Raw genomic sequence first — 57,671 nt, forward strand, 5'->3', positions numbered from 1 at the left:
CAAGTGCCACATTCCGCTGGTGCGGGCACGGCTCAGCTCGCGGTAGCGCGCCTGCGCCCGCTCCAAGGCGACCCGGCCCGGTTCGGAGTTCTCTCGCTGCCGCAGAGTGGGAATCTGAATCTCCAGGGTGGACAGCTCATCGTCCAATATCGTTGCAGTGAGCGGTTCAGCGAGGAGGAGCCACGTGAACGGCTCACGCAGATGGGTGATGTAGTCGTCGAAGCCGCCCCGCGGTTGCCGCCGTAGCGCCTGGTCCGGGGTCGGAGTCCAGAGCGCATCGAACTGGCCGGTGCATCGGATCCAGGCGGGTAGACTGGTCCAGTAGCGAAGGACTTCGCGCGTGTCGACCATCTCCGCGGTACTGCCTGGCGGGAACAACAGTGCTTCCGGCTCTCCGCCGCTCGTTATGGCGTCCGTAGCCGGCGGAAAGACCGGATGGCCACCATACAAGACATGAATACGAGGGTCGAGGTGTCGCCGTTCCCAGGCCACGACCAGCGTCGCGGCCGTTGGGCTGTCATTGATCAGTTCGGCGTGCGCTGCGGTCAACGCCGCGAACAGCTGGGCCCGCACTGGATCCGACTCCCGGCGATCCTCCGGCGGTCGCGGCACAGATCGCAATCGATAAAGCCGGGTCTCCTCACTGATACGCACCTCGGTCTGTTCCTTACTGTCGTGGTGTGGTGGCGACCTGCTCGAGCAGGACAATGCCGGGATTGCAGTCCCCCGCCACGACGCGACGGCCGCCGCTTCCCGTTTCCACAAGAATGTAGGACGTTGCCGGAAGTCCCTGGATCTCCGTCGGTTCGATCGTGAACTCATAGACCCGCGACTCCGTGGTGCCGGTCGAGGAGGAGTCCGCTGCGGACCGGCTGCCCGTGCTCTGCCAGGTACGTGACCGCGATGCGGTAGTGGACGTTGACCTGCCCTTGGCGTCGCTGCGACCGTGTCCGGCATGCCACCCGGAATTCTCGCTCTGCGTCCTGCTCGTCGATGTATTTGTTCCCCGCGATTCGGAGGTCCCTTCCTGCGCGCCGAGACCCTCACTTGTGCCCATGGTGAAGGTCTGTCCAACCTGTTTGGTGAGCTGGCTGATCACAAACTTGTGGTCCTTGCCGATAAACTCCGATGCCTTGGCGGCTTCCTTGGCGTTACCCAGTCGCATGACGATCGTGGCACTGTCCGACGTGCCCATCAAGTGCTCCACGTCACCGCGCAGATGTTCCAGCAGGAGGATTAGCCGCACGCCTACTCTACGAGCCTGCCTGGCTATCGCTTCCAGACTCCTCAACCCGAAATGATCAGCTCCGGCCACGAATACCACATCCCGGCCGCTGTCCTGCGTTCGTGTTCGCATGACGTGTAGCAGATGGTGGAATATGAGCCGTTCCACCAGTTCCTTGCGATCCGAGTGTCGGACAGTGGTCGTCACCACGGCCAATCCTTTCGATGGCCACCGCATCGACTCCGACACTGTGGCGCGGACAGCCTGGGCATCTTCGTGGGCCAACAGGTGCAGCGTCTCGATCAGAAACCGCAGCTCGTTCTTCTCTTGCTCACCGTGTCCAACCGAGTCGATCAACTTCGTCAGCGCCTTTACCTCATCAGCGGTGAGCTGTCCGTCCTCGGGGGGATCGCGACGCAGAACCCGCAGCCCGGCCACCAAACGTGTGAAGGTAATCGCACCGCCCAAGAGCTCGGTGACCATCCTCAACAGGCTGAGATCAGTGGATGATCGATGATCGGTCGCCGTACCGCCCTGACGTGCACCGCGGACCGAATCTGCCAGCAGGTCGACGATCTCTTCCCCGGCGAGACCTGCCAGCAGAGTACTTGGTCCGACTGTGGATGGGAAATCGATCTCGTTCACCGAAATCCTGCGCAAGGAGGCGAACTCCGCCAACCCGCCGGCCACCTGCTGCTCGGTGAAATCCAACACCAGGATACGGCTGCCACCCGACAACAACGAACTGCCCAGCGTAGTGATCAGACTCGCCCACCCGTCCGGAGTCCCACCAAACACATCCACCCGACTAGCTCGTGCCCGCAGTCGCAGTGGGTACCACCGCTGGATCGACTCGCGTCGGCGGCGGTCGTTCTCGCTATGGGCACGCACCTGCGCATGCCAACGCCCTTCCATCACTTGAAACCTGACGAACTGGGTCTGCCGTCGCCGACTCGCATCCTGTTGCGCCCATCTGATTTGCCAGGACGGCAGCAACACCATGGACAGGCATACCACAATCCCGACAACGAGCACCACAGCGCCCAACGCCCCCAGCGCCCCGGCCAAGAACGCATCGTCGTCGCGGAGGTATTCCGCGACGAACAGCAGCGTCGCGGCCACGACCACGGACACCAGCCGCGTCGGTAGCATGCGCAACTTCTCCGCACGCCTCGTCGTCCACCGGCTGACATCCAGCGCAGACGGCTCCCGCCACATGGGACGCTGACCTGCCAACGGACTGGGAGCTACTTCCGGAGGCTCGACGTACTCCCAGCCCCACCGTTCCACCGGCACAAACAATAGATCAGCCAGACTTGCGTCTGCAGACTGACTTCCCACTTGATCCCCCGGCACATCGAGAAAGAGTCGAAACTCCCATCGGACGACTATGTGAAATTCGCGTACATAATGACCGATAGCACCCTTGCTGTCAAGGCAATCAGCGTAGATCTTCACCCGGCGTTTCAGGGCATGCGCGATGAAAGTGGCCGGAGTCAGGGCGATCTACTGAATATTACCTGCGCGGGTGACGGGGCCGGTCCGCCCGCTGCCAAGGATATGCCGTTTTGCTCAGAAAAGACCGACGAAGCCGGCGGCGATGTCAACCGGGGCGCATCAGGGAAGTCGGACGCTTGGAGCACGGCCAGGCACGATCCGGGGATCTTGTCGGCGTCCAGTGACTGGCCCCCTCCAGTGGCCGCGGCACCGGTGCGAGGCAGTTCGACGGCGTGTCCCAGCGGATCAGTTCGCGGAGTGCGCCCGGATGTGTTCAGCAGCCACAGCCGTTACCTCGGCGGAGAACCCGTAACGCGCTCAACTCGGGTCCGCGACGACCAGATCTCCCCTCCCGAGTCGCAGATGATCTTGTTGCCCAGCGGACGGATGCTGCACACGTCCACCACGTTGACGCTGATGCCCTGCGCGGCGAGCAGGTCGGCCGCCCGTTCCGTCTCGTGGCCCATCAGCGAGGTGGCCACGACCGTGCCGGTCACATACCTGGCCCTTGCCGAACAGAATCGTCACGGCCTTCTCCTGCACCTCACCCTCGATCTCGTGCAACCCAGTGTTCATGAGGACCAACATGCCCTCGGTGTCCGCCGGCGCCGCAACGCACAGTGAGAGAAAGTGCCCGAAAGCCGAGTGCTGGCCTGGGGAGTGCGTCGCGCCCTGCCCCGACCCGGCCGACGACACCCCGTATCACCACCGGGACACCCTTGTCGTCGAACACGTAACGTCACTTCGACGCGATGTTGATCAGGCCGTCCAGCGCGAGGAATTACGGTACAGGTCGGCCAGTACCTCCTCGACACTGCGAATTGTAATTGCGCCCGTCGTGGCGCCGCGGCCCTGGGCATTACCGGAGCATCGCCAGACGGCGATCCTCAGGACGTAGCAGATGTACGCGCCGCAGATCACCAATCATAATTGGAATAGTCTTACTTTTATGCAGACGGTTCCCTGTTTCCGCAGGTCAAGTAGTTATGAACACTACACTGGGGAAGGGGATCAAATCCGGACAGCCCGATAGTCACGAAGAGCGACTGGTTCTGGCCATAAACCCAGGCCAGCGTCCTTTCTGCCGGCCTGATGTCGATCTTGCCGGACTGTCCGCCTTGTTCTGAACGAAGACCCTCAGGGGGTGGAGGGAGAAGATCGGGAGTCGATCATGTCAGGGGGAAGATGGTCTGTCCGCCGATGGCAGATAGCGCGCCGTGCTGATCGCGGCCAGGTCAGCACGGTGGTTGGTAGGACATCCCGGGAAAGTAACTGTCCCATTCGGCTTGGGTGATGTCGTGTCGGATGTTGTGGCAGATGCGGGTGGCCGCGCGTTCGGGGTCGATTTCCCAGAGTCGCGCGGTGCCGTCACCGCTGCCGGAGACCAGTGTGTGCTCGTCACGGAAACTTATCCATTCGGCAACTCCGCGGTGGCCGACGAGAGCGCCAAGAGCGCTGGGGTTACGGGGATCAGCGAGATCCCACAGGTGGAGGGTGCCGTCGAGACCGCCGGTGGCCAGCGTCTTTCCGTCGGGGCTGAAGGCTATCGACATCGTTCCCCTGAGTTGGTCGGGCATCTTCCCGATGAGAGTGAGTTCAGTCGGGTCGCTGGTGTCCCACAGTGTCGCCTCCCGCCCGGTTCCGGCGACTGCCAGGATATGCGCGTCCGGGCTGAATGCCACGGGCACGACGTCGTGACCGGTCCTGATGACGTCGAGGGCGCGTGGGTCGCGTGGGTCGGTGACGTCCCAGAGCCTGGCTGTATCATCGGCGTTTCCTGTGACCATGATCATCCGGCCGGAGCTGTTTTCGCTGATGGCCAACGTGTTGACGAAATCACCAACACCGGTGATCGGGCTCAGCCGCGCGGGGCCAGTCGGATCAGTGACGTCCCAGAGCTCGATCGTCGCGTCTGAACCGCCCGCGGCCACGGTGCGGCCGTCGGGTGAGAACGCCACGGCGGTCAGCGAGACGGCGTTGGTGAGTGTGACAACGAACTTGGGCTCACTGTGGTTGGTGACGTTCCAGAGCTTCACGGTCCGGTCGGTGCTGGCGGTGGCGAGCAGGTTCCCGTCCGGACTGAACGCAACCGCCTGGACGTCGTCGTCGTGGTCGCCGAGAGTGGCCAGCCTCCGCATCCGGTCCGGGTTGGTGACATCCCACAGGCTGGCGGTGTGGTCAGCGCTGGCGGTCGCCAGAATCCGCCTGCTCGGGTCGAGTGCCACGAACAAGATGGGGGCGGGGTGTGCGGCGATGAGTGGCGGCGGCATGTCCCACAGCCGGACGGTGTGATCCGCGCTGCCGGTGACCACGGTCCGCCCGTCAGGACTGAAGTGAACCGAGCTGATGCCGGAGGTGTGGCCGGGATAGCTGGTCATGACGAACGGCTCGCGCGGGTTGGTGACGTTCCACAGCCGCAGTACGCCGTCCCAGGAGCCCGTGGCAAGTGTGCGGCCGTCCGGGCTGAACGCGACGGTGGGGACGGGAAGAGTGGTCGTTCCGCCGAGGACCGACAGTTCGGTCGCGTTCGCCGGATCGGTGACGTCCCAGAGTCGGGCGGTCGTGTCGAAACTGCCGCTGGCGAGGGTTCGACCGTCTTGACTGAAGACCAGTGACCGAACCGCGCCCGTGTGGCCGTCGACAGTGTCCAACGCGTGTGTGGCCTGCGGGGTGCTGACATCCCACAACCGCACGAGGCCGTCGTCGCCGCCGCTGGCCAAGGTGCGCCCGTCGGGGCTGAAAGCGACGGCGAGCACGTTGCCACTGCGGGGGGACAGCGTGCGGACGCGCGACGGCTGGTGAGGGTCGGACACGTCCCACAGCCGTATCGTCTGATCCCCACCCACGGTCGCCATGAGGTGCCCGTCCGGGCTGAAGGCGATGCCGAACACCGCGCCCGCGTGCCCGTGGAACTCGGCCTGAGGCTGGCTGACGTCCGTGACGTCCCACAGTCGTACCGAGCCGTCCTCGGTTCCGGCGGCGAGTAGCCGACTGGACCGACCGTGTCCGAAAGCCAGTGCCCAGACGATGCCCGCGTTATCGAGCACTACACGTGGTCTGGTCGGGCTGTGTGGATCGGCCGTGCCCCACAGCCGGACGGAGCCATCCTTCCCGCCGCTGGCCACCGCACGACCGTCGGAACTGTAGGCGACCTTCTCGATGATGTTGGTGTGGCCGGTCAGTGGGACGGCGAACGTGTCGGCGGCCAGGCTGAGCAGGCTGCCTCTGGCCTCGATCGTAGGGCTGATCCGGTAGGCGGCCAGGCTGATCTGGGTCGCCAGCGGTGGGTCGTTGCGGTGCTCTCGCATCGCGGCACCCGCTGCCTGACGGGAGGTCTCCACATCACGAAGTTTGAACGCAGCCCTGGCGCTGACGAGGACACCAATGCTAGCCACGATGGCAACCACCAGGACGGCCGTGAGTCCGGCAACGAGTTGACGTAGCCGCCGGACCCGGCGTCGGGCGGCGGCCTGCTCGTCCTGTTCATGCTGGATGGACGCCGTGAGGAAACGCTGAACCAGTGGAGAGATCTTAGTGCTTCGGGCGGGGCTTTCGGCCCATTCCCGTGCGGTGGCGAGCCGGCCCCCTCGGTAAAGGCCGGCGTCGTCCTCGCCGTCGCGCTCCCACGCTTCGGCTGCCTCTCTGAGCTGTTGACCGATGAGCAACCCGCTGCGGTTGGCCGTGATCCAGTCCGCCAGCCGCGGCCAGGCGCGGATCAGAGCCTCGTGGATGATTTCCACCGTGTTGCGGTCCAGCGCGTCCTCGCCGGCGACCACGAGCCGTTTGGCGACCAGGTCCTTGAGCACGGTGAAGGAGGCGTCCGGGTCAGGCGCGTCGTTGACGAGCGTGTCGAATTCGACGATGCGGCGGGTATCCTCCGTTCCGTCACCCACTTTGATCATCTGCAGCAACACGTACTGGATCGCATCCTGCTGCGCCTTGTCACAGCTCAGGTAGATCGTTTCCGCGGTCGTGGCGATCGCGGAGTTGATGCGGCCACCCTTGTGGTAGCCAGCGTGGGTCAACGTGTTGTGGTCGCGATTGTCACAAGTTGTCCGCAACGCGTGGGCCAGCAGAGGAAGCCGGCGTGGGTCGTAGCTGGGCACGTCATCCCCGGACACGGCGTCGCGATAGAGATCGTTCAGAATTGTCCTCACCAGCCCGGGTTCCACCGTCAGTCCCACCGCTTCGGCTGGTCCCAACACGGCGGCTGTCAGTTCGTGGTAGGTCATCGGGCCGATCATCATCTGGCTGTCCTGCATTGCCGTCAGTAGTTCGGGGTAGGCCGCGCAACGCCCGTCGAAGTCGGCGCGAAGCCCCAGCACCACCAGTGCCGGCGGGGACTGCGCGCTCGTGCCGTCGGCCGCGAGGCACAACGCCTGGATGAACGCACGCCGCTCGTACTCGTCCGTACAGAGCGTGAAGACCTCTTCGAACTGGTCGACCACGATGACCATGCGGGTGTGCGGCGGTGTGAGCGCCGCACGGAGTGCGTCGGTGAGGCTCGCTGGCTCGCGCACCATTCGTTCGGCGAGCCCTTCCTGCACCGCACCTGCCCTGTCGCCGAGCCGGCGTGCCAACTCGTGACATGGCTGGCCTGTGGGAGTGAGCAGAAGGTGCTGCCACAGCTTCGCGTCGTCCAGGGGCACCCTGTCCTTCAGATGGGGCAGCAGACCTGCGCGGAGCAGCGACGACTTACCTGCTCCGGACGGTGCGCGGAGAGCGACCAGCCCGGTTCTCTTGGCGGCGTCCGCCACCTTGCCCGCGAGATGACCAAGGGCCGCGTTACGGCCGAAGAACCATTCGTGCTGCTCGAACGTGAAGGAGGCCAAACCGGGATACGGACAGAGATCGACTCGGGCGCCGCGACCGCTGGGCGCGGCCTGTTCGAGTGCCTGGGCAAGGGCTGCGTGGTCGTGGCGCCACCGTTTGAGCAGTTCGTTGAGCTCCGGCATGCCCAGGTTCTTGCTCTCGCCGATCTTCACACAAGCGATCACGAAGGCCCTGATTCGCTCCCACTCCGGGGGTTCCGAGAAATCGCCCCTGAGCAACCTCGAGATCGTCTGCCGCGCGAGCTGCTCCGGGTCTAGTGCCGTCAGCTCCCTCTGCGACGGCCTACCGGCCAGTCTCTTCAACTCCTTGAGCTTGTCAACGAACTGAGCCCGCACATCCGGCCCCACTCGCTGCCACCCCCTCGTGGCTTCTCCCGAGTTCTCCCACGTCCCAGATCAGGAACTGTAGCCCGACCTGGGACAACAGGTCAGGGATTCCCAGGTTCTCCCGGAATGAGGTACCCGATCGGTCGAACGGGGCACCGTGGTCACCAGCAGGCCAACTCCCTGGAGCACGGGGACATCGGAGGGATGATCCGGTGTGGTGAACCTGCGTCGGTGAAACCAGCGGGAGGTGAGTGATGTGATCGAGTTTGTGGAGATCGAGCCTGAGCCGACGTTCAGCAACCCCAACGGCAACAACTGATCGGGAAGGAGGGTGAGCGCCATGTGGCGTCCGAGGATCAAGTTCGAGCACCGACCGGTGCGGTATGACGATGGACTGGTGCGTATTGGCGGCAACACGCCCGGAATCACGCGCGGTCTGCGTGATTCGGACGGGTCGGTGTGGGCGTTGCTGGCGCTGCTTGACGGGTCGCGGACGGTGGGCCAGATCGTGGCAGAGCTGGTCCACCGTTTCCCGGCGCGCTCGTCTCGCGAGGTCAGGGAGGCGGTCGATGACCTGAACGCCGCTGGTTACCTGGAGGATGCCGCCGAACCGGTGCTGAGTGAGTTCGAGCGGGAGCGCTACAGCCGTAGCCGCGCGTTCTGGCGATCGGTGGACCGCACTCCTGGTCGTAGTAGCTGGGACGCGCAGATGCGGCTGCGACAGGCACGGGTTGTGATCATCGGCATGGGAGGCACCGGCGGCGCTGCGGCGAGGTTGCTGGTCATGTCGGGGGTGGGGCAGTTGCACTGCGTCGATGCGGACGTGGTGGAGCTGTCCAACCTCAACCGGCAAGGGCTGTTCACCGAGCGGGACCTCGGCCGGCCCAAGGTGGAGGCCGCGGTGGACCGGCTCCGCCCACACAACTCCCACGTGGAGGTCACCGGAGCCAGGGAACACATCGAGAGCCTGGACCAACTGCGTGCGTTGGCTCTCACCTGCGATGTGCTGTTGATGTCCGCGGATCAGCCCTCGACGGGCGAGATCCGCTCGTGGACGAACCAGGTGTGCCACGCCACGGGAACAGCCTGGGTGCACAGCGGGTATGACGGGCCGCGGGTCAGCATCGGGGTGTTCCGTCCGGGCTTGGGACCGTGTTACGACTGTGCTCGCGCCGCCGAGCAGCACCGACGCACTGTGGTTTCCCCGCGCACTGTGTGGGCGCCCGGAGAGGCAATGAAAACCGAGCATGCGGCCAATGCGTCATCAGCCGCTCTGGCCGGTGACCTCGCCGCGCACGCCGTGCAGGGATTGATCATCGGGGGACCGACCCTGGCGGTCAACCGCGAGTACGGCATCAACCTGGCTACGTTTCGCGGCTACGACATGCTGACGTTGGACCAGCCGTGGCCGGAGTGCCCGACCTGCGGCGACCGCCGCGGTTAGGCGTCCGGCGGGGTGGTGGCGCGGGCGGTGACCTCGCGCCACCGCTCGCGCGTGTCGTCCGCCGGAAGCCCAAGATCGGTGTAGAGAGTGGCGGCGCGTTGGAGATAGTCAGCGGCGCGGGGGAGGTCGCCGGCGTGGTCGAGACAGGTCGCGGCCAGTTCCAGCGCGGGCGCGACCAGCCCGTCAGTACCGGGCAGCTCCCGGTAACCGGCCAGCGCCTGTTCGGCCAGCTCCAGCGCGGCGGCGTGGTGGCCTAGAGCCAGACACGCGGTCGCCGCGCGATAGAAACTGTGGGCGTGACCCTCCCGGTCTCCGGCTCGATATCGCAGATCACGTTCGCGATCGATGTGGGCCAGCGCCTGCTCGTGCTCACCGAGCCCGATGGCGATGGTGGCCAGGTTGCCCTCGATGACCGCCAGCGTGCGCACCTGGCCGTGCTCGCGTGCCAGCGGGAGCGCCTGCTGGTAGCAGTCGCGAGCGCGTTGCCATCGTCCCTGACTGAGATGGACCCAACCCAGGCCAATGAACGCGGTGTAGCGTTTCGGATTCCGTTGCGTGTCGAGGCTGGCGAAACCGGCCTCGGCCTCGTCCCACCGCTGCAGCGCGATCAACGTTTCGCTGCGTGATTCGCGGAGGAAGAACTCGGCGACGGGATCGCCCAGGGCGCTCGCCACGGTGATGCCGAGTGTTTCGATCTCCAACCGCACAACCCACAGCGGCCGAGGCAGATAGGTGAGGAAACGTGCAGCGGCCGCCAGCGCCAGCACCGGGGTGTAGATCTCGTACTCGGCCGCCGCCCGCGTCGCGGCGTACAGCGTGGGTTGTTCAGTGGTAAGCCAATCCAACGCCTGGGCACGATCGTCCAAGGCCAGCAGAGGTCCGCTCTGGTCGAGCTCGACATCCAATGACGGAAATCCCGGGTGGAGCAGCTTGTCGGCGAGCTGTGTGACAGATGCGTACCAGGTCAGCACCCTTCGGCAGACGGCGTGCTGCTCGGCGGCGCTGTCGAGGCGGGCGCGGGTGCGGGCGTAGGCGTGCAGCAGGTCGTGCATGCGGTACCGGTTCCGACTCACCGGTTCGACCAGGTGCAGTTCGGCCAGCGCTTCCAGGCACCGGTACGTCTCGCGGCGGCGCGACCCGCACAGGGCGGCAACCGCGGGCACGGAGAACTCCGTACCCGGGTGCCACCCGAGCAAGCGGAAAACCCGGGCCTGCTCGGGGGTGAGACGGGCGTACGACCAGTCGAACACCACCTGCACCGTATCCCCCACGATCCCACTGGTGCCGTCGTCGGCGACCTGGTCCTCCCTGAGCTCGTCGACGACATCGGCGATCGCCCAGTGCGGGCGCGACGCGACCCGGGTGGCCGCGACCCGGACGGCCAGCGGCAGGCCGGCGCACAGCCGGACCAACTCGCTCGAGGCGTCCGGCTCACGCTCAGTGCGGGCCGGACCGAGCACTGCCAGCAGCAAGCTGTGCGACTCGGCGGGGGCGAGCGGGTCGAGGCTGATTCGCCGGGCGGATTCGGAGATGACCAGGTCGGTCAGGTTGTCGCGACTGGTCACCACCGCCATACATCCGGCTGTCGTGGGCAGCAACGGACGCACCTGCTCGGCCGAGACGGCGTTGTCCAGCACCACCAGAACCTGTCGGCTGGCCAGCAACGAACGGAACAACCCGGCCGCAGCGTCGAGTTCAGCGGGGATCTGGTTCTGGGTGACGCCGAACGCGGCCAGGAAGGAACCCAGTACCACCGCTGGATCCAACGGCGCGCTCGGACCGTAGCCCCGCAGGTTCACGAACAGCGTGCCATCGGCGAACTGGTCCTGGATCCGGTGCGCCCAGTGAGTGACCACGGTGGTTTTGCCGACCCCGCCGATACCGTCCAGGACGACAACCGCGCCGTGGGTGGTGGTGTCGCTCCGCAGCAACCTGTCCAGTGCAGCCACTTGGTGCTCGCGGCCGGTGAAGTCCCGCACGGGGACAGGCAACTGCCGCGGCACCGGCACCTCGCCCTGAACAGAGGCGGAAACGATGACCTGCCCGATGCTGCCCGCCTGCACCACCGAACCCGGTACGGACCCGCTGATCATGTTGCTCACGCCGCGCTGATCACCCACACCGTCAGTTTCGCCCAGCACGGCTCACGATGTGCCGCGCATATTTAGCACCACACGGATGGACTACAGGGCACCGGCAGCCAGCGGCCGGAACCAAGCCTTCGAGTTGGTGAGGCGGTGGGAGAACCGGCCGTGTGAGAGCACCTGCCGACGGCGACATTCGCGCGGCGCTCGGGTCGGTGTGGCGGAAGGCAGTGCGGATGACGAGTGCCATTTGAGCGACTCGCGGTTCGCCAGACATGCTGGAGGTCTCGGCAGAATAGTGTGGTGCCGGCGGCAGGTCAGGCTCTCAGGTCGACGCCGGGGTCGTGGGGTCACCCCGGAACGACGGTGGGCGGCGTTCGACGAAGGCGCGGACGGCCTCGTGGTGGTCGTCGGTCTGGCCGCAGGTGAGGTGGCGGGGGACCTCGCGGGCCATGGCCTCGTCGAGCGAACACGCGCCGGCGTCGAGCAGGTTCTGCTTCATCGACGCGTACGCCTGGCGGGGGCCGGCGGCCAGGCCGGCGGCGATCTCGAACGCGTGGGTCGTGGCGTCCTCGGCGACCTGGTCCAGCACACCCCATTCCAGCGCGGTGTCCGCGTCGATCCGGTCGCCCAGGAGCAGGGCGCGGCGGGCGCGGGCCGGGCCGGCGATCTGGGACAGCAGCCACGTCGTCCCGTAGTCGCCGGACAGGCCGACCTTGGCGAACGCCGTGGCGAACACCGTCGTCGGGCTGCCGACGCGCAGGTCGCAGGCCAGGGCCAGGCCGATGCCGGCGCCGGCGGCCGCGCCGGGGAGGGCGGCGACGGTCGGCTTCGGAAAGGTGTGCAGGGCGCCGGTGGTGGCTCGCTGACTCGCCAGCTGGCGGGCGACCTTGTCCTCGAAGGTCTCCTCGCCGCCGGCGGCGCCGCCGCGTTCGGCGAACGCCTTCACGTCGCCGCCGGCGCAGAACGCCTTCCCGGCGCCGGTCAGCAGCAGCGCCCGCACGGTGTCGTCCCCGGCGAACGCGGTCAGGACCTCGGCCAGGGCGTCGAGCATGGGGCGGGACAGGGCGTTGCGGCGGTCGGGGCGGTTGAGGGTCACCACCCCGACGCCGCGTTCCACCCTGGCCAGCAGATCATCGGTTCCGGTGTTCATCTCGGCTCCTCTCCAGCAGTGCGCCCACCGTCCGGCTCATGACCTCGGTGGCCTGGTCGATGTCCAGACCCAGGTCGTCGCGGCTGCACGTCCACGCCGGCCACGCGGTGGCGACCTGCAGGGCGGTCAGCAGGGTCTCGTCGACGGCCAGTTCGGGGGCGAACACCTCGGCCAGTTCGGCCCGCAGCCGGTCGTTGTGGCGTTCGCGGTTGGCGCGCAGCTGGGGCGAGAACGGCAGCCGCAGCTGCGCCGCCCGTGACGCGCCGGCGATGGACTCCAGCATCCGGGCGCGCTGCCGGCAGAACGACTCCACCCGCTCGTCGAGCGGCAGACCGGGCGGGATCGGCACGTGGCCGGCGTACTGGACCTCCAGGGTCCGCTCCCCGGCCGCCGCGAACAGCTGCTCCAGGTCGCGGAAATGGCTCCACAGCGCGCGAACCGACACCCCGGCGGTCGCGGCGATCCGCGCGGCGGTGGGTTGCGGGTCGCCGCCCAGCATGAGGGTGAGGTGGGCGTCGACGATCGCGCGGCGGGTGCGTTGGGCGCGCAGGGACCGGCCGTCGGGCTTGGTCGTGTCGGTGGTCAGCGCGACCTCCCCCCAACAGAATATGCACAGCGAGTGCAGATAGTAGCAAGGGTAGGGCCGCGCCCGCCGGGGTACCCGGCGCGCATGTTCGTCGACGAGGACCTGCTGATCCCGCTCGGCGACGCGCGCCTGGCCGCCGGGCTCACCCTGCCGCACCGCACCGGCGCGGTGGTGGCGTTCGCCCACGGCAGCGGCAGCAGCCGGCACAGCCCACGCAACCGCTACGTCGCCGCCGTCCTGCACGCCGCCGGCCTGGGCACCGTCCTGCTCGACCTGCTCACCGCCGAGGAGGAGGCCCACGACCTGCGCACCGGCGAGCTGCGGTTCGAGATCCCGCTGCTCGCCGCGCGCCTGACCGCCGCCCTGGACTGGCTCGCCGACCGGCGCGACACCACCGGCCGGCCGGTGGGACTGTTCGGCGCCAGCACCGGCGCGGCCGCCGCACTGGTCACCGCCTCGGTCCGGCCCGGTGCGGTGCGGGCCGTGGTCTCCCGGGGTGGGCGACCCGACCTGGCCGGCGACGCGCTCGACCGGGTCCGGGCCCCGACCCTGCTGGTCGTCGGCGGACGCGACGAGCAGGTCGTGGAGCTGAACACGAACGCCCAGCGGCGGCTCCCGCCGGGCACGACCCTGGAGATCGTGCCCGGCGCGACCCACCTGTTCGAGGAACCGGGGACGCTGGAGCGGGTCGCCGAACTCGCCAGGGACTGGTTCGTCCGGCACACCGCCTAGGACGAGGCCGGCGTCTCCTCCTCGCCGTCGACCGGGGCGGCGAACTGCGCGGCGTAGAGCCGCTGGTAGGCCCCACCCGCCGCGAGCAGCTCCTCGTGCGTTCCCTGCTCGACGATCCGGCCGGACTCCATCACCAGGATCAGGTCCGCGTCGCGGATCGTGGACAGCCGGTGGGCGATCACGAAGCTCGTCCGCGACGAGCGCAACGCCGACATCGCGTGCTGCACCAACGACTCCGTGCGGGTGTCCACCGAACTCGTCGCCTCGTCCAGGATCAGCAGCGACGGGCTCGCCAGGAACGCCCTGGCGATCGTCAGCAGCTGCTTCTCACCCGCGCTGACGTTGGTGCCCTCCTCGTCGATCACCGTGTCGTAGCCCTCGGGCAGCGTGCGCACGAACCGGTCGACATAGGTCGCCTTCGCCGCCTCGACGACCTCGTCGAAGGTCGCGTCCGGCTTGCCGTAGGCGATGTTGTCCCGGATCGTGCCGCCGAACAGCCAGGTGTCCTGCAACACCATGCCGGTCTGCGACCGCAGGTCCTCGCGCCGCAGCCGAGTGATGTCCACGCCGTCGAGGGTGATCCGCCCGGAGTCCAGCTCGTAGAACCGCATGATCAGGTTGACCAGCGTGGTCTTGCCGGCGCCGGTCGGGCCGACGATCGCCACCGTCTGCCCCGGCTCGGCCACCAGCGACAGGTCCTCGATCAGCGGCTGCTCGGGCCGGTAGGCGAACGACACGTTCTCGAACGCGACCCGCCCGCGCCGCTGCGCCGGCAGCTCCGCGTCGGCCGGGTCGGCCGACTGCTCCTGAGCGTCGAGCAGCTCGAACACCCGCTCGGCCGAGGCCACCCCGGACTGCATCAGGTTGGCCATCGACGCCACCTGGGTCAGCGGCTGGGTGAACTGGCGGGAGTACTGGATGAACGCCTGCACCTCACCGAGGCTCATCGAGCCGGAGGTGATCCGCAGGCCGCCGACCACCGCCACCACCACGTAGCTGAGGTTGGACAGGAACATCATCGCCGGCATGATCAACCCGGAGATGAACTGCGCGCCGGAGGAGGACCCGTAGAGCTCCTCGTTGCGCCGGTCGAACTCCTTCTCCGACTCGTCGGAGCGGCCGAACACCTTGACCAGCTGGTGGCCGGTGAAGGCCTCCTCGATGTGCGCGTTGAGCGCGCCGGTCTGCTTCCACTGCGCGATGAACATCTTCTGCGCGCGCTTGCCGATCTGGCCGGTGATCACCACCGACAGCGGGATGATCGCCAGCGCGATCAGCGACAGCAGCGGCGAGATCGTCAGCATCATCACCAGCACGCCGATGACCGTCAGCAGCGAGGTCAGCAGCTGGCTGAGGGTCTGCTGGAGCGTGGTGGAGATGTTGTCGATGTCGTTGGTGACCCGGGAGAGCAGCTCACCGCGCGGCTGGCCGTCGAAGTAGCGCAGCGGCAGCCGGTGCAGCTTGCCCTCGACGTCCTCGCGCAACTTGTAGACCACCCGCTGCACCACGACGTTGAGCACCCGGCCCTGCACCAGCGCGAACAGCGAGGACGCCAGGAACAGACCCAGCACCCAGGCCAGCACCACGCCCAGCGCGCCGAAGTCGATGCCCGCTCCCGGCTCGCCGGCCAGCATCGCCAGCACGCCGTCGAAGATGATGTCGGTGGCGTGGCCGAGGATCTTCGGGCCGGCCACCGCCAGTCCGACGCTCACCACGGCCAGCGCCAGGACCAGGATCAGCGGCGCGCGCTCGGGCCGCAGCCGCGACAGCAGCCGGCGCGCGGACACCCCGAAGTTGTCCGGCTTGCCGATCGGCATGCCGCCGAACGGTCCGCCACCCCCGGCCGGTGGACGGACGGGACGGTTGGTGGTCGACGTGCTCATGCTGCCTGCTCCGGGGTGAGCTGGGACTGGACGATCTCGACGTAGGTCGGGCAGGTCTCCAGGAGCTGGTGGTGGGTGCCGGTACCGACCACCGAACCGTTGTCCAGCACGACGATCTCGTCGGCGTCGATGATGGTCGACACCCGCTGGGCGACCACCACGACCGCCGCGTCGCCGACCCTGGGCCGCAGCGCCGAGCGCAGCGCGGCGTCGGTGGCCAGGTCCAGCGCGGAGAACGCGTCGTCGAACAGGTAGATCTCCGGCGCCCGCACCAGCACCCGCGCGATCGACAGCCGCTGGCGCTGACCGCCGGAGACGTTGGTACCGCCCTGGGCGATCGGCGCCTCCAGGCCGCCGGGCATCTCCTCCACGAACTCGCGTGCCTGGGCGATCTCCAGGGCCTCCCAGAGTTGTTCGTCGGTGGCGTCGGGCTTGCCGTAGCGCAGGTTGCTGGCGACCGTGCCGGTGAACAGGTACCCCTGCTGGGGCACCAGGCCGATCCGCGCGCGCAGCGCCTCCGGCGCGTACCGGCGGACGTCGAGGCCGTCGACCAGCACCTCGCCGCCGGTCACGTCGATCAGCCGGGGCACCAGCGAGAGCAGGGTCGTCTTGCCGGCGCCGGTACTGCCGATGATCGCGGTGGTGCGGCCGGGGCCGGCCCGCAGCGAGATGTCGCGCAGCACCGGTTCGTCGGCGCCCGGATAGCGGAACTCGACCCCGCGCAGCTCCAGCTCGGCGCGCACGGTCGGTTCCGGCGCCGGGTCGGCCGGCGGCACGACCGAGGACTCGGTGTCGAGCACCTCCTTGATCCGCTCGGCGCAGACGGCGGCGCGCGGGATCATCATCGAGATGAACGTCGCCATCATCACGGCCATCAGGATCTGCAGCAGGTAGTTGAGGAACGCGGTCAGCGAGCCGATCTCCATCTCGCCGGTGTTGACCCGCTCGGCGCCGAACCACAGCACCGCGACGCTGGAGGCGTTGAGGATCAGCATCACGGTCGGGAAGATCAGCGCCTGGAGCCGGCCCACGCGCAGCGCGGTGTCGGTGAGCGCGGTGTTGGCGTCGGCGAAGCGGCGGGTCTCGGCGCGCTCGCGGACGAACGCCCGGACCACGCGGATACCGGACAGCTGCTCGCGCAGCACCCGGTTGACGTCGTCGATGCGCTCCTGCATCAGCCGGAACTGGGGCACCATCCTGACCACGATCAGGCCGATGGAGATCAGCAGCGCCGGTACGCAGACCAGCAGCAGCCAGGACAGGCCGACGTCCTCGCGCAGCGCCATGATGATGCCGGCGACACACATGATGGGCGCGACGACGAGCATCGTGCAGACCATCACCACCAGCAGCTGGACCTGCTGGACGTCGTTGGTGGAGCGGGTGATCAGTGTCGGCGGCCCGAACCCGGAGACCTCGCGGGCGGAGAACCGGCCGACCTGCCGGAACACCGCGGCCCGCACGTCCCGGCCGAAGCCCATGGCGGTGCGGGCGCTGAGGAACACGGCCCCGATCGAGCAGAGGATCTGCATCACGGTGACCGCGAGCATCCAGGCGCCGGTGGTGACGATGTAGCCGGTGTCGCCGGTGACGATGCCCTTGTCGATGATGTCGGCGTTGAGGCTGGGCAGGTAGAGCGAGGCGATGGTGCCGATCAGTTGCAGCGCGAGGATGACGATGAGTTCACGCCGGTACGGCCGCAGGTAGGTGCGCAGCAGGCGGTACAGCAAGTGGGCCCCCGGTCAGCGAAGAAACGGTTCGTATCTAACATGGAACAACGTAGACCACCTCAATAAGAGACGCAACGTATCTTAGGAGCAGGGTGCCGGCATCGAAGACCCGCCGCCGCGGTGAACACCTCGAGCGGGCGATCCTGGACGCCACCTGGGCCGAACTGAGCGAGACAGGCTACTCCGGACTGACCATCGAGGCCGTCGCCGCCCGGGCCGCGACCAGCAAGACGGTCATCTACCGGCGGTGGCCGAGCCGCGCGGCGCTGGTCCTTGCCGCGTGGAACCACCAGGCACCGGTCAGCGTGGACGAACCGGACACCGGCTCGCTGCGCACCGACCTGCTCACGCTGTTCGTGACCATCGCCCGGCGGGTGGACACCATGATGAGCGAGATGATCGCCGGGGTCATGGGCGAGGCGTTCCGCCACCCCGAGGTCGCCGAACTGCTCCGCGACCGGCTGCGCGCCGCGCCACTGCACGACCGGGTCCAGCAGATCGTCGACCGCGCCGCACGACGCGGCGAACTGCCGCCGGTCCGGGTACCGGCGCGCGCGCTGCGGATCCCCCTCGACCTGATCCGCACCGAAGCCATGACCTGCGGCGCTCCCCTCACCGACGCCACCATCACCGAACTGGTCGACGACGTCTACCTCCCCATGCTCCACGGCCTGGCCTCCCACCCCGACCGGTGACGGTAGACCTCGACCACGGCCGGGGCGACCCGTTTTGTCTGCGACCGGCCACCCGACCGCGACGTTCGCGGCCAGCGAAAACCGCCGCCGTCAGGTGCAATGGACCGATGGCGACATGGCTGCCGGGTGAGCTGGTCCGCTGGGGCGCACGGACGGTGACCACCACGATGACCGCCGTGGTGCTGGTGCCGCTGTCGGTACCCACCCGGCTGCTCGCCCTGCTGGAGGCCGCCGAGGCGGTCATCGCCCGCGCCGTGGCCCCGCTGCTGGAGTTCGTCGAGGAGTTCAGCGCGCACGAGATGCGGGCGGCGATCGCCGGGGCGAGGACCGTGACTGAGACCACCCCGACAGTTGCGCGGGCGGCGACCGGTCGCTAGCGTGGACGTGTCTACCTCGCGTGGATGCGGGCCCCGCCCCCCACGCCGAGACCTCTCTCGGATCATCTCAGCGCCTTTCCCGACGCGCGTCGATCCGTCCTACCCCTGTGGAGATTTCCCATGTCTACCAACGACACCACTGTCAGCGGCCTGCTCGACGTGGTCGGTGACCGCGCGGCGCTGCGCCTGGAGGGCTACCTGCCCTCCCCCGGCGACCCGACCGTGCCGACGCGACTCGTCCGCCAGGACGGGCTGCGCCGGGGCGACACCGTCACCGGCACCGTCCACCAGGGACGGCTCAGTACCGTCGAGTCGGTCAACGGGCAGCGCCCCGGCCACGCCCGGCCCGCGTTCACCGAGCTGACTCCCTTGTACCCCAACGAAAGGCTCCGGCTGGAAACCGAGCCGCACGCGCTCACGACCCGGGTCATCGACCTGGTCATGCCGATCGGCAAGGGCCAGCGCGCGCTGGTCGTCGCGCCGCCCAAGGCCGGCAAGACCTCCGTCCTCGCGGCCGTCGCGCACGGCATCGCCAAGAACCACCCCGAGTGCCACCTGATGCTGGTGCTCGTCGGCGAACGGCCCGAGGAGGTCACCGACCTCGCCCGCGCCGTGCCCGCCGAGGTCGTCGCGGCCACCTTCGACCAACCGCCACGCGAGCACACCGCCCTGGCCGAACTCGCCATCGAACGCGCCAAACGCCTGGTCGAGCAGGGCCGCGACGTCGTCGTGCTGCTCGACTCGCTCACCCGCCTCGGCCGCGCCTACAACCTGGCCGCCCCCGGCCACGGCCGCATCCTCACCGGCGGCGTCGACTCCACCGCCCTCACCCCGCCCAAGCGCTTCCTCGGCGCCGCCCGCAACATCGACGGCGGCGGCTCGCTGACGATCGTCGCCACCGCCCTGGTGGAGACCGGCTCGGCCGGCGACACGCTGATCTTCGAGGAGTACAAGGGCACCAGCAACGCCGAACTGCGCCTGGACCGGCGCCTGGCCGACCAGCGCAGCTACCCCGCCGTCGACGTCCGCGCCTCCGGCACCCGCAAGGAGGAACTGCTGCTGCACCCGGCCGAACTGGCCGCCACCCGGTCACTGCGCCGGGCCGTCGACAGCCGCGACAGCCGCGGCGCCATCGACCTGCTGCTCACCAGCCTGCGCCGCACCGCCACCAACGCCGAACTGCTCACCGGCCTCGCCAACCGCTGACCCCGGCCGGGCACCCGGGCGTTTAGGCTGGTCAGAACGCTGACCGGGAGGCGCCTTGCTCGAAGCCATCGGACTGACCCCCACCGAGGAGCGGGTGTACCGCGCGGTCCTCACCCTGTTCCACGCCCGCCCCGAGTCGGTCGCGCAGCGACTGGGCATCGCCGAACACACCGCATCCGACGTGCTGAGTTCGTTGCACGCCACCGGACTCGTGCGCCGCGACGCCGGCCAGGGCACCGCCGCCGAGTACGTCCCGGTCGCCCCGGACGTCGCGTTCGGACCGCTGCTGTTACGCGGCCAGGAGTCCCTCGAGTCCGCCCGCAGCGGGGTGTACGCGCTGCTGGAGCAGTACCGGGAGAGCACCCGCCGCCGCGACCCCACCCAGCTCATCGAGGTGATCACCGGCGCGGCCGCCATCCGCCACCAGGTGCGCTACCTGCAACTCGGCGCCCGCGAGGAGCTGCTCTGGTTCTGCCGCGCCGGCCACATCGCCATGCCGTCCTCGGACAACACCGAGGAGTTCGACGCGCTGGCCAGGGGCGTGCGCTACCGGGTGCTCTACGAGACCGCGCTGATCGAGGAACCCGGCATGATCGACAGCGTCGCGGCCGGGGTCCGCGAGGGCGAACAGGCCAGGGCCAGCGCCGCCCTGCCGATCCGGCTGATGATCGCCGACCGGACCGTGGCCCTGTGCCCTCTGGTCCAGCACACCGCCGGCGGCGCCGAACCGACCGCCGCGCTGGTGCACGACTCCAGCCTGCTCGGCGCGCTGGTCGCGCTGTTCGAGTCCTACTGGGAGCGCGGCTCCCCGCTGCTGGTCGACGAGCCGGACGACGAGGACCCCGAACACCTCGCCCCCGAGGAACGGCAGCTGCTGTCGCTGCTGGTCGGCGGAGTCAGCGACAAGGCCGTGGCCACCCAGCTCGGCGTCAGCCAGCGCACCGTGCAGCGGCGCATCTACGAGCTGATGCGCCGAGCCGGCGCGCAGTCCAGGATGCAACTCGCCTGGACCGCGAGCCGGCTCGGCTGGCTCAGCGACTGACTAACGCAGGCCGTAGGCCCGCACGACCGTCTGGTCGATCGCGTTGCCGGCGGTGTCCTGCGCGAGGACCCGCAGGGTGACGAACCCGTTGGTGCGGCTGCGCGGCGGGTGCATGAACGTGGCCGTGTACCGCGAGCCCCACCCGAGGACCCAGACCTTGGTCCAGGTCTCACCGTCGTCGTAGGACACCCAGGCCGAGACCGACCGGGTTCGGGGCCCGTTCAGCCCGTCCTGGTGCCGGGTGGTCAGCCCGATGGTGGTCCAGCTGCCGGCGCGCAGCTGGTTGGCCAGGTCGGCGTCGACCTGGTAGTCCACCTGCGGCAGCGGCAGCAACGCCCCGTCGGCACCGCGCCGGGACTGGAAGGTCCACGCGGTCTCGGTCCGGGTGGCGAACTCCCACTCCGGCGTCGTGCGTGCCGTCGAGAGCTCCAGCCGGTAGGTGGCCGGGTCCGGCGAGGCCGGGAACTGCCGCCAGGCGTCCGGCGCCTCGGTGACCAGCTCACCGTCGCGGTAGAACCGCGCGCTGACCTCGTCCGCGGAGGGATTGCCGATCGTGGAGCTCTCGGCGAAGCCGTAGTGCCCGGCCCCGCTGTCGACGAACTCCGGGATCCGCACCGTCAGGGTGTCATCGGTACGGGTGGAGGTCAGCCCGGCCACGCCGGTCGGGATCGCCGGGCGCACCACCGGGGCGAACCAGCTCTCCCGCACCCGCTCCCCCGGCCGGTAGGTCCTCGCCTCGTGGGTGATCCCGTTCTGCAGCGGGAAGTTGCTGCCCCACGAGTTGAAGTGCCGGACCCGGTGCTGCCACACGGTGTCGTCGGCGGTGATCCACTCCTCGCGCACCGAGGAGTCCACCGAGCGCTGGAACTGGCCGAACGTGGTGGCCTGCCACGGCCGCCAGGCGAACCACTGCTCCTTGAGCTTCGGGGCGCCGCCTGGCTCGTGGTAGGCGCTGGACACGACCGCCGAGGTGCGCCGGTTCACCCGGTGCACGACCTCGTTCGGGATCTCGCCGTTCTCCACCTGCATGACGTCGTACAGGTACGGACTGCTGGGGGTCCCGGTGACCTTCAGCGACACCGGCCCCCGGTCGAGCGCGGCGAGCAGTGCCTGGCCCTCCCCCAACCTGACGTCGGTGACCAGCAGCACCGGCGGGCCGTCGGCCGGCGTCACGTCCGACCGCGTCAGCTCGTCGGGGTAGCGCGTGTCCGGCGACTCCTTGATGATGATGACCATCGCCGCGCCGGCGTCGGCCGCGCGCCGGGCCATCTCGTGCACGTCGTGCCACTCCCCCGGCTTCGGCGGGTCGATCAGCGCGATCGCGTCCCGGAAGTCACCGGCGGCGAACTCCTCCACGGTGCCGTAGCCGGCCGAGACGAGTTCGTGGGTGACCGTGCCGTCCATCAGGGGTGTGTCGCCGGTGCCGTAGCGCGGCAGCACGGTCACCTTCGGCCCGGTCGTCGTGGTGGCGCTGAGCTGCGGTGCCCGCAGGCTCCAGCGGACCCCGAACTCCAGCTCGCCCTCGGCCGGCCGCTTCGCGGGCGTCACCCACACCTCACGGGTGCCGTCCCATTTCTGCACGGTGCTGGTGATGGTCCGCTGGCCGAACTTCCGGTAGGCGTAGTAGCTCAGCGAGCCCTGCTGGGTCGCCGGCTTCGGCGTCTCCACCTTCGCCTGGACGGTCTTCTCGATGTCCAGGACGTAGGTCATGTCCCCGGTGACCTCCAGTTCGGGGTCCATGAAGATGTGCGAGGTCTCGTCATGCTGGGTGCTGACCATGGCGGTGAGGTAGTTGACGCCCTCCGGGACGTCGACGGTCACGCTCTGGCCGTCGTAGATGTACTTGCGCACGTCGTAGCGCGAGTCCTGGCCGTAGACCGACACGTACGGGGTGAACGTGTGGCCGCCGTCGCGGCCGGATGCGCGGATGGTGAGCTTGTGGGTGGGGACGGCCTCGTTCGCGCCGAGCGCGGTGTGCACCACCACGTCACCGGCGGTGGCGGTCAGCCGTCCGCCGTGGACGCCGCCGTCCAGCGCCGCCGGGTCGGCGATCACCGGGACCGTCGCGCTGCCACCGGCCGGAACCTCCACGGTGGACTGTTCGATCCGGACGCCGTCACCGGAGTCGGCACCGCCCAGCGAGCGGACGTCGAGATCCAGGGCGAGGGTCAGGTCCCCGTCGGTCAGGTTGGTGTACTCGACCTCGCCGCTGACCGGGCCGCCGTCCTCGTCGACCTCGCCGAGGTCGAGGGTGCCGGTGGCGTAGACGCCCTGGGAGACCGCGCGGGCGACGTCCACCCGCCCACCGCCGTGCTCGTAGACCGACCGGTCGGCCTGCGCCAGCGACGTGCTGGCCAGCGCGTCCTTGAGCCGCGGGCCGGTCCAGTCCGGGTGGCGCTGGGCGAGGATCGCCGCCGCGCCGGCCACGTGCGGGGCGGCCATCGAGGTACCGGACGCGGCGGTGTACAGGTCGTCGACCGGGGTGCCCATCGACGTGCCGGCCGCGCGGGCGGCCACGATGTCCACGCCCGGCGCGGTGATGTCGGGCTTGACCGCCAGGTCGCTGGTGCGCGGGCCCTTGCTGGAGAACGGCGCCAGCACGTCGTCGCGGTCCACGGCGCCGACGGTCAGCGCGGCGGTGGCGTTGCCCGGCGAGCCGACGGTGCCCAGTCCCTGCTCGCCGTTGTTGCCGGCCGAGACCACGAACAGGGTGCCGGTCCGCTCGGTGAGCGCGTCGACGGCCCGGCTCAGCGGGTCGGTGCCGTCGCCGCTGCCACCGAGGCTCATGTTGACCACGTCGGCGCCGGACTCGGCCGCCCACTCCATGCCGGCCATGACCCACGACTCCTGGCCGAAGCCGTCGTCGCCGAGGACCTTGCCGACCAGGACGTCCGCGCCGGGGGCCACGCCCTTTCGGGCGCCGTCCGAGCCGTCGCCGGTGCCGGCGACCGTGGCCGCGACGTGGGTGCCGTGGCCGAACCGGTCACCGGTGTCCGGGCTGGTGGAGAAGTTCCGCGCCTGGGTGACCACACCGCGCAGGTCGGGGTGCTCGGCGTCGTAGCCGGTGTCGAGCACGGCGACCGTGGTGCCGGTGCCGTCGAAGCCGGCCTCCCAGGCCTGTGGCGCGCCGATCTGGGCGACGCTGCGGTCCAGGCTGGCGCGCACGCGGCGGTCGAGCGCGATGTGGTCGACACCGCCGCCCTGGACCGACTTCCAGAAGGTGGCCGCCTTGGTCCTGTCGGCCTGGACGGCGCGGGCGCCGATGCTGGTGAGGGTGGGGCCGAGGGTCGCGGCGGCCGGGGCCGAGGCGGTCGACAGCTCCGTGCCGTAGGTGAGGATCAGCGGCAGCGTGCGCCGCTGCTCGTCGGTGTAGCCCTGGGCGATCAGTTCGTCCACGTTGAACAGTGCCGGGTCGAGCCGGCCGTCGACGACCTGGGTCATGACGTCGCTCGGGATCACCGAGAGCGCGCCGTCGACCTCCTCCTGGAGGAAGGTGACCGACTCCCGGCCGGGTCCCGGCGTGACGGTGGCGGCGCGACGGCCGCCGGGAAGCTGTTCGAGGAGCACGACGTCCCCGGTGACCAGGGTGATCGTGTGGTGGACGGTCTCTGGGCGGGGCGGGGTGTCGCCCGGTTCGGGCGCTGCCGAGGCCACCTGCGTGCCGGTCAGGGTCAGGGCACCGCACACGGCCATGACGAGAACACGGGATCTCCATTGCATGGCCATCAGGTTCCTGGGGCCACCCGCCGGCTGTCAGCAACCGGCGCTGTCCAACTTACGACGTGTCGTACTTTGGACAGCGCCGATCACCGCCGTATCACGCGGTCGGGACCACGACCTTCCAGACCGGACCTCGGTCGTTGCCGACCACCCGCAGCCGCTGTTTCTGGCAGGCCTGGACGGACGGATCGTTCACCCCGCAGCCGATCAGCGCCGGGTCGACCACGACGATGTCGAACGCGCGCCCGGTGTCGGGGTTGAAGTCCCACGGCTGGCCGCCCGCCGGGCAGCGGCCGGTGTCGTCGTACTGGTGGCCCAGCGCCCCGGAGTTGATCACCAGGCCGCCGGTCGCCGCGTCGAACACCCACACGTACAGGTCACGCCGTTCGACCGTGCAGTTGTTGATCTCCACGCGGGAGATGCCGCTGGCCGGCGGGTCGATCGGCGGCGGGTCGGTCGGCGGCGTCGGCTTGCTGGCCGCCAGGTAGAACCGCACCGGGTCGGCGCTGTTGTCCCGGACGTAGGTCAGCAGGTCGGCGCGGCCGTCGCCGTCACCGTCGCCGGTGGCGCCGAAGTGGCCGGGAATGGAGGTCGACCAGCTGAACGGGGTGGCGTTGGTGAACTGCTGGCCGTCGGACAGGGCCACCAGCAGTTCCCAGGTCCCTTCCCAGGGAACCTGTTTCAACACCATGATGTCGCTGCGGCCGTCGCCGTCGAAATCGGCGACCGAGCAGATCTCGTTGTCGATGCAGAAGAATCCGTGGCCGGTGCGGGCCGCCTCGAATCCGGTGCCGGTCGAGCGGGACCACAGCACGTTGCCCTTCTGACCATCCGGTGAGGACGGTTTGAACGCGACCAGGTCGTCGCGGCCGTCACCGTCGACGTCACCGACGTGGCAACGTTCGGTGACGATGCAGAAGTAGTTGTGCCGCACGGCGTTCTCGCCGAAGGAGCGGCCGGTGGACCGGGAGATCCAGACCAGCCCGGTGTTCGGGGTGAACGCGACCAGGTCGGCCCGGCCGTCACCGTCGACGTCACCGACCCGGCAGACCTGCTCGGTGACACAGAACCCGTCGTTCCACACGCCCTGGTCGGCGAACCCCGTCCCGGTGGACAGTCCCACCCGGACGTTGGCCGACCCGGAGGTGGTGCCGGTGCCCCAGGAGTAGCTGACCAGGTCGTCGCGACCGTCGCCGTCGACGTCGGCGGTCTGGCAGATCGGGCCGCAGAACCCGGACAGCCACTGTTGCGGGGTGGCGAACTGGAATCCCAGGGAGAGCCCGACGAACACGTCGCCGCCCGCGACGGGGGCGATCAGGTCGTCCCGGCCGTCGCCGTCGACGTCACCGAACAGCGGCGTGCCGACATGGCCCGGTTTGTCCCAGATCTGCCAGGTGTCCGGCGGTTGGAGGACCTCGTAGGCGGCCTGGCGTACCGCCGTCGTGCCGTCCACATCGGACTCCGCGGTGGTGACCAGGCCGAGCGTCGTGACCACCGCACAGGCGGCCAGGAACGTAATCCAGGGTCGGAGGAAGAATTTTCTCACCATGGACAGCACTCCAATATCCGGGCATTTCCCGTGATGTGAGGCATTCCCGCGGAACCGGCGCCGCGAGACCACAACCCTATCGGGGACGACCGGAAAACCGGATTACTCATCAGAGTGAATTTCCGCCGATTATTCAGGGACGGAGGCTCCACACCTCGGGGTCGGCGCCGATCGACGACTGCACGACGGCGCTGCCCGGCGTGGCACCGTTGGGCACCGCGAACAACACGCACAACGCGACCGTGCCGGACACCTCGCCCTCGCCCAGCGTGTCAACGCACTCGTTGGTACGCACCGTGATGCCCGGGTCGATCGGCGCCCCGCGCTCGTCGAGCAACGCGGCCGACACGCCCAGCAGCGAGCTGGCCGGCGCCGGCTCGTCGAGCCGCACCGCGATCCGCAGGATCATCGCCCGGCTGCCACCGAGGATGACCGCCGTCTCCTCGTTGAGGTACTCCGACGTGTCCTCGACCAGGCCGGCCACCGCGATCTCACCGGTGAGCTGGTCGGTGTGCAGCGCCACCGCACCGCCGCGCGGACGCGCCCCGCCCGGCACGGCCGGGCCGGCCCCGGCGGTGTCCCGCCCGGTCACCGCGATCCGCGCGCCGCGCGTCCTGGTGTCGTCGCTCAGGCTCTGCTGGGGGCGGCTGTTGGAGTGGTAGGCGATGGCCACCTCGGCGATCGGGGTGACGTCGGGGACCGCGAACAGGGCGCAGCGCGCCAGGTCCGCGCCGGCCTTCACCGGCTCGGTCGCCTCCCGAGGGCAGTCCTGCGGCAGGGTCGCCGACCCGCTGTTGACCGGGCCCTTGAAGCTGTCCAGCGGGCTGATCATCAGCCCCCGGTCGTCGACCAGGTAGACCTGGTCGGCCAGGTCCGGCTCACCGGGCACCGCGACGACGGTGTGCACGGTGTAGCGCACCAGGGCCCAGTGGTGGCCGTCGTCGATCTCGTTGCCCAGCTCGGCGAGCGCGCTCTGCGCCTGGTCGCCGTCCTCGAACGCGTCCAGTCGCCAGCGCACCGCCTTGTCCTGGTACATGTAGTCCACGAACTCGCCCTGCTCCACGCGCGCCAGCACGTCGGTCGAGCCGCCGGCCACCGCCACCGGGTCACCGGCCGTGGCCGCCGGCAGCACCAGCCTCGGCCCGCCGGGCAGCGACCGCGCCGAGCCGGCGATCGGCGTGCTGCCGATCCCCCGGGTGTCGATCAGCGCCGCCACCCCGAGCACCGCCGCCGCGATGACCACCACCGCCGCGACCGCCGCCCACGACCTGAGCTGACGCGGCCTGGCCGGTGCCGGCGCCGCCAACTCGGCCGCCGGGATCCGGACCGGGCCGGTCACGTCGGGTTCGCGCGGGCCACCGGCCTGCGGGCGCAGCGCCACCGCCGCACCCAGCGCGACCACGGCCTCTGGCTGGTCGTCGAGCCGGACCGGCACGCCCGACCACGACCCGAGCAGCTGGGCCAGCAGCGGCACCCGGCTGGAGCCGCCGACCAGCTGCACGGCGGTGAGGTCGCGCGGGGTCAGCCCGGCCGAGCGCACCGTGGCGTCCAGCAGCTCCACCGCGCGGCTCAGGTCGGGGCGCGCGAGTTCCTCGAACTCGGCGCGGGTGAGCAGCGTGTCCGGCAGCTCACCGGGCAGCGGCACGTCGGCCTGCGGGTGGGTGGACAGCGTCTCCTTGGCCGTGCGCACGCCGTCGCGGAAGCGGGCCAGGTCGGTCAGCGCGGCCGGCTCGGCCTGGCCCAGTCGCGCGCCCAGCAACGCCGCCAGCTCCGGGCGGTCACCGGCGAGGTGGTCCACGACCCGCTGGTCGAGGTCGTCGCCGCCCAGGTCGGGCAGCCCGGCGCAGGCGACGACGGACAGGCCGGTCGGCTCGCGACGCACCAGGGCCGCGTCGCAGGTGCCGCCGCCGACGTCGAGCACCGCCAGCACGGCACCGGTCGGCAGGTCGTGGCGGCCGGCGAACCAGGCCGCGGCGGCGACCGGCTCGGCCATCATGCTCACCCGGGGCACCAGCCCCTGGGCGGCGGTCAGCAGCTCGCCGAGCTTGGTGGGGCCCCAGTCCGCCGGGTGGGTGAGCACCAGGTGCGACACGACGGCGTCCACGGCGGTGACCGCCTCGGCGATCGCCCGCACCAGCATCGTGCGCACCAGCGCCGAGGCCGGCACGACCGCGTCGCCCAGCAGCACCTCGTCCTCGCCGACGCGGGCCTTGGGCCGGCGTTCCAGCCGCGCCGGCTCGTCGCGGCCCAGCCGCAGCGCGTCCTCGCCGACCACCCCACGCCCGTCGCGGTCCCAGAAGACCGACGAGGGGAACCACGGCTGCCCGTCGACGGCCACCTGCCGCACCGGAATGCCCGGCCCGGCGACCGCGACCACGGTGTGCGACGTGCCGAAGTCCACCACCGCGGTGACCTGATCCACCGCCACCTCCACCTTCGAGTGTCGGTAGCACCCAAGCACAGATCCCGGGCGCCAGCGGGGGTTTCGCCGGAATCCGGTGTGCGGTCGACGGTCACACCGGGCGGCCCGCGCGGGTCAGTGCGGTGACATCATCCCGGCGGGAAAGGACGTGTCCGGTGGACGAGCACGAGTGGATGACGGCCCGGTTCGAGGAGCACCGGCCCCGGCTGCGGGCGGTGGCGCTGCGGGTGCTTGGTTCGCCGGTCGAGGCCGACGACGCGGTGCAGGAGGCGTGGCTGCGGCTGCACCGCACCGACACCGCCGAGGTCGACAACCTGGGCGGCTGGCTGACCACGGTGGTGGCGCGGGTGGCGCTGAACATGGTGCGCGCCCGCCGCGAGCAGCCGTGGGAGGACATCGAGGCCGGCGCCGAGACCGGCGCCGGGGCCCCTGACCCGGAGGGCCAGGCGGTGCTGGCCGAGTCGGTCGGCCTCGCGTTGCAGGTCGTGCTGGACACGCTCGGCCCGGCCGAGCGGCTGGCGTTCGTGCTGCACGACCTGTTCGGGGTGCCGTTCGAGGAGATCGCGCCGATCGTGGACCGGACCCCGGCGGCGGCCAGGAAGCTGGCCAGCCGCGCGCGCCGCCGGGTGCGCGGCGCCACCTCGTCCGGCGACCAGGACCTGGCCCGCCGCCGGGAGGTGGTGGCGGCGTTCCTGACCGCCGCGCGCGGCGGCGACCTGGACACACTGTTGGCCCTGCTCGCCCCGGACGCCGTGCTGCGCACCGACGCGGCGGCCACGCGGTTCGGCGCGACCGCCGCGTCCGGTGCCCGGGAGGTGGCCGCCGGGTTCCTCGGCCGCGCGCAGGGCGCCCGGCTGGCGCTGGTCGACGGTCTGCCGGGGCTGATGTGGACCAGGGGCGGCACGACCCGCGTGGTGTTCGGCTTCACCGTCGCCGACGGCCGGATCACCGCCATCGACATGCTGGCCGACCCCGACCACCTTGCCCGCATCGCCCTCCAGCCGCTGGCGCGGTGAGCTACGCGTTCACCGCGTCGCGGCGTGGCCGCAGCACGTCCCGCCAGTCGGCCGGCCAGTTCGCCAGCGCCATGACGGTGGTCACCACCAGGTAGGACGGTGCGGAGATGCTCTCCGAGATCGGGTCGTGGTTGACGATGTGGGTCGTGGTGGCGCCGGTGAGCACGAACACCAGCGCGGTGGCGCCGGCGAACCGGGTCCGCCGGTCGGGGATGACCAACAGGATCGCGGCGATGCCCTCGATCGTCCCGACCACGAACCGGAACCACGACGGGTAGCCCCAGTCGGCGAACTTCACCGAGTACGGCGGCCCGAAGAAGGTCTCTCCCGGCAGGTACTTGGTCACCGCGCCGACCATGAACGCGGCGGCGACGACGAGGTAGACGGCGGTCTTCAGTCGTCGCGGCCACGCACGCGCCGCCGTGCCGGTCATCGGGCGTGTCGTCCTGCTCGTTGTCACTCTGGTTGTCATGGCCGAATGACCCGCGAGGGTGCCCTGATGTGACCGGCCGGCGCTCAGTGGTGGTCGGGCGCGGCGTACACGCAGCCCTCGACGTCGGCGGGCACGGTGTGCGCGCCGGGGTCGTCGACCGGTTCGCACCACAGGTAGCGCAGGCCGAGGCGCTCGACGCCCAGCGGGCCGGCGGTCACGGCGAACCCGTTGCCGAAGGCCCAGTCCGGGTTGTCGGTCAGCTCGCCGGCGGCCAGGCCCGCCGCCCAGAACTCCTGGAGCGCGCGCTGCCGGCCGGGGGCGAACAGCACCAGGCCCAGCCGGTCGTAGGGCGCGATCCCGCAGGTGGCCCACTCGGCGACGAACGGTTCGTACCAGCGGACGCGGACCGGGCCGAGGTAGTCGGCGAGGTCGGCGGCGGTGGCCGGGGCGAGGTCGGCGCACTCGCCGGTGGTGTCGGCGACCCAGGCCGACAGCTCGTCCATCGAGGTCACCGCACGGCCCAGCGCCGGGGTTCCGGTGCCGTCCTGCGGTTCGTGGTGGTGCGCGGTGGCCGACTGTTCCGGCGGCTGGGCCCGCTGTTCGGCCGGTGGTTGCGCCGGTGGTTGCGCCGGTGGTTCGGCGCAGGCGGTGAGGACGAGCAGGGCGGTGGTCAGGACGGTGAGTGCCGTGCGCCGCATCCGCTCCTCCTCGATCGAATTTGGGAGCGCTCCCAGAATAAGCCGGGTGTCAACGGCGCTGTTGCCGTTCCGGCAACGGACTTTGCCAACCCCGCTCCCCCGGGTTCACAGTGGCCGCATGGACCAACAGTTCTGGGACGACATGTACCTCGGCCAGACGCGACTGTGGAGCGGCCGGCCCAACGGCGTCCTGGTCACCGAGGCGACCGACCTGGCCCCCGGCCGCGCGCTGGACGTCGGCTGCGGCGAGGGCGCCGACGCGCTCTGGCTGGCCGGGCGCGGCTGGACGGTCACCGGCATCGACATCTCCCAGGTCGCGCTCGACCGCGCCACCGAGGCCGCCACCGAGGCCGGGCTCGCCGACCGGGTGCGTTTCGCGCACGCCGACCTGGACACCAACCCGCCGCCGGCCGGCGCGTTCGACCTGGTCACCCTCCAGTACTTCGCGATCCCGCACCAGCCGCCCGCCGCGCTGGCGGGCCTGCTGGCCGCCGTCGCCCCCGGCGGCACGCTGCTCGTCGGCGGCCACGACCTCACCGGCCACGAGCACATGGGCAACGGCCACTTCGACCTCAAGGACTTCTACAACCACGACGAGCTGCTCGCCGCCCTGGACGACTCATGGACGATCCTCACCGCCGAGATCCGGCCGAGGGTCGCGCCCGCGCCGCCGGGCACCGAGCACGTCAACGACACCGTGCTGGTGGCCCGCCGGTAGATTCCCGGCTCGTGTTCAGCGAGTCCGACCTGCGCCGCGCCGGCGGGGTGTACGCCGCCCTGCCCGAGTACGCCCGCCGGCTGCGCCTGGTCGGTGAACGACCGGGCCAGGCGCCGGCCGACCTGGCGCTGACCGCCTACGAGTACCAGCTGTTCTCCCAGAACGGCGAGGACGGCGTGCTGGCCGAGATCCTGCGCCGGGTCGGGGTGGGCGGCCGGTGGTTCGTCGAGTTCGGCGTCGAGTCCGGGCGCGAGGGCAACTGCGTGGCGCTGGCCGACATCGGCGGCTGGCACGGCCTGTTCATGGAGGCCGACGGCGCCGCCAACCACCTGCTGCACCAGAAGTACCGCTGGCACGACCGGGTCACCACGCTGCACGCCACCGTCACCCCCGAGCGGGTCGGCGAGCTGTTCGCCCTCGGCGGCGTCCCGCCCGAGCCCGACGTCGTCTCCATCGACATCGACGGCGGCGACTACTGGGTCTGGCGCGCGCTGACCGGCTACCGGCCGAGGGTCGTGGTGATCGAGTACAACGCGGCGCTGCCGCCGCACGAACGGCTCGTCCAGCCACCGGAGGCCGGCCCGTGGTCGGGCACCGAGTACTTCGGCGCCTCCCTGGGCGCGCTGAGCGCCCTGGGTGAGGAGAAGGGCTACCGGCTGGTCCACTGTGAACTGGCCGGCGCCAACGCGTTCTTCGTCCGCACCGACCTCGCCGGCCCGTTCCCGCCGCCCCACCAGGTCCAGCGCCGCGGCCCCAACTACTTCCTGACCTCCTACGGCCACCCCGCCGACGACACCGGCCGCGAGTACGTCACGCCCGAGCAGGAAGGCCCACCGCATGTCGTTCAGTGACGAGGAGATCGCCTACCTGCGCTCCCAGCCCCTCGCCCGGCTCGCGACCGTCGGTGGCGACGGGCAGCCGGACGTGGTGCCGGTGGCGTTCGAGTTCGACGGCACGGGGTTCTGGATCGGCGGCGGCCCGACCGTGGTCGACACCCGCAAGTTCCAGAACCTGGCCGCCGGGCACGACGAGGTCGCGCTGGTGGTCGACGACCTGGTCTCCCTCCAGCCGTTCGTGGCGCGCGGTGTCCGCGTCTACGGCCGGGCCGGGCGGCCGGTGGAGCGGGTCGGGATGGTCGGCCCCGGGGTGTTCACCCGGATCACGCCGACGGTGTCGTGGAGCTGGAACCTCGCCGGCGAACCGGTCGGCGAGCAGTGGTACCCGTCGACCCGCACGGTGCACTAGTCGGTGTCCTTGCGGGCGCGGCTGGGGGCGACCCGGGGCGGTTCGTTGGGCATCTTCGGGTAGACCGGTGGCCACGGCGCGTCCATCAGGCCGGCTGCCATGTCGCGTTCGTGCAGTTCCAGCAGGGGGTCCAGGGACTGGGGGGTCATCGCCGCCCACGGGTCGCCGTCGCGGGCGACGCGGGGCGGCACGGTGGCGACCGTCAGGTCGGGCGGCTCGACGTCGGAAAGCTCGTCCCAGGTGAACGGGGCGGAGACCTGGCCGTGCGGGTTGGCGCGCACCGACCAGGCGCCGAACACCGTGCGGTGCGGCGCGTTCTGGTTGAAGTCCACGAACACCCGCTCGCCGCGTTCCTCCTTCCACCAGGACGCGGTCAGCAGGTCGGGGCGGCGGCGTTCCAGCTCGCGGGCCATCGCCACCGACGCGGCCCGCACGGTGTAGCCGTCCCAGCGGGGTTCCAGCCGCACGTAGACGTGCAGGCCGCGGTTGCCGGTGGTCTTCGGGAAGCAGGCGATGCCCAGCTCGGCGAGCAGCGCGCGGACCTCGGCGGCGGCCTCGCGGATCATCGGGAAGCCCACGCCGGGCGCCGGGTCGAGGTCGACGCGCAGCTCGTCGGCGTGGTCGGGGTCGGCGGCGGTGTTGGGCCAGACGTGGAACCCGAGGCAGCCCATGTTGACCGCCCAGAGCACGTGGGCGAGGTCGACGGCCACCAGCGCCGAGGACGTCGTGCCGTTCGGGGTCTCGACGGTCGCGGTGGTCAGCCACGGGTCGGCCTTGGTCGCGGCCACCCGCTTCTGGAAGAACGACGACCCGCCGACGCCGTTGGGGAAGCGCTGCAACATCACCGGTCGCCCGCCCATCGCCGCCATCAGCGGGTCGGCGACCGCGAGGTAGTAGCGGGCGAGGTCGAGCTTGGTCTCGCCACGTTCGGGGAAGAACACCTTGCCGGGACTGGTGATCCGCACGTCGTGCCCGGCCACCGCGAGCACCTCGACATCATCGTTCCTGGCCACCGGACGACCGTACGTCACCGGGGGTCAACTCGGGGCGAACCCGGTGCACCCTGGGTCGCAGCCGCGCGCCGAAGGTCAGCACCGTGGTCTCCGCCTCGACCTCGACCACCAGCGCCGGGACCACCGGCTGGTAGGCGGCGCCGGGGTGTCCGAGCGCCGTGCCGGGCAGGCGGCGCGGCTCGCCGGTGGGCGACACCAGTGGGGCGACGGTGTCCCGCAGGGCCGGTGTGAGCGGCAGCGACAGGCCGATGACCCGCAGCTCGCCGGACTCCCGCGGCCGGGCGAGGACCACCGCCTCCGGGCGGGTCACCGGCCCGGCGACCCCGACGACCACCGCGTCCACCACGACCAGCTGCCGGGTCTTGCGCCAGTCCCCGGTGCGCCCGGCGCGGTAGGGGCGGCCGGCGTCCTTGGTGACCACGCCCTCGATGCCGACCTCGGCCAGCTCGGGGCGCATCCAGGCCAGCGCCTCGTCCCGGTCGGCGGTGGCCGGCACCAGCTGCACCGGCGGGGACACCCCGGCCAGCCGGGACACCAGCCGGTCGCGACGGGCGGTGTAGGGCAGCGGGCGCAGGTCCCGGTCGTCCTCGGCGAGCAGGTCGAAGGCGACGTAGTAGATGTCGATGCCGGCGGCGGCGCGGGCGCGGGGCGAGGAGGTCAACGCACCGAAGTCCAGCCGTCCGGCGCGCAGCGCCACCAGTTCGCCGTCCAGCACCAGATCACCGAGGTCCCGGACGGCGGCGACGACCTCGGGGAACCGTCCGGCGAGGTCGTTGTCGCGGCGGGACCAGACGATCCCGGCGGCGGTGAACACCGCGGCGCGCCAGCCGTCGAACTTGGGCTCGTAGCGCCAGCGCGGGTCCGGACCGGGGACGGTGCGTTCGTCCCGGGCCGTCGCCAACGCCACCGGCGGTGTCAGCACCCCTGCGACCCTACCGTCCACACAGGTCAGATGCTGTCCTCAGTGGACGTCACCGTAGGGTGACCGCCATGGCAAGCAGGATCACCGAACTCGTCATCGACTGCGTCGATCCGCAACGCCTTGGCGACTTCTGGTGCGAAGTCCTCGGCTACGCGGAGATGGGCTGGGAGGACGGCGCGCTGGTGGTCGGCCCGCCGGTCGCGGGCAGTCCGCTGCCGGCGCTGGTCCTGAGCCCGAGCGAGGACCCGCGTCGCGGCAAGCTGCCGCTGCACCTGGACGTGAACCCCACCGACCGTGACCAGGACGCGGAGCTGGAGCGGCTGCTGGCCGCCGGCGCGCGCCCCGTCGACGTCGGTCAGACCGGCGATGAGCCGTGGCACGTGCTGGCGGATCCGGAGGGCAACGAGTTCTGCCTGCTGCGCACACGGGTCGAACCGGTCTAAGTTACTGGTCGGTACGACCCGCCGACGGAGGAGACCCCGATGCCGACCCTGACCCGCGACGCCGACGTGTTCGTCCTCGACCTCGGCGAGAGCGAGAACCGGTTCCACCCGGACTGGCTGGCCGAGATCGGCCAAGCCCTCGACGAGGTCGAACAGGCCACCCCGCGCGCGCTGGTCACCACGGCCACCGGCAAGTTCTACTCCAACGGCCTGGACCTCGACTGGCTCGGCGGCCACGGCGACCAGCTGGCCGACTACGTCGGCGAGGTCCAGGCCCTGCTGGCCAGGATGCTGACCTTCCCCGCCCCCACCGTCGCCGCCATCGGCGGCCACGCCTTCGCCGCCGGCGCCATGCTCGCCCTGGCCCACGACTTCCGCGTCATGCGCGCCGACCGGGGCTACTTCTGCCTGCCGGAGGTGGACATCAACATCCCGTTCACCCCCGGCATGTCCGCGCTGATCCAGGCCAAGCTCACGCCATCGGCCGCCGTCGAGGCGATGACCACCGGGCGCCGCTACGGCGGACTGGACGCCGCGGCCGCCGGCCTGGTCGACGCCGCCGTCGACCAGGCCGAGGTGCTGCCCACCGCGCTCGACCGGGTCCGGCCGCTGGCCGGCAAGACCCCGGCCACCCTGGGCGCCATCAAGACCGGCATGTTCCCCGGTCCGCTGGCCGAACTGCGCCGGCCGGTCAGCCTGCTGGGCTGACCGTCGAGCGGCCCAGCGGCTCGCCGTCCCGGCCCAACGCCTCGACCGCCACGAACGCCGCGTCCGGCGGCACCGCCAGCGCCGTCTCGAACCCGGTCCTTGGTCGCGGCGGCCCCTCGGTCAGCCGGTCGCGGGACGGCCCGGACAGCACCCGCCAGCGCGACACCTCGGTCGCGCCGTTCCACGAGGCGTGCGCGGTCCCGTCGCCGACCACGACGGCCGGCGGCTCGTCCGGGGTGCCCGTCCAGTCGGCCAGCAGCGCGCGGTAGGAGAACGTGGCCTGCGGCAGCTTCGCGTGCAGCAGGACCTGGCCCCGCGGCGAGAACGCGGTGAACGCCGGCCGGGAGCCCCAGCCGACGACGCTGGTGCCGCTGGGCAGCAGCTGGTGGTTGGCCTGGCTGCCGCTCGGCACGCCGTCCGGGTTGTCGAAGGCGTTCACCAGGTCCACCGTCCCGGCCCGCTCGTCGACTTCCAGGGTCAGCGCGCGGGACACCACGTCCTCGTTGGAGTCCAGGTTGGACGCGTTGTCCAGCAGGGTGATCCGGCCGTCGGACTGCCAACGCGCGTCGTGCTGCCAGTGGAACTCCACCCCCTTGCCGAGGGTGAGGTCACTGTTGGTGCCGCCCATCCGCCAGACCACCGCGCCGGTCTCCCGGTCGATCCGGTAGATCGCGCTGGTGTGCCGCGCCGACACCAGCAGGTCACCGTCGGGGGACTCGTCGACGGAGTTGGCGTGGAAGTAGTCGAACGCCTCGCCCGGCTTGTCCGGCGGCGCCGCCACCGACTCCTCCAGGCCGACGTGATCGATGCTGTTCCACTGGAACAGCACCTTCCCCGTCTCGATGTCGACCTCCTGGACGACGCCCTCCCGCACCGCCGGGTTGCCCCGCACCGTCGGGTAGGCCAGCAGGTAGGCGGTGCCCCGGTCGGTGATCGTCAGGTCGTGGAAGTCGGCGTGGTAGCCGTTGCCGGCCCGCACGGTGGCGATCTCCCGGTAGGACGAGTCCAGCAGCACGTACTCGCCGTTGCCCCAGCCGCGTTCGGGGGACGACCCGCGCCAGTAGGTCAGCACCGGCTGGCCACGGTAGGTCTGCACGGCCAGGTCGTTGGGGAAGGTGCCGTCGTCGTCGAACCGCTTGGTCCACACCAGCTCACCGGCCCGGTCGACCACCATGGCGTACGCCTGGGTCTCACCCGGTTCACGGTCTCCTAATCGGGTCATCAGGAAGACGTAGCCCGGGTCGAGCCCCGCCACCGCGGTCTCCACCGCGACCTTCGGTGGCTCCAGGTCCGGCCGGCTGGCCATGGAGTACGTACTCCCCGCGGCCGGCGCCGCCCGGGCCTGGCCCGGGTCGGTCGCCGCCTCGGTCCCGGCACAACCACCGAGGACGAGCGTCAGGATCAACAGGACTGTCCGTGGCCGCCGCATCCTCCACCCCTATCACGACCGCCGGGCGCTGGCCGACCCTCGAAGGTCGGGAAAACCGGATGCGGGTGGACATGATCACCATTAGGGTCCGGCGCCCATGAGCCACCCACGAGTTCGTCCCGACTTCGCCGCCGACGAGCGGACCCAGCTCCTCGGCTGGTTGCAGATGCAGCGCGCGGTCATCCACTGGAAGTGCGCCGACCTGTCCGACGAGGACGCCCACCGGCCGGTCCTGCCCGGATCACCGCTGATGACCATGGCCGGCCTGGTCTCCCACCTGCGCTGGACCGAGCACTGCTGGTTCGAGGTGATCTACCTCAACCGCCCGTCCACCGACAACCCGCAGTTCCGCGAGGACGAGGACGACATCGACTGGCAGCCCACCGGCCGTCCGCTGGGCGAACTGGTCGCCGAGTACGAGCGGCAGTGCGCGGTCTCCGACGAGATCATCGCCGCCCACGGGCTCGACGACACCGGCCACCACCCCGACCTGCGCGCCGGGCAGGCCACCCTGCGCTGGGTGCTGCTGCACATGATCGAGGAAACCGCCCGCCACGCGGGCCACGCCGACACCGTCCGCGAACTGCTCGACGGGACCACCGGGTACTTCTGACCTGCACTTTTTCCACGAGTGATTAGGATGAACGGACCCGGCCGCGAAGGAGGTCGGCACCCGGGAAATCGAGGAGAACGGCAGGTGCCGATGGCAGCCCGGTCCGGCTCGGCGCACGGTTCTCGTCCCACCGACGGCACCGACCAGACCCGCGTGCTGTTGATCGAGGACGACGACGGCGACGCGCTGCTGGTCGAGGAACTGCTCATCGACCAGGACTCCCCGGTCGACCTCGACCGCGCCCGCACGCTCGCCGAGGCCAAGGAGTCACTGGCCGGGGCCGCCTGCGTGCTGCTCGACCTCGGCCTGCCCGACACCCACGAGCTCAACGGCCTGCGCTGGTTGCAGGAGAACGCCCCGCAGATCGCCGTCGTCGTGCTCACCGGCCTGGCCGACGAGCACCTCGGCGAGGAGGCGGTGCGCGTCGGCGCCCAGGACTACCTGGTCAAGGGCCAGGTCGACGGCAAGGGCCTGGCCAGGGTGATCCGCTACGCCGTCGAGCGCGAGCGGTCAGAGGAGCTCGGCCGCCAGCTGCGGGAGGCGCAGATCTACGCCGAGGAGAACGGCCGGCTCGAACGCGGCCTGCTGCCCTCTCCGCTGGTCGCCGACCGGTCCCTGACGGTGGCCGCGCGCTACTCCCCCGGCGGCCAGCGGCTGCTGCTCGGCGGCGACTTCTACGACGTGGTCGAGACCGCCGACGGCTGGGTGCACACCGTGGTCGGCGACGTCTGCGGGCATGGCCCGGACGAGGCGGCGCTCGGCGTGTCGATGCGGGTCGCGTGGCGCACGATGGTGCTCTCCGACCGGCCGATGACCGAGGTCCTGCGGGTCGTGGACCAGGTGTTCCGGCACGAGCGGTTCAAACCGCACCTGTTCACCACGCTGTGCGTGGTGTCCATCTCCCCGTCGCGGACCACCGCGCGGCTGCACCTGGTCGGCCACCCGCCGCCGCTGCTGCTCAACCGCGACGGCGTCGCGGAACTGTCGGCGCCGGTGCGCAGCCCGGTCGGGGTCGGCGACCGGGACACCTGGCCCAGCGGCGAGGTCACTCTCGGCGACGACTGGTCCCTGCTGCTGTACACCGACGGGCTGATCGACGGCCGGGTCGGCACGCAGCGTCGCCGGCTGGACGTCCACGGGCTCATCGGCCTGACCGAGGCCGCGCTGTACGCCGGCCTGCACGACGAGTCGCTGCTCGACGAGGTGATCAGCCGGGTGCGGGAGCTCAACGGCGGCGCGCTCGACGACGACATGGCCGTCGTGGTGCTCAGCTGGCCCAACGGCCAACCGCCCGGGAACCCCGGATGACCTCCACCGCCCGCTGGTCGCTGCGCAGGACCATCAACGTCAGCGTGGCGGCGGTGGCCCTGTTCTCGATCGCCGCGATCCTCGTCGGCGGCTGGTCGCTGACCAGGCTCGCCGAGGCGCGCGAGCTGGTCGTGGACCGGATCGACCCCGCGCAGCTGCACGCCACCCGGCTGGAGGCGGCGCTGGTCAACCAGGAGACCGGGGTGCGGGGCTTCGCGCTCGGCGCCCGCGAGGACCTGCTGCGCTCGTTCGTCGGCGGCGTCGAGGAGCAGTCCGACGCCGCCCGCCAGCTCGAACCGCTGCTCACCGACCTGCCCGACGCCCAGATCAGCCTGAGCCAGGTGCTCGCCCGCGCCGAGAGCTGGCGCACGGTCTACGCCGACCCGACGATCGCCGCCGTCGACGCCGCCGACGGCCCGGCCTCGCCGGAGCCCGTCCAGGGCCAGGAGCTGTTCGACGGCGTGCGCGCGGCGATCGACCGGCTCCAGCACGACCTCGGCGAGGCCAAGGTCTCGGCCACCGCCACGCTCAACCGCACGTCCACCACCCTCAACGTCGTGTGCGTGGCGATCGCCGTCGGGTTCGTGCTGGTCGTCATCACGCTGGCGATCACGCTGCGACGGGCGGCGCTGCGGCCGGTGTCCCAGCTGGCCGAGGAGGTCCGCTGGGTGGCCTCCGGCGACTTCTCGCACGTGGTGGCCGTGCGCGGCCCCCAGGAGGTCAGCGAGCTGGGCGACGACGTCAACCGGATGCGCGAGCAGATCCTCGACGAGCTGGCCGCGCTGCGCACCGCGCACGCCGAACTGGACACCAGGACCCAGGACCTGGTGCGGTCCAACCAGGAGCTGGAGCAGTTCGCCTACGTCGCCTCGCACGACCTGCAGGAGCCGCTGCGCAAGGTGGCGAGCTTCTGCCAGCTGCTGCAACGCCGCTACGGCGGGCAGCTCGACGAGCGCGCCGACCAGTACATCGCCTTCGCCGTCGACGGCGCCAAGCGCATGCAGGAGCTGATCAACGACCTGCTGGCGTTCAGCCGGGTCGGGCGGATCTCCCGCGAGCTGGTGACGGTCTCCTGCGACACGATCTTCGAGCAGGCGAAGGCCAACCTGGCCACGGTGATCGAGCAGTCCGGGGCGAGCGTGACCGCCGAGCCGCTGCCCAGCGTGCGGGCGGAGGTGCCGCTGCTGACGGCGGTGTTCCAGAACCTCATCGGCAACGCCATCAAGTTCCACGGCGACGCGCCGCCGGTGGTGGCGGTGACCGTGCGGCGCGACGGCGACTTCTGGGAGTTCTCGGTCACCGACAACGGGATCGGCATCGCCCCGGAGTACGCCGACCGCATCTTCGTCATCTTCCAGCGGCTGCACAACAAGGCCGACTATCCGGGAACGGGCATCGGTCTCGCGATGTGTCGCAAGATCATCGAGCATCACGGTGGCACGATCTGGCTGGACACCGGGGTGGAGTCCGGGTCCCGGTTCCGGTTCACCCTGCCGGCCCTGCGAGAGTCAGAGACACCGACCGAGGAAGAGGACAGCGAATGAGTGAGCCGACCGAGCTCGACGTGGTCGACGTGCTGCTCGTCGAGGACGACGACGGCGACGTGCTGATGACGCGGGAGGCCTTCGAGCACCACAAGATCCGCAACAACCTGCACGTGGTGAACGACGGCGAGCAGGCGTTGCAGTTCCTGCGCCGCGAGGGCGAGTTCGCCGACGCGCCCCGGCCGGGCCTGATCCTGCTGGACCTGAACCTGCCGCGCCGCGACGGCCGTGAGGTGCTGGCCGAGCTGAAGAACGACCCGGCGCTGCGGCTGATCCCGGTCGTGGTGCTGACCACCTCGGAGGCCGAGGAGGACATCGTGCGCAGCTACGCCCTGCACGCCAACGCCTACGTGAGCAAGCCGGTGGACTTCGAGCGGTTCATCGAGGTGATCCGCCAGATCGACGACTTCTTCGTGACGGTCGTGAAACTGCCCAGCTGATGGGCCTGGTGCTGCACGACGTCACGCTCGGCCTGACCGGCCGCCGCGCGACCGTGCGGATCTGCGGCGGGCGGGTCGACGCGATCGAGCCGGTGTCCCGGCCGACCGGCCCGGGCGAGGTGGTCGACGGCCGGGGCGGCACGCTGTTACCCGGCCTGGTCGACGCGCACGCGCACCTGCTCCAGTGGGCCGCCGCGCGGCGGCGGGTGCCGCTTGGCGCGGCGACCTCGGCGGCGCACGCGGCGGCCATCCTCGCCGAAGCCGCTCCGCCAGGCACGGACCTGGTGCGCGGCGCGCACTTCCACGCCGCCCTGTGGCCCGACCGTCCACACAAGACGGTGCTGGACCGGGTGCTGCCGGACCGTCCGGCGGCGCTGTTCAGCAACGACCTGCACGCGCTGTGGCTGAACTCGGCGGCGTTGCGGCTGCTGCGCCGGGAGCATCCGACCGGGGTGTTCGTCGAGGACGAGTGCATGGCGCTGACCGCCGCGCTGCCGGCGCCGCCGCCCGAGGTCGCCGACCGGTGGGTGCTGGCGGCCACCGACGCCGCGGCCGCGCGGGGCGTCACCGCGATCACCGACTACGAGTACGCCGACACGGTCGCCGACTGGACCAGGCGGGCGGCGCTGCGCGCGCCGTCGACCAGGATCCGCTGCGTGATCGCCCGGTTCGCCCTGGACCTGGCCGTGGAGCGGGGCCACCGCACCGGCGACGTGCTGCCCGAGGGCGGCGGGCTGCTCGGTGTCGGCCCGCTGAAGCTGTTCCTGGACGGCTCGCTCAACACCCGCACCGCCCACTGCCACGACCCCTACCCCGGCGGCGACTACCGGGGCGAGGCCCTGTTCGCCGCCGACGAGCTGCTGGCCCTCACCCGCCGCGCCGCCGCCCACGGCCTCACCCCCGCCCTGCACGCGATCGGCGACGCGGCCAACGCCCTGGCCCTGGACACGTTCGCCGCCCTGGGCACCGGCGGCCGGATCGAGCACGCGCAGTTGCTGGCGCCCCGGGACGTGGCCCGCTTCGCCGCGCTCGGTGTGACCGCCGGGGTGCAGCCCGCCCACGCCCCCGACGACCGGGACGTGGCCGACACCCACTGGCCCGGCCGCACGGCGCGCGCGTTCCCGTATGCCGCGCTGCTGGCCGCCGGCACCCGCCTGGAGTTCGGCTCCGACGCCCCGGTGGCGCCACTCGACCCGTGGGACGCCATCGCCTCGGCGGTGACCCGCCGCGACGACGACCGGGCGCCGTGGCATCCCGAGCAGTCCCTGTCCCTGGCCGACGCCCTGGCGGCCAGCACCGGCGGCCGGACCGACGTGCGGGTCGGCGACCCGGCCGACCTGGTCCTGACCGCCCGCCCCCTGCCGGGCCTGCCGCCCGACGAGCTCCGCGACCTGCCGATCACCGCGACCGTCCTCAACGGAGCACTGACCCACCTGTCACGGTGACCGTCCGTCAGCGCAGGGCGTTCGCGTCGCTGGCGAAGCTCAGCGGCAGGGTTTCCGGGCCGTGGATTCCCATGGGCGGACTCCAGGACACCGGCCCGGCGATGCGGGGCGGGCCGAACCGGCGGGCGAGCAGCGGCAGCACCTCGCCGACCTCCGCGCGGGCCAGCGCGGCGCCCAGGCAGTGGTGTGGTCCGGCGCCGAACTGCAACGGCGGCGCCTCACGGGGCACGGTGATGTCGAACCGGTCGCCGCCGTGGAAGACGGCGGGGTCGCGCTGGGTGGTGGCGACGCAGACGGTCAGGCAGTCGCCGGGGGCCAGCGGGAGGCCCTCGAACTCGAGGTGGTCGACGGCGTACCGGTAGGCGATGGTGGTCGACGGTCGCCAGCGCATGACCTCCTCGACGGCCCGCTCCGCGAGCTCGGGACGCTGCCCGAGCACACTCCACTGCCCGGGATGCTCGGCGAAGGCCACCATGGCGTTGGCGAGCTGGTGGCGGGTGGTGTCGTGCGCGGCGAACACCAGGGTGATCACCAGGTTGAGCAGTTCCTCCCGACTGACCAGCCCGCCGTCCTCGCGCCGCGCGGCGATCAGCGCGGAGATCAGATCCTCGCCCGGTTTCCGCGCCTTCGCCGCCATGAGTGATTCGACATAGCCGGAGAGGCCGAGCAGCGCCGCCGCCACCCGCCCCGGGATGTCGCCGCCGTGCGCGACGCTGAACACCAGCCCGATATCGGTGCTCCAGCCGCGAAAGACGTCGTGGTCCTCCGGCGGCACACCCAGCAGTTCACACATGACCGCCAACGGCATCGGATCACCGAAATCGGTCACGAAGTCACTGATCTCGTTCTCCGCGAGCCGGTCGGCCAACTCCTCGGCGCGGGCGCGGATGAACGGGCGCAGGTTCTCCACCACACGCGGCGTGAACGCCCGGTTGACCAGTCCACGCAGCCGGCGGTGGTCGGCACCGTCCCGGTTGACGATCATCGGCACGAACCAGTCGTAGACCGGGCCGCCGGAAACCCCGTTGCGCTCCATGAACAACCGGCCGTTGTGGTCGAAACGGGGGTCGCGCAGCAACGCCCGCGCCGGCGTGTAGCGCAGTACCACCCGTCCGATCGGGCTCTCGGCGTACCAACTCGCCGCCTGGGCGGCCAGCACCTCCGGCGCACAGAAATCGAATTCCGGATCAACGACGTTCAGAAATGGCACGGAAGTTGACATTCCTCACCTCCGCTCGAAGGCCCCTCCCTTCCACCATGCCGCACGAAACCGACAACCGGAAGCAGGAATACCGAACGGAGTGACAACAGCCCGAATTTCTCCGGTTCGCGAAACAGCCGGCGGCGAACCCCGGAAGTTCACCGGACGAACCACCGGGGCCACCGCCGCACGGTCAGGCGTGAACCTGACCGACTCGCACGGCCCGCACCAGCTCCCGCAGACCCGGCGCGGCCAGCACCGGCCCACCCGGGTTCTTGCTGTCCCGAAGCGCGTTCAGATCCTGCCTCACCTCGACGCACGCTGAGGTGTCCGCCGACTTGCGCGCCTTTCGCCACATGATCAAAGTCCCTCCATCAGTCGCAGTATGATCGTACGGGTTTCACGCTGCGACAGAGCCAGACGACCAAGTCTGGTGACGATGGACGCGAACGGGACCACAGCATCGTCACTCACGTAGAACGCCCCACCGGTGACCTCGACGTGGACCACGGGGTCCGCGTGCGGGAAGCGCATCAGGATGAACGGGTGGAACGTGGTGACCCTGGTCTGATGCGCCGGTATCACCCGCACCGTGATGCCTCGGTCCTGGGCGGCCAGCAGGTGCCCGAGTTGGTTGCGCACGGCGTCGCGACTGCCACCGTAGGGCGTACGCAGCGCGGTCTCCGAAATGTACGCCATGTACGTGACCTTGCCGAGGATCTGTTGTCTGCGTAGCCGCGCCATCCAACCCGTCTCGAAGTCCTCGGACGGGCCGCCGTCAGCACGGAACACCCCGACGGCCGTCTCGTAGGTCTGGAGCAGGCCGGGGATGACGGTCAGCGACACGCTCACCAACTCGTGGGCCTCGGACTCGTAGGAGGCCAGCGCCCCCACCTCCTGCGGCACGCCGGGCAGGGGCCGGTCCCACCACCCCGATGACGCGCCGACGCGCATCTCCTGGAGCAGCCGCTCCCGATCAGCCAGCGGCAACTTCCATGCGGTCAGCAAAGTTGCCACTTCTTCGTTCGTCACTGCCCGTAGCCCACGCTCGGTTCGACTCAGCCGAGCGGGTGGCCATTGTGCCAGATCCGCCGCCTGTTCCTGCGACAGACCGACACGTTCAGTGCGGATAGCCCGAAGCCGTGCCCCGATTATGCGATCCCTCGCCTGTGGCCTCTTCCTCATCGCGCTCCAATCACCTCGTGCAATCACGCCCAGCCAATCGGCCGCGCGCGTAGCGTCTGATTTGCCCAACGGCACACGACGGAAAGTGAACGATCAGGTCCCCGGAAGGTCAGCAGGCGATTGCTGACGGGCGCACGGCGGGACAGTACCACCACGTGAATTGCACACCACCCGGACCAATGCCATTCAATCAAACACAGGAGGAGAGCATGGGATTCACGGCCGAATGCCATCAGGTGTGGCTGGATGTCACGACCGACCATCACATCAAAGGCGACACGGACGGTTTCCGGAACCGGCCCCGAATCATGATCAGCGGCGAGGACTCCGACATCAACCTGGAGTTCGAGCCGACCGCCCTGCGGGCGTTCATCAGGGTCGCCCAGGAACTGGCGCACGGCACGGTCACCACCGGCTGACCACGAACCCAGGTCAGGCAGCGAGGGTGTTCCGCCCGCTGGCGACTCAGGCGCCGACGACGCCGTCGATGCCCTCGCGGAGGAAGTCGGCGTGGCCGTTGTGGCGGGCGTACTCGTGGATCAGGTGCAGCATCACCAGGCGCAGGGACACGTCGCTGCCCCACTTGGGGACGTACCCGGTGACGTCGAGGGACTCGGCCGCCCGCTCGATCTCCCGTGACCGCGCCACCTCGGCCTCCCAGGCGGCGAACGCCTCGGCCCTGGTGGCGCCGGTGGCGTCGTAGGCGACCTGGTAGTCGCCCTCGGGGGACCACACGTGGCCGATGTCCTCGCCGGCGATGACCCGGCGGAACCAGTTCCGTTCGACCTCGGCCAGGTGGCGCACCAGTCCGAGCAGGGTCAGCGTCGAGGGCGGCATCGACCGCCGGCGCAGGTCCTCGTCGGACAGGTCGGCGCACTTCATCGCCAGCGTCGCCCGGTGGTAGTCGAGGAACGCGCGCAGCGTCTCCCGTTCACCGCCGGTCAGCGGCGGACTCACCCGCTCCATGACTGGTCAGCGTAGTGACCCCACGGCGACGGCGAGCACCGCCCGCACCTGGTCGGCGATGTCGCGCTGGTTGGCGGCGAACACCGGGTCGGTCACCTCGGTCCGGTTGTCCGGCGCGAACTGGAGCACCGGCGTGTGCAGGTGCCCGGCCGGCAGGTCCAGGCCCAGCGCGTCGCGCAGCAACGTCACCCGGTAGGCGATCTCGTTGGACAGGTAGTCCCCACCACCGCCGGCCCGCGCGACCGACCCGGGGGTGGGCCCGCCGGGGCTGGTGACCGGCTCGGTCTGCCCGGCGGGGATCTCCACCACCGACGTGTTGTCGAACACCGGGAACCGGCCGGTCGGCGTGTCCACGATCCGCTGGTGGGGCAACGTCGTCGGCACGAACTCCGGCGCCGGCGTGACGGTCGGCACCCCGGCCGGGATCGGCGCGACGCCGGTCCGCGAGACGTTGTCGTTGTCCGGGTAGCCGCCGCGCCAGCGGCCGTTGTAGCGCTCCACGTCGAACCGCTCCGGGCGGCCCTGGCTGATCGTGGTCGCCAGGTCGACGCGGCCCAGCCACGGCAGGAACGTGCGCTCCACCGTCCCGGCGGCGAACGGGTCCCACAGCACCGGGAACACCGCCGCCTCGATCCGCGCGCGGCCGGCCGGGGTGTCGACGACCGTGCCGTCCAGCGCGAGTGCGCTCACCCCGGAGGGGTTGCTGCGCCGGATGTCCTGGTCGAGCTGGAACGGGTCGAATCCGCTGATCAGCACCCGCTTCTCGCGTCCCGGGTAGCGCACCGAGTCCTGGCCGCGCGACGCGGTCTCCAGCACGCCGATCAGCTCGGCGCGCCGCGCGTCGCTCAGCTCGAACGCCGGGGTCCACTGGCGCAGCGCCGTCGTCAGGCCCAGGCGCGCCCAGTACAGCGGCCGGTCGTCGGTCACCGGCAGCGAGCCGGCCGGCACCCGGCCCTGGGCGCGGGCCACCGCCGTCTCCCACAGCAGCCGGCCCTGCGCGGCCACCGCGATCTGGGCCACCATCGGGTCGCGCACCGCGCACAGCGCGGGGGTGAACGCGGCGGCGAACCGGTCGAACCCGCTGCGCGCCAGGATCTCCGTCGGCACCGGGCCGGGCAGCCGCCGCTCCTCGACGGTCAGCGGCGCCGTCGGATCGGCGCAGCCCGGCGGGGCGGCGGTCGCCACCCCGGCCGGCAGCAGCGCCACCGACGACAGTCCCAGGACAAGAGCCACCAACCCGCGCGTCAGCTGCCTCACCCAGATGATCCTTCCGGTCACGGGTGGTGGCCGGCAAGGGTCAGAGCCGGTCGAGCAGGGTCCTGGTGAACGTGGCGGTGTCGGCGGTGCCGCCGAGGTCGGCGGTGCGCACCGGCGTGTTGCCGAGCACGTCGGCCATCGCGGCGACGACCTCGGCGGCGGCCTCGGGGTGACCGAGGTGGTCGAGCATCATGGCCGCCGACCAGATGGCGCCCAGCGGGTTGGCCACGCCCCGCCCGGCGATGTCCGGCGCCGAGCCGTGCACCGGCTCGAACATCGACGGGTAGGTGCGCTCGGGGTTGAGGTTGCCGGCGGGGGCGATGCCGATGCTGCCGGCGACGGCGGCGGCCAGGTCGGAGAGGATGTCGCCGAACAGGTTCGACCCGACGATCACGTCGTAGCGGGCCGGGTCGAGCACGATCTTGGCGACCAGCGCGTCGATGTGCTCCTGGTGCCAGCTCACGCTCGGGTGCCGCTCACCGGCCTCGGCGACCAGCTCGTCCCAGAACGGCATGGTGTGCACGATCCCGTTGGACTTGGTCGCCGAGGTCAGCACGCCGCGCCGGGTGGTGGCCAGTTCGAAGGCGTAGTCGAGGATCCGGTTGACGCCCGGGCGGGTGAACACCGACTCCTGCACGGCCATCTCGTCCGGGAAGCCTCGCCGGAAACGCCCGCCGACCTCGGAGTACTCCCCCTCGACGTTCTCCCGCACGACGACGAACTCCAGGCCGGGCACGGCGGCACGCAGCGGGCTCGGCACCCCGGGCATGACCTTGATCGGGCGCAGGTTGACGTACTGGTCGAACTGCCGGCGGATGGGGATCAGCAGGCCCCACAGCGAGATGTGGTCGGGCACGCCGGGCCAGCCGACGGCGCCGAGCAGGATCGCGTCGTGGTGGCGGATCCGGTCGAGGCCGTCGTCGGGCATCATCGCGCCCTCGTTGAGGTACCGCTCGCAGCTCCAGTCGAACTCGTCGTAGGTGAAGGTGAGGCCGTGCCGGGCGCCGACCCGGTCGAGCACGGCGGTGGCCGGCGGCAGGACCTCGACGCCGATGCCGTCCCCCGGAATGAGCGCGATGCGGTGATCAGTCATGTGCCCAGTGCATCGGCCACCCCGGGTCCCGGTCCAAGACCGAGTTCCTCGTTGCCTGATAGGCCTTACCTATTCGCACTGGTCGCTCCCGTTCCTCCGCTCAGACGCCGTCTTCCCTCCTCCCGTGCTCGGCGCTGACGCGCCTGCGCGCGCTCGTCAGTCCAGACGGCGTCCGCTATGGAACTCCCGCTCCTATTGGTTGGTGAACTCCCTGGCGGCGGGGCTGAGCCGGCCGGTGCGGTGGACCAGGCACACGTGCAGGACCTCCGGGGAGTCGAGGTCGCGGACGGCGAGGCCGGCGTCGAGGGCGAGCTGGCGCCAGGACTCGCTGAGCACCGCCACGCCGACACCGGCCAGGACCAGCGGCAGCACCGCCTCCCGGTGCTCGACCTCCACGGCGATCCGGCTGCCCGGCGCCGCGCGCACGATGTCGTCGGCGGCGCGGCGCATCACGGTCCCCCGCTGCCCGGCGATCAGCCGCACACCGGCCAGCGCCGCCGGGGACACCGGACCGCCCGCCGGCAGGTCCCCCGGCGCGGCGGCGACCAGCACGAACCGTTGCGTGGCCAGCGGCGTGACGACCATCCCGGCCGGCTCGGGACGCCGGGCGGCGCCGAGCACCCCCAGCTCCGCCGCGCCAACCCGCACGGCGTCGAGCACCTCCGGCGGGGTGGCGCCGGCCCGCACGACGACCTCGACGTCCGGGTGGCGGGCGGCGAACCGGCCGATCATCCCGGCCAGCGGGCTGACCGCCTGGGACGGCATGGCCGAGATCAGCAGTCGCCCGCCGCGCAGGCCCTCGACGGCCTCGACGGTGTCGCGGGCCAGGCGCAGCCCGGCCAGCACGTCACGTGCCGGTTCGACGAGTCCTTCGCCGGCGGCGGTGAGCACCAGCCGGCGGCCGGTGCGGTGGAACAGCTCCGCGCCCAGGTCGCGCTCCAGCGCCCGCAGCGCCTGGGAGACCGACGGCTGGGCGACGAACAGTTCCCTGGCCGCCCGGTGCACGCTCCCGTGGTCGACCACCGCGAGGAAGTACCGCAACTGTCGAACGTCCATCGTGGACCCCCCGGCGGCCAGGTGCCGCAGCCTACAACGCGGTCGGGGCCGGCGCCTGCTCCCCGGCGATGCGCAGCGCCTCCACCAGCTCGCGGTAGAGCGCGTCGGTGTCCAGCAGCGACTCGTGCGTGCCCCGGGCGCGGACCCGGCCGTCCTCCATCACCAGGATGGTGTCCGCGTCGATGATCGTGGACAGCCGGTGCGCGACCGTGACGACCGCGCCCTCGGCGGCCCGCCGGCGGATGCAGTCGTGGATGGCGGCCTCGGTCAGCCCGTCGACCTGCGCGGTCGCCTCGTCCAGCAGCAGCAGGTCCGGGGTGCGCAGCACGGCCCGCGCCAGCGCGATGCGCTGCCGCTGCCCGCCGGAAACCGACGTGGAGGTCAGGGAGGTGTCCAACCCGTCGGGCAGTTCGGCGATCTTGTCGGTCAGCCGGACCTCGGCCAGCACCGCCGCGAGTTCCTCGTCGGTCGCGTCGGGGTGGGTGAACAGCAGGTTGTCCCGGATGGTGCCCGGCACGATCGGCGTCTCCTGTTCGACGTAGGCGATCCGCGACCGGACCTCGGCGTGCGACAGCTCGCGGTAGTCGCGCCCGTCGAGCCGCAGCGACCCGCCCTGGGGCTCCAGGAACCGCAGGATCAGCGAGAACACCGTGGTCTTGCCGGCCCCCGACGGCCCGACGATGGCCGTGTGCCCCCGGCGCGGCACCGCGAGACTCACCCCGGCGACCGCCGGCTCGGTGTCCGGCCCGTACCCGGCGACCACGTCCCGCAGTTCCAGGACGTGGTCGGTGTCCACCGGCGTCCCTGGCGCGAGCGGCGCCGGGTCGACCTCGACGTCGATCGAGTCCACCTCGCGGATGCGCGCGGCGGCGGCGAGCCCGGACTGCAGGGTGGTGACGTTCCGGCTGAGCTCGGTGATCGGCTCCATCATTCCGAAGGCGTAGAGCAGGAAGGCGATGAGGCTGGAGACGGCGAGTTCCCCGTCGGCGACCCGCCAGGCACCGACGCCCAGGACCAGCACGATCGCCAGCTGGATGCCCGACCAGGCGACCACCCAGGCGACGGCCTCGGTCCGCACCGCGCGGATCGCGTGGTGGGTGGAGGCGACCGCGTCCTCCAGGATGCGGTCCCCCTGCCGGGCCTCCGCGCGACTGGCCTTGACCGTCCGGATGGCGCGCAGCGTGCCCTCCAGCGATCCCCCGAGCAGCCCGACCCGCTCCTGGGCCTTCTGCTGTTCCTTGGCGATGCGCGGCATCAGCACCATGAACAGGATCGCGACGACCACCACCGACGCGACGGTCACCCCGAGCAGCACGAGGTCAAGCACGCTCATCAGCACCAGCGAGCCGACCAGCATCACCGCCCCGTTGATCAGCCCGATCACACTGGACGAGGCCGCTTCCCGGAGCAGGACGGTGTCCGACGTGACCCGTGTGACCAGTTCCCCCGTCGGTCGGCTGGTCACGGCCGGGACGGTGGCGCGGAAGAACCGGCGCACCATCGACTCGCGGGCGCCGAGCACGACCCGCTCCCCCATCGTGCCGAGCAGGATCCACTGCCAGCAGTAGATGACCGCGCCGAGGAGGAACACGCCGAGCAGCGCGATCACCGGCGGTAAGAGGGAGGCGCCGGTGCCGAGGGAGTCGAGGACCCACTTGGTGACCATCGGGGAGGTGAGGCTCGACGCCGAGCCGAGGAGCGCGAGCGCGAGCCCGAGGGCCAGCACGCGGCGGTGCGGTCTGGCGAAGGTCCAGAGCACTCGGAGGCGAGCGTACTTCTGCGGAGTCTCCATGTGCCCTAGTGGAACATCCGTGCTCCATTTCAGTCAAACTTGTTCCTATATGGGGGTCGCCGGTACGGTGCCGCTATGGGTGTGGGAGAGAGCGCGGTGGCCGAGACCGGGGCGCGGCTACGGACCAGGCGCGCGATCCTCGACGCCGCCGTGACCGCGCTGATCAGGAACTCCTCGGCCACGCTCGCCGACATCGCCGTCGAGGCGAACGTGGGACGCACGACCGTGCACCGGTACTTCCCCGAGCGATCCGACCTGCTGGGGGCGATCGGCACCGACTTCCTGGACAAGATCGAGCAGGCGACGACCCGGGCCCGGCTGGAGGAGGGGTCGGCGCCGGAGGCACTGCGGCGGTTGTGTCAGGAGTACTTCGAGTTCGGGGATCTCTTCACGCTGACGTTCGCCATGCCGGAGTTGGCCACCGGGCCGGAATGGGAACAGGACACCGACGCCGATCGGGCCGTGGTGGCGCTGATCGAGCGGGGCCACGCACAGGGGACCGTCGACGCCGGGATGGCGCCGGCCTGGGTTCAGCAGGTGCTGTGGAGTTTGCTGTTCACCGCCTGGGCCTATGTTCGGGAGAATTCCGTTCCCAAGCACGAGGCGCTGAACCTGTGTCTTCGGTCGTTGGCGAAGATGGTTTCCCCGTAGCGCCGAACGACACGGGGAAATACCCGGGTCTCAGGCCAGATCGGCCAACGCGCTCTCGATCGCGCGGTGAAAAGTCGGATACGCATAGATCATCGACCGCAGCGACGACACCGGCACCGCACCGTGCACGGCCACCACCAGGGCGCCCAGCACTTCCCCGCCGTTGGGGCCCACCGAGGTCGCCCCCACCAACACGCCCCGCTCCGCGTCCTCGACGACCTTCACGAAACCCCGGTTCCCCACCTTGTGGATGAAGCCCCGCGCCGAGTCGGGAATCAACGCGCTGCCCACCCGAACCGTCAACCCGGCATCCCGGGCCGCCTGTTCGGTCAGGCCCACGGACCCGACCTCCGGGTCGGTGAACGTCACCCGGGGAACGGCCCGGTAGTCGGCCACCTCTCCGCCGTCCCCCAGGATGTCCTCGGCGGCGATTCGCGCCTGGTACATCGACATGTGGGTGAAGGCCCCGCGTCCGGTGATGTCCCCGATGGCCCACAGCCCGTCGGCGGCTCGCATCCGTTCGTCCACCTCGACGCCGCGCGCGTCCTCGGGCAGGCCCACCGCGCCCACGCCCAGGGCCGCCATGTCGGTGTGCCGGCCGGCGGCCACCAGCAGGCGTTCGGCGGTGATGGTCTCGCCGTTGTCGAGTTTCACCGAGAACGCGCCGGCCTCGTACCGCACCCTGGCCGCCGACAACCCGGTTCGGACCGAGATGCCCTCCTGGGCGAAGACGTCGCCCAGGAGTTCGCCGGCTTCCGGCTCGTCGGCGGGCAGCAGGCGCTCGGACCGCTGGACGACGGTCACCGCGACGCCGAAGCGGGCGAACAGTTGGGCGAACTCACAACCGACCGGGCCACCGCCCAGCACGACCAGTGACGACGGGAGTCGCTCGATCGCCACGGCGTCGCGGTTGGTCCAGTACGGGGTCTCGGCCAGGCCGTCGGTGGAGGGGACCGCGGGATCCGTACCGGTGTTGAGGACGATGCCCTTCCTCGTCCGGAACACCACCGGACCCTCCGATGTGGACACCGTCACCTCGTGGGGGGCGGTGATCTGGCCCCTCCCGCGCACGAAATGACCACCGGCGGCCACGAAACGGTCCACGGCGACGGTGTCGTCCCAGTTGTCGGTGGCCTCGTCGCGGATGCGCCTGGCCACCGGGGACCAGTCGGGGGTGGTGGTGGCGGCCCCCGCCAGGCTGTCGACGCGGTGGGCCTCACCGAGGGAGTCCGCTGCCCTGATCATCATCTTGGTGGGGACGCAGGCGTAGTAGGGGCACTCGCCGCCCACCAGGCGGGCGTCCACGCCCACCACCGACAACCCGGCCCTGGCGAGTCGGGCACCGAGGTCCTCGCCGCCCGGCCCCATCCCGATCACGACGACATCCACCTCGGTACCCGGCATGTCCAACTCCCAGTGAGATCTCGGGGGGTGTGCCCGCACAGCACAACACAGCATCCCCGGCCCACAGGACTCGGGCCCGTGCCGAGACGGCACGGGCCCGAGGGGTTCACCTGATGGTGTGTCAGCAGTTCGGCGCGCTCCAGAAGCGTCCCGACTTGTTGCCGACGTGCACGTGGTCGTTGTGGCCGGGGTAGCCCGGGCCGAGGAGCTCCTCGAACCCGGCGGTCTTGCCCTGGTTCCACATCGTGCACTGCGGCGGGTTGCTCATGCCGAGGTCCGCCGCCAGGCCGGACATGTGCAGGCTCGTCGACGAACCGCCGACCGACGCGTTGCACGACACGCTGCGGAAACCGGACGTGATGTTCAGCGGCCGGTCACCCAGCTTGCGTCGCATCGCCTCCAGCTGCCACATGATGCGGCGGATGTTCTCCTTCGCGGTGGCCGCGGAAACCCTGCCACCGTTGAAGTTGTTCGCACCGCAGTTGTCGTCGAACTCGCCGTAGGTGAAGTGGATCGGCGTGCAGTCGTCGTCCTGCAGCGCGTAGATCTTGCTGAACGTGTTCGGGCCGGCGACACCGTCGGCGGCCAGGCCGTAGCCGGCCTGGAACCGCTTGACCGCCGCGGCCGTCGCCGGGCCGTAGCTGCCGTCGAGCGCGAGGTTCTCGCCCGAGGCGACCCAGCCGGCCACCCTGATCTGCAACTGGGTGACATCGCCACCGGTCGCACCCTGGTTGAGGGTCCGGTTCCAGGTGTAGCAACCGTCGGCGGCGGCCACCGTCGGCACCACGGCGCCGAAGGTGATCGACCCGGTGACGGCCAGGACGAGCGCCGACAACAGGGTCACTAATCGTCTACGCATAGAGTTGCCCTCTCTCCACTGTGGATGCGACGGTGCGGGGATCGTCCCGCCGCCATGACCGAACCTCTTCGACGAATCACCAGGGATGCGACGGTGCAGGGGGTTTGGTCGTCCGTGAAGGATCGTGGCAGTGTAGAACGCGTTAAGTCAATGAACTGTTGGATAATTTCTGCCCTTGATCGTGCGGACCTTAACCGTTGCCCTTTTGGACGGTCAGCACCGCGAGGCACTCACCAGGCGCACCGGGTCGTTGGCGACGTGGGTGTGCGTGCTGTGCCCGGGATAGCCCGGTCCGAGGATCTCCTCGAAGCCCGACGTCTTGGCCGCGTGGAACATCTGGCACAGCGTCGGCCCACTGCGGGTGCTGAAGTCGGTCGCCTGGCCGTACATGTGCCGGCTGGTCGACGCGCCGTTGACCGAATCGTTGCACCGCACGCTGCGGAAGGAGATGCTCACGACCATCGGCCGGTCCCCCAGCTTGTGTCGCATCGCCTCCAACTGCCACATCATGCGCAACGTGTTGCGCTTGGCGGTGGCGGCCGAGACCTTGCCGCCGTTGAAGTTGTTCGCCCCGCAGTTGCCGTCCATCTCCGAGTACGCGAAGTGGGCCGGCGTGCAGTCGTTGTCCTGCAGGGCGTAGATCTTGCTGAACGTGTTCGGGCCGGCGACACCGTCGGCGGCCAGGCCGTAGCCCCGCTGGAAGCGCACGACCGCCAGCCGGGTGCGTTCGCCGAACTGGCCGTCGATCACCAGGTTCTCCCCGGACGCGACCCAGCCGGCCACCCTGATCTGCAACTGGGTGACGTCCGAGCCGCTCATGCCCTTCTTCAGGGTCCTGCCCCAGGTGTAACAGCCGTCGGCGGCGGCCGTTCCGGGAAGGGCCACGCTCGCGGTCACCGTGCCGGTGATCGCCAGAACCAGGGCCGAGAGCAGGGACAGTAATCGTCTACGCATCGACTATCCTCCACAACAGACTCGACGGGCAGGGAAATCCTGTCGACAGAGGCCATCTTGTCAACGCGGAACGCGTTCAGTCAATGAATAGTTGGTTAATCACTTTTACCCTTTGACCGCCCCCTGAGTGAACCCGGCGATGAACCGGTCAAGGAACAGGTTGAACACGAACGCGATCGGCACCGCCACCAGCACCGTCGCCGCCTGCAACGACTGCCAGAAGAACACGTCGCCCCGGATCAGCTGGGTCGGCACACCGGTACTGACCGGCATCTGACCCGGCGGCGAGACGAACGCCAGGGTGTAGATGAACTCGCTGGCTGTCAGCGTGAACGCGAACACCACCACCGCCACGATCCCCGGGAACGCCAGCGGAACCACCGCCCGCAGGAACGCGCCGAGCCGGCTGTGGCCGTCGACCATCGCCTGCTCCTCGACGTCCTTGGGCACCGCGCGCAGGAAACCCATCAGCAGCCACACCGACACCGGGATCGTGATCGTCGGGTACACCAGCACCATCGACCACGTCGAGTCCTGCAACCCGACACCCACCACCACCCGCGACAGCGACAGGAACAGCAGGCTCGGCGGGATCAGGTACACCAGGAAGATCCCGATCCCCAGCGGCCCCGACCACGGCCGGTCCAGCCTGGCCAGCGCGTACGCCGCCGGCAGCGCGAACAGCAGCGTGATCAGCACGACCAGCACGCCCACCCACAACGTGTTCCAGGCGAAGGTCAGGAACGACGTGTCGGTGAACAGATAGGTCACGTGGTCGGGCGTGGCCGGCCGGTTGAAGACGAACGGGTTGTTCTCCGGGTTGTACAGGTCGCGGTTCTGCTTGAACGCGGTGATCGCGCTCCAGATGAACGGCCCCGCGCAGAACAACGCCGCCAGGATCGCCGCCAGGTACACGCCGACCCTGGCCGCGACGTGCCGGCGGGTGTAGCGGCGGCGCAGCGCGGCCGCCTGCTCGGCGGTGACCGGTTGGATCGCCATCTCAGTCCACCTCGATCCGGCGCACGACACGGAGGATGCCGACCGCGACGGCGAGCAGCAGCGGGAACAGGAACAGCGCCACCGCCGCCCCACCGGCGACGTCACCGCCGTCGATACCCCGGTAGAACGCCCAACTGGACAGGACCTGGGTGGCGTCGTTGGGACCGCCCCTGGTCAGCACCCGCACCACCGCCATGTCGGTGAACGTGAAGATCGCGCCGAACAGCGCCGACACCGCGATCACCGGCGCCACCAGCGGGATGGTGATCTCCAGCATCCGCCGCCAGTAGCCGGCGCCGTCGACCTTGGCCGCCTCGTCGATGTCGCGCGGGATCGCCACCAGCCCGGCCATCAGGATCACCGCCGCCAGCGGCACCAGCCGCCACACGTGCACGGCGATCACCGAGGTCATCGCCAGGCCGGGCTCGCCGAGCCAGACCATGTTCTCGCCCTTGCCCAGCAGGCCCACCGCGCGCAGCACCCAGTCGATCGGCGAGTAGATCGAGTCCAGCAGCCACAGCCAGGAGATCGACGAGAGCGCCACCGGCGTCGTCCAGGGCAGCAGCACCAGGAACCGCACGACCCACTTGCCGCGGAAGTCGGCGACCAGGATGTTGGCCAGGACCTTGCCCAGCAGCACGATGAACACCATCGACACACCGGTGAACACGAACGTGTTGCCCAGCGAACGCCAGAACACCGGGTCGTCGAACGCGCGGGCGAAGTTCACCATCCCGGCCCAGTCGAACGACGGGTCGCCGGCCGAGACGTCGGAGAACGCGAACGCGATCGCCAGCCCGAACGGGATCGCCACCAGCGCGATGATGTAGACCACGCTGGGCAGCAGGAACAGCCACGCCAGCGCGCCCTCGCGGTCGGCGAGCGTGCGCCTGGCCAGTTCCTTCACCGGGGTCGGCTCGACCCGCTGGTCGGTGACCGTCATCCCACACCCAGCCGGATCGGGTCGGTGCGCAGCCCCTCCTCGTCGGCCGCGAAGAACCGCAGCCGGTCGGGATGCACGGCGAAGTCGTGGGTCTCCCCCGCCGCGATCGGCGTCTCCACCGTGGAGGGCAGCCGGGCCACGACCCTGGTCGCCTCGCCGATCCCGGTCACCGTGCCGTAGACGTGCCGGTCACCGGACAGGTACTCGATCCGGTCGACCGCCAGCGGCATCAGCGTCCGCTCCGCCGAGCGCACGTTCTCCACCGGCAGCAGGTGCTCTGGCCGGAAGCCCACCAGGTGGCCGTCGCGGGGCACCAGGTTCATCGGCGGGGTGCCGATGAAGGTGGCGACGAAGGTGTCGGCCGGGTCGTCGTAGATCTCCGCCGGCGGCCCGACCTGGCGGATCCTTCCCTTGGACAGCACGGCGATCCGGTCGCCCAGACCCATCGCCTCGATCTGGTCGTGGGTGACGTAGACGGTCGTCGTACCCACCTCGTCCTGGAAGGACTTCAGCTCGTCGCGGGCACTGGCCCGCAACTTGGCGTCCAGGTTGGACAGTGGCTCGTCGAGCAGGAACACCTGCGGCTCGCGGACCAGCGCCCGCGCCAGCGCCACCCGCTGCCGCTCGCCGCCGGAGAGCTGGCGCGGCTTGCGGGCCAGCAGGTGCTCGATACCCAGCAGCCCGGCCGCCCACAGCGCCTTGCGGTCCCGCTCCGCGCGCTCCATCTTGGCCGCACGCAACGGGAAGACGATGTTGGCCTGGACGGTCTTGTGCGGGTAGAGGGCGTAGCTCTGGAACACCATGGCGATCTTGCGCGCCCTCGGCGGCAGCC

Annotated in this window: 50 protein-coding genes (2 of these 50 running past the window's edge); 19 read left to right on the forward strand and 31 right to left on the reverse strand. The window is 70.5% G+C overall.

What is annotated here, in order from left to right; translation table 11 throughout:
* The 4 genes from BLA60_RS17390 to BLA60_RS17405 form a co-directional block, all read right to left on the reverse strand.
* Positions 1–654, reverse strand: partial view of an ATP-binding protein gene (locus tag BLA60_RS17390; RefSeq protein ID WP_075133934.1) — the start only. It extends 2,223 nt beyond the left edge of the window; only the first 654 of its 2,877 coding nucleotides appear in the window; the start codon lies at positions 652–654; the stop codon falls past the left edge of the window.
* Positions 655–667: 13 nt separating this feature from the next.
* Complete coding sequence (locus tag BLA60_RS45545; protein WP_245812025.1) at positions 668–2,683, reverse strand: hypothetical protein; 2,016 nt, start codon at positions 2,681–2,683, stop codon at positions 668–670.
* 329 nt (positions 2,684–3,012) lie between these two features.
* Positions 3,013–3,219 (reverse strand): transketolase C-terminal domain-containing protein, encoded by a 207-nt coding sequence (locus BLA60_RS17400; protein WP_075133936.1) that lies wholly within the window; start codon positions 3,217–3,219, stop codon positions 3,013–3,015.
* Positions 3,220–3,957: 738 nt separating this feature from the next.
* Complete coding sequence (locus BLA60_RS17405) at positions 3,958–7,707, reverse strand: nSTAND1 domain-containing NTPase (RefSeq protein WP_154814414.1); 3,750 nt, start codon at positions 7,705–7,707, stop codon at positions 3,958–3,960.
* 514 nt (positions 7,708–8,221) lie between these two features.
* Here BLA60_RS17405 and BLA60_RS17410 point away from each other — a divergent pair.
* Complete coding sequence (locus tag BLA60_RS17410) at positions 8,222–9,325, forward strand: ThiF family adenylyltransferase (RefSeq protein WP_075133937.1); 1,104 nt, start codon at positions 8,222–8,224, stop codon at positions 9,323–9,325.
* On the opposite strand, the gene BLA60_RS17415 is transcribed toward BLA60_RS17410, so the two are convergent.
* The 3 genes from BLA60_RS17415 to BLA60_RS17425 form a co-directional block, all read right to left on the reverse strand.
* Positions 9,322–11,418, reverse strand: a complete 2,097-nt coding sequence (locus BLA60_RS17415) for an ATP-binding protein (protein WP_245812034.1) — start codon at positions 11,416–11,418, stop codon at positions 9,322–9,324. The two genes, BLA60_RS17410 and BLA60_RS17415, sit on opposite strands and share 4 nt — an antisense overlap.
* Positions 11,419–11,734: 316 nt before the next feature.
* Positions 11,735–12,562, reverse strand: coding sequence for an enoyl-CoA hydratase-related protein (locus tag BLA60_RS17420; protein ID WP_075133938.1), 828 nt, complete (start codon positions 12,560–12,562; stop codon positions 11,735–11,737).
* Entirely contained in the window at positions 12,543–13,304 is a 762-nt protein-coding gene (locus tag BLA60_RS17425; protein ID WP_245812026.1) for a TetR/AcrR family transcriptional regulator, read from the reverse strand. Before BLA60_RS17425 ends, BLA60_RS17420 begins: the two co-directional genes overlap by 20 nt.
* Between BLA60_RS17425 and BLA60_RS17430 the strand changes: the two genes are divergently transcribed.
* A complete protein-coding gene (locus BLA60_RS17430; protein WP_075133939.1) occupies positions 13,233–13,880 on the forward strand; it encodes a dienelactone hydrolase family protein in 648 nt (215 codons plus the stop codon). The two genes, BLA60_RS17425 and BLA60_RS17430, sit on opposite strands and share 72 nt — an antisense overlap.
* Here BLA60_RS17430 and BLA60_RS17435 read toward each other — a convergent pair.
* Both BLA60_RS17435 and BLA60_RS17440 read right to left on the reverse strand, forming a co-directional pair.
* Complete coding sequence (locus tag BLA60_RS17435) at positions 13,877–15,763, reverse strand: ABC transporter ATP-binding protein (RefSeq protein ID WP_075133940.1); 1,887 nt, start codon at positions 15,761–15,763, stop codon at positions 13,877–13,879. The genes BLA60_RS17430 and BLA60_RS17435 overlap by 4 nt on opposite strands.
* Entirely contained in the window at positions 15,760–17,493 is a 1,734-nt protein-coding gene (locus BLA60_RS17440; protein ID WP_075133941.1) for an ABC transporter ATP-binding protein, read from the reverse strand. Before BLA60_RS17440 ends, BLA60_RS17435 begins: the two co-directional genes overlap by 4 nt.
* 92 nt (positions 17,494–17,585) lie before the next feature.
* On the opposite strand from BLA60_RS17440, the gene BLA60_RS17445 reads away from it, so the two are divergent.
* The 4 genes from BLA60_RS17445 (at position 17,586) to BLA60_RS17460 (ending at position 20,813) form a co-directional block, all read left to right on the forward strand.
* Complete coding sequence (locus BLA60_RS17445) at positions 17,586–18,188, forward strand: TetR/AcrR family transcriptional regulator (RefSeq protein ID WP_075133942.1); 603 nt, start codon at positions 17,586–17,588, stop codon at positions 18,186–18,188.
* Positions 18,189–18,295: 107 nt separating this feature from the next.
* Positions 18,296–18,565 carry a hypothetical protein gene (locus tag BLA60_RS17450; protein WP_075133943.1) on the forward strand — a complete coding sequence of 90 codons (270 nt, stop codon included), beginning with the start codon at positions 18,296–18,298 and terminating at the stop codon, positions 18,563–18,565.
* Between the two features lie 120 nt (positions 18,566–18,685).
* Positions 18,686–19,771, forward strand: a complete 1,086-nt coding sequence (locus tag BLA60_RS17455) for a transcription termination factor Rho, short form (RefSeq protein WP_075133944.1) — start codon at positions 18,686–18,688, stop codon at positions 19,769–19,771.
* Positions 19,772–19,826: 55 nt separating this feature from the next.
* On the forward strand, positions 19,827–20,813 hold the full coding sequence (locus BLA60_RS17460) for a helix-turn-helix domain-containing protein (protein WP_075133945.1): 987 nt from the start codon (positions 19,827–19,829) through the stop codon (positions 20,811–20,813).
* Here BLA60_RS17460 and BLA60_RS17465 read toward each other — a convergent pair whose 3' ends face one another.
* The 3 genes from BLA60_RS17465 to BLA60_RS17475 all read right to left on the reverse strand — a co-directional run bounded on the left by BLA60_RS17465 (position 20,814) and on the right by BLA60_RS17475 (position 28,504).
* Entirely contained in the window at positions 20,814–24,533 is a 3,720-nt protein-coding gene (locus BLA60_RS17465; protein ID WP_075134028.1) for a S8 family serine peptidase, read from the reverse strand.
* A 97-nt stretch (positions 24,534–24,630) separates the two neighbouring features.
* Positions 24,631–26,082, reverse strand: a complete 1,452-nt coding sequence (locus BLA60_RS17470) for an FG-GAP repeat domain-containing protein (RefSeq protein WP_154814416.1) — start codon at positions 26,080–26,082, stop codon at positions 24,631–24,633.
* 133 nt (positions 26,083–26,215) lie between these two features.
* Positions 26,216–28,504: an Hsp70 family protein gene (locus BLA60_RS17475; RefSeq protein ID WP_154814417.1), complete on the reverse strand. Its 2,289-nt coding sequence runs from the start codon at positions 28,502–28,504 to the stop codon at positions 26,216–26,218.
* A gap of 155 nt (positions 28,505–28,659) precedes the next feature.
* Here BLA60_RS17475 and BLA60_RS17480 point away from each other — a divergent pair, with 155 nt between their 5' ends.
* Positions 28,660–29,520 (forward strand): sigma-70 family RNA polymerase sigma factor, encoded by an 861-nt coding sequence (locus tag BLA60_RS17480; protein ID WP_075133948.1) that lies wholly within the window; start codon positions 28,660–28,662, stop codon positions 29,518–29,520.
* Position 29,521: 1 nt separating this feature from the next.
* Here the strand turns inward: BLA60_RS17480 and BLA60_RS17485 are convergent, their stop codons facing one another.
* Positions 29,522–29,953, reverse strand: coding sequence for a DoxX family protein (locus BLA60_RS17485; protein WP_075133949.1), 432 nt, complete (start codon positions 29,951–29,953; stop codon positions 29,522–29,524).
* An 83-nt stretch (positions 29,954–30,036) separates the two neighbouring features.
* On the reverse strand, positions 30,037–30,651 hold the full coding sequence (locus BLA60_RS17490; RefSeq protein ID WP_075133950.1) for a hypothetical protein: 615 nt from the start codon (positions 30,649–30,651) through the stop codon (positions 30,037–30,039).
* Positions 30,652–30,769: 118 nt separating this feature from the next.
* On the opposite strand from BLA60_RS17490, the gene BLA60_RS17495 reads away from it, so the two are divergent.
* Genes BLA60_RS17495 through BLA60_RS17505 form a run of 3 tightly spaced genes read left to right on the forward strand, consistent with a single transcriptional unit; the run spans position 30,770 to position 32,614 of the window.
* Positions 30,770–31,369 carry an SAM-dependent methyltransferase gene (locus tag BLA60_RS17495; protein ID WP_075133951.1) on the forward strand — a complete coding sequence of 200 codons (600 nt, stop codon included), beginning with the start codon at positions 30,770–30,772 and terminating at the stop codon, positions 31,367–31,369.
* A gap of 11 nt (positions 31,370–31,380) precedes the next feature.
* Positions 31,381–32,220, forward strand: a complete 840-nt coding sequence (locus tag BLA60_RS17500) for a hypothetical protein (RefSeq protein WP_075133952.1) — start codon at positions 31,381–31,383, stop codon at positions 32,218–32,220.
* Entirely contained in the window at positions 32,207–32,614 is a 408-nt protein-coding gene (locus BLA60_RS17505) for a PPOX class F420-dependent oxidoreductase (RefSeq protein WP_075133953.1), read from the forward strand. Before BLA60_RS17500 ends, BLA60_RS17505 begins: the two co-directional genes overlap by 14 nt.
* On the opposite strand, the gene ligD is transcribed toward BLA60_RS17505, so the two are convergent.
* Both ligD and BLA60_RS17515 read right to left on the reverse strand, forming a co-directional pair.
* The gene (gene ligD, locus BLA60_RS17510; RefSeq protein WP_075133954.1) at positions 32,611–33,627 is read right to left on the reverse strand and encodes a non-homologous end-joining DNA ligase; all 1,017 of its coding nucleotides are present in this window, start codon (positions 33,625–33,627) and stop codon (positions 32,611–32,613) included. The genes BLA60_RS17505 and ligD overlap by 4 nt on opposite strands.
* Positions 33,611–34,549: an ATP-dependent DNA ligase gene (locus BLA60_RS17515; RefSeq protein ID WP_075133955.1), complete on the reverse strand. Its 939-nt coding sequence runs from the start codon at positions 34,547–34,549 to the stop codon at positions 33,611–33,613. The genes ligD and BLA60_RS17515 overlap by 17 nt, the downstream gene beginning before the upstream one ends.
* Before the next feature lie 68 nt (positions 34,550–34,617).
* Between BLA60_RS17515 and BLA60_RS17520 the strand changes: the two genes are divergently transcribed.
* Positions 34,618–34,992, forward strand: coding sequence for a VOC family protein (locus tag BLA60_RS17520; protein ID WP_075134029.1), 375 nt, complete (start codon positions 34,618–34,620; stop codon positions 34,990–34,992).
* Positions 34,993–35,031: 39 nt separating this feature from the next.
* The gene (locus BLA60_RS17525) at positions 35,032–35,700 is read left to right on the forward strand and encodes an enoyl-CoA hydratase-related protein (protein ID WP_075133956.1); all 669 of its coding nucleotides are present in this window, start codon (positions 35,032–35,034) and stop codon (positions 35,698–35,700) included.
* Here BLA60_RS17525 and BLA60_RS17530 read toward each other — a convergent pair.
* Positions 35,684–37,129 (reverse strand): arylsulfotransferase family protein, encoded by a 1,446-nt coding sequence (locus BLA60_RS17530; RefSeq protein ID WP_075133957.1) that lies wholly within the window; start codon positions 37,127–37,129, stop codon positions 35,684–35,686. The genes BLA60_RS17525 and BLA60_RS17530 overlap by 17 nt on opposite strands.
* A 97-nt stretch (positions 37,130–37,226) precedes the next feature.
* Between BLA60_RS17530 and BLA60_RS17535 the strand changes: the two genes are divergently transcribed.
* The 5 genes from BLA60_RS17535 to BLA60_RS17555 all read left to right on the forward strand — a co-directional run bounded on the left by BLA60_RS17535 (position 37,227) and on the right by BLA60_RS17555 (position 42,479).
* Complete coding sequence (locus BLA60_RS17535; protein WP_075133958.1) at positions 37,227–37,742, forward strand: DinB family protein; 516 nt, start codon at positions 37,227–37,229, stop codon at positions 37,740–37,742.
* A gap of 90 nt (positions 37,743–37,832) precedes the next feature.
* Positions 37,833–39,050, forward strand: coding sequence for a PP2C family protein-serine/threonine phosphatase (locus tag BLA60_RS17540; protein ID WP_075134030.1), 1,218 nt, complete (start codon positions 37,833–37,835; stop codon positions 39,048–39,050).
* A complete protein-coding gene (locus tag BLA60_RS17545) occupies positions 39,047–40,594 on the forward strand; it encodes a sensor histidine kinase (protein ID WP_075133959.1) in 1,548 nt (515 codons plus the stop codon). The genes BLA60_RS17540 and BLA60_RS17545 overlap by 4 nt, the downstream gene beginning before the upstream one ends.
* Complete coding sequence (locus tag BLA60_RS17550) at positions 40,591–41,034, forward strand: response regulator (RefSeq protein WP_075133960.1); 444 nt, start codon at positions 40,591–40,593, stop codon at positions 41,032–41,034. Before BLA60_RS17545 ends, BLA60_RS17550 begins: the two co-directional genes overlap by 4 nt.
* Positions 41,031–42,479 (forward strand): amidohydrolase, encoded by a 1,449-nt coding sequence (locus BLA60_RS17555; protein WP_162292975.1) that lies wholly within the window; start codon positions 41,031–41,033, stop codon positions 42,477–42,479. Before BLA60_RS17550 ends, BLA60_RS17555 begins: the two co-directional genes overlap by 4 nt.
* A gap of 7 nt (positions 42,480–42,486) precedes the next feature.
* Here the strand turns inward: BLA60_RS17555 and BLA60_RS17560 are convergent, their stop codons facing one another.
* From BLA60_RS17560 to BLA60_RS17570, 3 genes are all read right to left on the reverse strand, one after another.
* Positions 42,487–43,689 carry a cytochrome P450 gene (locus BLA60_RS17560; protein ID WP_245812027.1) on the reverse strand — a complete coding sequence of 401 codons (1,203 nt, stop codon included), beginning with the start codon at positions 43,687–43,689 and terminating at the stop codon, positions 42,487–42,489.
* A 184-nt stretch (positions 43,690–43,873) separates the two neighbouring features.
* A complete protein-coding gene (locus BLA60_RS17565; protein ID WP_075133963.1) occupies positions 43,874–44,038 on the reverse strand; it encodes a DUF397 domain-containing protein in 165 nt (54 codons plus the stop codon).
* A gap of 2 nt (positions 44,039–44,040) precedes the next feature.
* Positions 44,041–44,865: a helix-turn-helix domain-containing protein gene (locus BLA60_RS17570; protein WP_075133964.1), complete on the reverse strand. Its 825-nt coding sequence runs from the start codon at positions 44,863–44,865 to the stop codon at positions 44,041–44,043.
* Positions 44,866–45,074: 209 nt separating this feature from the next.
* On the opposite strand from BLA60_RS17570, the gene BLA60_RS17575 reads away from it, so the two are divergent.
* Entirely contained in the window at positions 45,075–45,284 is a 210-nt protein-coding gene (locus BLA60_RS17575; RefSeq protein ID WP_154814418.1) for a hypothetical protein, read from the forward strand.
* 46 nt (positions 45,285–45,330) lie between these two features.
* Here BLA60_RS17575 and BLA60_RS17580 read toward each other — a convergent pair whose 3' ends face one another.
* The 5 genes from BLA60_RS17580 to BLA60_RS17600 all read right to left on the reverse strand — a co-directional run bounded on the left by BLA60_RS17580 (position 45,331) and on the right by BLA60_RS17600 (position 51,029).
* On the reverse strand, positions 45,331–45,831 hold the full coding sequence (locus BLA60_RS17580; protein ID WP_075133966.1) for a DinB family protein: 501 nt from the start codon (positions 45,829–45,831) through the stop codon (positions 45,331–45,333).
* Between the two features lie 6 nt (positions 45,832–45,837).
* The gene (locus BLA60_RS17585; RefSeq protein WP_075133967.1) at positions 45,838–47,088 is read right to left on the reverse strand and encodes a pyroglutamyl peptidase; all 1,251 of its coding nucleotides are present in this window, start codon (positions 47,086–47,088) and stop codon (positions 45,838–45,840) included.
* A 40-nt stretch (positions 47,089–47,128) separates the two neighbouring features.
* Positions 47,129–48,181 (reverse strand): tartrate dehydrogenase, encoded by a 1,053-nt coding sequence (locus tag BLA60_RS17590; protein ID WP_075133968.1) that lies wholly within the window; start codon positions 48,179–48,181, stop codon positions 47,129–47,131.
* A 192-nt stretch (positions 48,182–48,373) separates the two neighbouring features.
* On the reverse strand, positions 48,374–49,237 hold the full coding sequence (locus BLA60_RS17595; protein ID WP_075133969.1) for a LysR family transcriptional regulator: 864 nt from the start codon (positions 49,235–49,237) through the stop codon (positions 48,374–48,376).
* Between the two features lie 31 nt (positions 49,238–49,268).
* On the reverse strand, positions 49,269–51,029 hold the full coding sequence (locus BLA60_RS17600; RefSeq protein WP_075133970.1) for an ABC transporter ATP-binding protein: 1,761 nt from the start codon (positions 51,027–51,029) through the stop codon (positions 49,269–49,271).
* A gap of 75 nt (positions 51,030–51,104) precedes the next feature.
* Between BLA60_RS17600 and BLA60_RS17605 the strand changes: the two genes are divergently transcribed.
* Positions 51,105–51,680, forward strand: coding sequence for a TetR/AcrR family transcriptional regulator (locus BLA60_RS17605; protein WP_075133971.1), 576 nt, complete (start codon positions 51,105–51,107; stop codon positions 51,678–51,680).
* A gap of 30 nt (positions 51,681–51,710) precedes the next feature.
* Here the strand turns inward: BLA60_RS17605 and BLA60_RS17610 are convergent, their stop codons facing one another.
* From BLA60_RS17610 to BLA60_RS17635, 6 genes are all read right to left on the reverse strand, one after another.
* A complete protein-coding gene (locus BLA60_RS17610; protein WP_075133972.1) occupies positions 51,711–53,084 on the reverse strand; it encodes a dihydrolipoyl dehydrogenase family protein in 1,374 nt (457 codons plus the stop codon).
* Between the two features lie 121 nt (positions 53,085–53,205).
* The gene (locus BLA60_RS17615) at positions 53,206–53,943 is read right to left on the reverse strand and encodes a M15 family metallopeptidase (RefSeq protein WP_075133973.1); all 738 of its coding nucleotides are present in this window, start codon (positions 53,941–53,943) and stop codon (positions 53,206–53,208) included.
* Between the two features lie 213 nt (positions 53,944–54,156).
* Complete coding sequence (locus BLA60_RS17620) at positions 54,157–54,897, reverse strand: M15 family metallopeptidase (protein WP_075133974.1); 741 nt, start codon at positions 54,895–54,897, stop codon at positions 54,157–54,159.
* 105 nt (positions 54,898–55,002) lie between these two features.
* Positions 55,003–55,896, reverse strand: a complete 894-nt coding sequence (locus BLA60_RS17625; RefSeq protein ID WP_075133975.1) for a carbohydrate ABC transporter permease — start codon at positions 55,894–55,896, stop codon at positions 55,003–55,005.
* A gap of 1 nt (position 55,897) precedes the next feature.
* Positions 55,898–56,839, reverse strand: coding sequence for a carbohydrate ABC transporter permease (locus BLA60_RS17630; protein ID WP_075133976.1), 942 nt, complete (start codon positions 56,837–56,839; stop codon positions 55,898–55,900).
* Positions 56,836–57,671, reverse strand: the 3' portion of a protein-coding gene (locus tag BLA60_RS17635; protein WP_425427067.1) for an ABC transporter ATP-binding protein. Its footprint extends 199 nt past the window's final position; 836 of the gene's 1,035 nt are visible here — the last part of the coding sequence; its start codon lies off the right edge, out of view; the stop codon is at positions 56,836–56,838. The genes BLA60_RS17630 and BLA60_RS17635 overlap by 4 nt, the downstream gene beginning before the upstream one ends.

Origin of the sequence: Actinophytocola xinjiangensis, from assembly GCF_001921215.1 — a bacterium.
Taxonomy (GTDB): domain Bacteria; phylum Actinomycetota; class Actinomycetes; order Mycobacteriales; family Pseudonocardiaceae; genus Actinophytocola; species Actinophytocola xinjiangensis.

What these genes read in the sequence shown, in the direction of transcription:
- BLA60_RS17605 (WP_075133971.1), top strand. Translation starts at nt 51,105, where the DNA reads ATGGGTGTGGGAGAGAGCGCGGTGGCCGAGACCGGGGCGCGGCTACGG.
- BLA60_RS17580 (WP_075133966.1), bottom strand. Translation starts at nt 45,831, where the DNA reads ATGGAGCGGGTGAGTCCGCCGCTGACCGGCGGTGAACGGGAGACGCTG.
- BLA60_RS17525 (WP_075133956.1), top strand. Translation starts at nt 35,032, where the DNA reads ATGCCGACCCTGACCCGCGACGCCGACGTGTTCGTCCTCGACCTCGGC.
- BLA60_RS17595 (WP_075133969.1), bottom strand. Translation starts at nt 49,237, where the DNA reads ATGGACGTTCGACAGTTGCGGTACTTCCTCGCGGTGGTCGACCACGGG.
- BLA60_RS17610 (WP_075133972.1), bottom strand. Translation starts at nt 53,084, where the DNA reads ATGCCGGGTACCGAGGTGGATGTCGTCGTGATCGGGATGGGGCCGGGC.
- BLA60_RS17485 (WP_075133949.1), bottom strand. Translation starts at nt 29,953, where the DNA reads ATGACCGGCACGGCGGCGCGTGCGTGGCCGCGACGACTGAAGACCGCC.
- BLA60_RS17530 (WP_075133957.1), bottom strand. Translation starts at nt 37,129, where the DNA reads ATGCGGCGGCCACGGACAGTCCTGTTGATCCTGACGCTCGTCCTCGGT.
- BLA60_RS17615 (WP_075133973.1), bottom strand. Translation starts at nt 53,943, where the DNA reads ATGCGTAGACGATTAGTGACCCTGTTGTCGGCGCTCGTCCTGGCCGTC.
- BLA60_RS17570 (WP_075133964.1), bottom strand. Translation starts at nt 44,865, where the DNA reads ATGAGGAAGAGGCCACAGGCGAGGGATCGCATAATCGGGGCACGGCTT.
- BLA60_RS17540 (WP_075134030.1), top strand. Translation starts at nt 37,833, where the DNA reads ATGGCAGCCCGGTCCGGCTCGGCGCACGGTTCTCGTCCCACCGACGGC.
- BLA60_RS17505 (WP_075133953.1), top strand. Translation starts at nt 32,207, where the DNA reads ATGTCGTTCAGTGACGAGGAGATCGCCTACCTGCGCTCCCAGCCCCTC.
- BLA60_RS17620 (WP_075133974.1), bottom strand. Translation starts at nt 54,897, where the DNA reads ATGCGTAGACGATTACTGTCCCTGCTCTCGGCCCTGGTTCTGGCGATC.
- BLA60_RS17420 (WP_075133938.1), bottom strand. Translation starts at nt 12,562, where the DNA reads ATGAACACCGGAACCGATGATCTGCTGGCCAGGGTGGAACGCGGCGTC.
- BLA60_RS17520 (WP_075134029.1), top strand. Translation starts at nt 34,618, where the DNA reads ATGGCAAGCAGGATCACCGAACTCGTCATCGACTGCGTCGATCCGCAA.
- BLA60_RS17450 (WP_075133943.1), top strand. Translation starts at nt 18,296, where the DNA reads ATGGCGACATGGCTGCCGGGTGAGCTGGTCCGCTGGGGCGCACGGACG.
- BLA60_RS17495 (WP_075133951.1), top strand. Translation starts at nt 30,770, where the DNA reads ATGGACCAACAGTTCTGGGACGACATGTACCTCGGCCAGACGCGACTG.
- BLA60_RS17430 (WP_075133939.1), top strand. Translation starts at nt 13,233, where the DNA reads ATGTTCGTCGACGAGGACCTGCTGATCCCGCTCGGCGACGCGCGCCTG.
- BLA60_RS17470 (WP_154814416.1), bottom strand. Translation starts at nt 26,082, where the DNA reads ATGGTGAGAAAATTCTTCCTCCGACCCTGGATTACGTTCCTGGCCGCC.
- BLA60_RS17490 (WP_075133950.1), bottom strand. Translation starts at nt 30,651, where the DNA reads ATGCGGCGCACGGCACTCACCGTCCTGACCACCGCCCTGCTCGTCCTC.
- BLA60_RS17575 (WP_154814418.1), top strand. Translation starts at nt 45,075, where the DNA reads ATGGGATTCACGGCCGAATGCCATCAGGTGTGGCTGGATGTCACGACC.
- BLA60_RS17465 (WP_075134028.1), bottom strand. Translation starts at nt 24,533, where the DNA reads ATGCAATGGAGATCCCGTGTTCTCGTCATGGCCGTGTGCGGTGCCCTG.
- BLA60_RS17630 (WP_075133976.1), bottom strand. Translation starts at nt 56,839, where the DNA reads ATGACGGTCACCGACCAGCGGGTCGAGCCGACCCCGGTGAAGGAACTG.
- BLA60_RS17415 (WP_245812034.1), bottom strand. Translation starts at nt 11,418, where the DNA reads ATGATCAGCGGGTCCGTACCGGGTTCGGTGGTGCAGGCGGGCAGCATC.
- BLA60_RS17545 (WP_075133959.1), top strand. Translation starts at nt 39,047, where the DNA reads ATGACCTCCACCGCCCGCTGGTCGCTGCGCAGGACCATCAACGTCAGC.
- BLA60_RS17550 (WP_075133960.1), top strand. Translation starts at nt 40,591, where the DNA reads ATGAGTGAGCCGACCGAGCTCGACGTGGTCGACGTGCTGCTCGTCGAG.
- BLA60_RS17455 (WP_075133944.1), top strand. Translation starts at nt 18,686, where the DNA reads ATGTCTACCAACGACACCACTGTCAGCGGCCTGCTCGACGTGGTCGGT.
- BLA60_RS17625 (WP_075133975.1), bottom strand. Translation starts at nt 55,896, where the DNA reads ATGGCGATCCAACCGGTCACCGCCGAGCAGGCGGCCGCGCTGCGCCGC.
- BLA60_RS17410 (WP_075133937.1), top strand. Translation starts at nt 8,222, where the DNA reads ATGTGGCGTCCGAGGATCAAGTTCGAGCACCGACCGGTGCGGTATGAC.
- BLA60_RS17565 (WP_075133963.1), bottom strand. Translation starts at nt 44,038, where the DNA reads ATGTGGCGAAAGGCGCGCAAGTCGGCGGACACCTCAGCGTGCGTCGAG.
- BLA60_RS17535 (WP_075133958.1), top strand. Translation starts at nt 37,227, where the DNA reads ATGAGCCACCCACGAGTTCGTCCCGACTTCGCCGCCGACGAGCGGACC.
- BLA60_RS17600 (WP_075133970.1), bottom strand. Translation starts at nt 51,029, where the DNA reads ATGGAGACTCCGCAGAAGTACGCTCGCCTCCGAGTGCTCTGGACCTTC.
- BLA60_RS17435 (WP_075133940.1), bottom strand. Translation starts at nt 15,763, where the DNA reads ATGAGCACGTCGACCACCAACCGTCCCGTCCGTCCACCGGCCGGGGGT.
- BLA60_RS17590 (WP_075133968.1), bottom strand. Translation starts at nt 48,181, where the DNA reads ATGACTGATCACCGCATCGCGCTCATTCCGGGGGACGGCATCGGCGTC.